Origin of the sequence: Sanguibacter sp. 25GB23B1 (genome assembly GCF_040012415.1) — a bacterium.
GTDB lineage: Bacteria > Actinomycetota > Actinomycetes > Actinomycetales > Cellulomonadaceae > Sanguibacter.
In genome coordinates, this window is the sequence record NZ_JBDYKL010000030.1 from 1 (window position 1) to 57,671 (window position 57,671).

Below are 57,671 nucleotides of genomic sequence, written 5' to 3' on the forward strand. Positions count from 1 at the left end.
CTTGTGGACGGAACGTCCACTCAACAGCACGCCCCGTCCACAAGAGCACGCCCCGTCGGGGACGCCTCGGCGGCGGCTCGGCGGCGGCTTGGCGGTGGCTCAGTGAGGGGCTCGGGTTCGGTCTCGGGAATGGCGTGGGGGCGACGGGAGTTGGAGTGGTAGTTGAGTCTTCAACTGATCGCGGGATGGCAAGAGGACGAGGTGCGGAGTGCTGGACGTCGTGGTGATCGGAGCCGGGCAGGCCGGGCTCGCCGCTGCCTACCACCTGGTGCGGCTCGGTCTCGATCCGGAGCGGGACGTCGTCGTGCTCGACTCCAACGAAGGGCCCGGGGGAGCGTGGCGTCACCGCTGGCCGTCGCTGACCCTCGGAGCAGCGCACGGGATCCACGACCTGCCGGGTCTCCCGATCGGTCCGCCGGACCCGACCGAGCCCGCCTCCGAGGCGGTCGCCCGCTACTACGGCACGTACGAGGAGGCCTTCGGGCTCCCGGTGCACCGGCCGGTGACAGTGAGCGCCGTCCGGTCGGAGACCGACGACCCCGGGGCACCGCTCGTGATCACCGGGACCGAAGGCCCGCTCGCGGCGCCGAGGACCTGGCGCACCCGGACGATCATCAGCGCGACCGGCACCTGGACCCGTCCCTACTGGCCGCACTTTCCGGGCCGTGATCGCTTCCGGGGCCGCCAGCTCCACACGCACGACTTCTGGTCGGTCGAGGAGTTCCGCGGCCAGCACGTCGTGGTCGTCGGCGGCGGCGCTTCCGCGGTGCAGTTCCTCCTGCCGCTCGCCGAGGTCGCGACGACGACGTGGGCCACGCGCCGCCCGCCGGTGTTCGCCGCGCGTGACTTCGACCGCGAGTGGGGGATCGACGTCGAGCGTCGCGTCCGCGAGCGGACCGCTGCCGGGCTGCCCACGCTGAGCGTCGTCGGCGCGACCGGTCTCCCGCTGACGCCGGAGTACCAGCAGGGCATCGACGACGGTGTGCTCGTCTCGCGCGGCATGTTCACGCGCCTCACCGAGCACGGGGTCGCCTTCCCCGACCCGGAGGCGCCCGACGGCGAGACCGAGGTGCGCGCCGACACGATCCTCTGGGCGACCGGCTTCCGCCCGGCCGTCGACCATCTCTCGCCGCTGCGTCTGCGCGAGCACGGCGGGGCGATCGCGACCGACGGCGTGCACGTGCCGCGCGACGGTCGTGTCTTCCTCGCTGGCTACGGCGCTGGGGCGTCGACGATCGGCGCGACGCGGTCCGGGCGAGCGGCAGCGGTGGCGGCGGCACGCGCGGTCCGCGGCTCGGACGGGCCACCGGCACGCTCGGACGGGAGACCGGCTCCCGCGACCGCCGACGTCAGCGCCGGAACGCCCGTCGTGCGCTGAGGCCGACGACGCCGAGCCCGATGCCGGCCGTCCCCACCGCGCCCGGCATCCCGCCGACCGGGCCCGACGTGCACTCGCTGTAGCCGGCGACGGAGTCGACGCACGTCCCGACCCGCACGCCGAGCAGGAGGAACAGCGTCACCGCGGCGGCGACGAGCGCGACGGCGAGCCAGCCCCACCGGATCCGACGTGGTGCAGTCATGGCGCGAGCGTACCCAGGTCTGATCCTGAGGGGGCGACGTGAGAGTCTCGTCAGACAGGTCGCGGCGCGGAGGGGGAGCTATGGGTTGGCAGGTCACCGCCACACGCGCACTGGCCGTCGTCCTCTGTGCGGCCGCTCCCGTCCTCACTGCCTGCGCGCCGGATGCCCCGACGCCGGTGAGCACGCCAACCGGCTCCACCGTGGTCACGGCGCCGGTGTATCTCGCCGAGGCGCTCGGGCTCCTGGACGACGGCATCCGTGCAGGTTCGGACGACTGGGCGGCCGCGAGAGCGGACGCGGTCGCGCGCGTGACGGCCGAGACCCCGCTCGACGACGTCCATGTGCTGCTCGACGATCTGGCGACCGTCGCGGGTGGGCCGCACAGCACGTTCCGCACACCCGACGAGGTGCGTTCGTGGGAAGCGGACGCTCTGGGTGCTGACGGTCCTGAGCTGCCGAGCGTGGAGCGAGACGGCGATGTCGCCGTCCTCACCCTTCCGTCGTTCCCGATCGACGACCCGGCGATGGTGGAGGAGTACGTCGACGCGAGCCTGGACGCGATCCGGCCCTTGGCCGACGCGGACGTGTGCGGGTGGGTCGTCGATGTCTCCCTCAACGTCGGCGGGAACGCCCACGCGATGATCGCGGCAGCGTCGCCGTTGCTCTCAGACGGCGTGGTGCTGGGTCTGGAGGAGCCGGACGGCACCGTGCGCGAGCTCGTGGTCGATGGCAGCACGGTCCTGTCCGACGGGGACGTGCTCGCGGGCGGAACCGGGAGTCCGGTCACGATCCACACCCCGTCGGTCGCGGTCCGTCACAGCACCATGACGGCGAGCGCCGGCGAGGCGGTCGTCGTCGCGTTCTACGGAGAGCCGACGGCACGGACCTTCGGCTCCTGGACCCGTGGGTTCACGAGCGGCAACACGTACACGGAGCTGTCCGACGGCGCCGGGCTCACCGTGACGACCGGCATGTTCCAGGACCGGCTCGGGAACACCTACGACGGAAAGCTCGCTCCGAGCATCGAGGGCCCCGGCGCGAGCGTCGCCGGTGATCTGGCGACGTCGGAGAGCGAGTGGCTCCACAGCAGGTGCTGATGCGGCGACCGGCAGGATCGTGGCCCACCGCGCCAGCTCACATGCGCCCGAGCGGCCTGGCCGATGCGAGCATCCGCGATCTCAGCCCGGCGTGACCGTCCCTGTGAAGTGTTCCTTGCCGCTGCGGTGGTTCCAGGCGACGTACTCGTATCCGCCGGGTCCCCCCGCGTCCCGCGTGATCGCCACCGCGACCTTCCCCGGCAGCAGCACCGGCTTGGCGAACTCGACCGTCCACTCGAACGCCCCGCTGCGCCCTGCGCCGCTCTCCGCGAGCGCCCGCGCCGCCGTGTACATGCCGTGCGCGATCGCCTTCGGGAAGCCGAACGCCTTGGCCGTGAGGGCCGAGAGGTGGATGGGGTTCCGGTCACCGGAGACCGCCGCGTAGCGTCGACCTGTGCTCGCGTCGAGCTGCCACTGTCCTGTCGGGAAGCGCTCGGCCGTCGGGCCCTCGCCCTCCCGGCCGCCATCCCCGCCGGCAGCGCTCGCAGCCCCAGGCTCGACGACCGGAACGTTCCCGGCCCCCTTCGCGAGGTACGTCGACACACCGCGCCACACGACCTCGCGCGCGTCGCCGGCCCCGGAGAGTGCGGAGACCTCGGTGACGAGGTCCACCTGTGTGCCCTTGCGGTGCGGCTGCACGTTCTCGGCCCACGCCTGGACCTCGAGGTGCTCCTCGGCGAGGATCGGGCGCTCGACGCGCACGGCGTTGGCGAGGTGCACCATCCCGGCGACGGGCAGCGGGAAGTCGGCGCGCACCATGAGCGCCATCGCGACGGGGAACGCGAGGACGTGCACGAAGCCTGCGGGCAGCTGGTCGTCTGCGGGCTCGCCGAGGAGCCGCTGGTAGGCGAGCAGGTGGTCCGGGTCGGCGACGACGTCGGCCACGCGGTAGGTCACGTCGGGCAGGACGATGCTCGTGCCGGATGCGGAGCCCTCGCCCGTTCCGGGAGCCGGGCGCCCGCCCAGCCCGGGAACCTTCGCGAGGAGTCGCGCCGGGCGCGGCGCGACCGCGCGCGCGTAGAGCCCACCGAGGCCGGGGACCTCGGGGAGCGTCTTGACGTGCGCGGGCCGGTCGCCGTGCTGGTGGGAGGCGCTCGTGTCCGTCACGGTTCAGGCCCCCACGAGGTTCTGGCCGCAGACGCGCAGCACGGTCCCGTTGATCCCGCCGGCGGCCGGGGAGGCGAGGAACGCGACGGCCTCGGCGACGTCGACCGGCAGGCCGGCCTGCTGGAGGGAGTTGAGCCGGCGAGCCACCTCGCGCGTCGCGAAAGGGATCCTCGCGGTCATCTCGGTCTCGATGAAGCCGGGTGCGACGGCGTTCGCGACGCCGCCGGTCGCCGCCATGAGCGGCCCTGTCGCTCGGACCATGCCGATGACCCCGCCCTTGGACGCGGCGTAGTTCGTCTGGCCGCGGTTGCCGGCGATGCCGCTCGTCGAGGCGAGCGACACGATGCGTGGCTGGTCGACGAACGCCGGTGAGGCGAGGAGCGTCTCGTTGATGCGCAGCTGCGCCGCGATGTTCACCGCGATGACCGAGTCCCACGTCTCGGGCTTCATGTTGGCGAGCAGCTTGTCCCGCGTGATCCCGGCGTTGTGCACGACGATGTCGATGCCGCCGTGACGCGAGACGGCGTGGTCGATGATCTTCGCGCCCGCGTCGGGGGCGGTGATGTCGAGCTGGAGCGCGGTGCCACGGATCGTGTTGGCGACGGTCGCGAGCGACTCGCCGGCTGCGGGGACGTCGACGACGACGACCTTGGCGCCGTCGCGCGCGAGAGTCTTCGCGATGGCTGCGCCGATGCCGCGGGCGGCGCCCGTGACGACGGCGACGCGCCCCTCGAGCGGCCGGTCCCAGCTCGCAGGAGCCGAGCCCCCGCCGGACGAGACCGTGAGGAACTGACCGTCGACGAACGCCGACTTCGCGGACAGGAGGAACTGCAGCGCCCCGACGACCGACGGCGCGGTCACGGAGACCTCCTCGGACGTCGCGCCTGCGAGCACGATCCCGTTGCCGGTCGCACCTCCGCGGAGCTCCTTGGCGACGGACCGGACGATCCCGTCGATGCCCTGGCGCACGGCGGCGACCGCCGGTGCGTCCTCGGCGAGCGACGCCCGGGAGAGCGTCACGACGCGGGCGCCCGGAGCGAGCGAGCGCAGCACGCTCCCGAGCTCGCGCACGGGTCCGGACAGGTCGTCCGGGTGCGTGGCCTCGCTGAGCACGACGACGACGCCGCCCCAGCGCACGCCGGTCGCGCCGTCGGCCGAGCGGCGCACGTCGAGCGCGTCGCCGAGCTCGCCGCCGACGAGGAGCTGCGCGACCGCGTCGGCGTCCTTGCCGGAGCCGACCGTACCGCCGAGCACGAGGACCGGTCCGGGGACGAGCGGGGCGCCGTCGGTGTGACGCCGCAGGACGGACGGGCGGGGGAGCCCGAGCTTCTTCGCCAGGTTGCCGGTGACCCCGCCGTTGACGAGGGAGATGTACTTGTCGCTCACTGGGCTGCCTCTTCCGTGCTGTCAGTGCCCGCCGCGGCGGACTCGATGATCGCTGCGACGCCGAGGCCTCCGGCGGCGCAGACGGAGATGAGCGCGCGCGAGACGCGGCCGGTCTCGGCCGCCCTCGCGGCGACGAGCTTCGCGGCCGTCGCGACGATGCGCCCGCCGGTCGCGGCGAACGGGTGACCTGCGGCGAGCGAGGACCCGTTGACGTTGAGCCTCGTCCGGTCGATCGACCCGAACGCCCCGTCGAGGCCGAGCTCCGTGCGGCAGTACTCCTCGTCCTCCCACGCGGCGAGGGTGGTGAGGACGGTCGACGCGAACGCCTCGTGGATCTCGAAGAAGTCGAAGTCGTCGAAGGTCAGCCCGTTGCGGGCGAGCAGGCGGGGTGCCGCGTGGGCGGGAGCCATGAGCAGCCCCTCGTGCCCGTGCACGAAGTCCACTGCTGCGGTCTCGCCGTCGACCACCCGTGCGAGGACGGGGAGGTCGCGGGCCTCGGCCCACGCGCGTGACCCGAGCAGCACGACGGACGCGCCGTCGGTGAGCGGCGTCGAGTTGCCCGCCGTCATCGTCGCGTCCGTGCCGAGGGACGTCCCGAAGGCCGGCTTGAGCGTCCCGAGCTTCTCGAGCGACGTGTCGGCGCGGAGGTTCTGGTCGCGGGTGAGTCCCTTGAACGGGGTGACGAGGTCGTCGAAGAAGCCGGCGTCGTACGCCGCGGCGAGGCCGTGGTGGCTGCGGAACGCGATCTCGTCCTGCGCCTCGCGCGTCACGCCCCACCTCGCCGTGGTGATGGCCTGGTGCTCGCCCATCGACAGACCGGTGCGCGGCTCGTTGGTGCTCGGCGCCGAGGGGGAGAGGTCGGCGGGGCGGACGGTGGCGAACGCCTTGATGCGTGCACCGAGCGTCTTGGCGTGCGACGCGGTGAGGAGTGCGCGCCGCAGGCCCTCGCTCACGGCGATGGGCGCGTCGGAGATGGTGTCGGTCCCGCCGGCGATCGCGGACTCGATCTGGCCGAGGCGGATCTTGTTGCTCACGCCGATGACGGCCTCGAGGCCGGTCGCGCACGCCTGCTGGAGGTCGTACGCCGGCGTCTGCGGGGAGAGGGAGGAGCCGAGGACGCACTCGCGCACGAGGTTGAAGTCGCGGGAGTGCTTGAGGACCGACCCGCCGACCACCTCGCCGATCCGCTCGCCCTGGAGCCCGAACCGCGCGACGAGCCCCTCGAGCGCAGCGGTGAACATGTCCTGGTTGCTGACGCTCGCGTACTTCCCGCCCGCGCGGGCGAAGGGGATACGGTTCCCACCGACGATCACGGCGTCGGTCGGCAGGCTGCTGGGTGCGTGCTGCGGGGTGGGGCTGGATGGCTGTGCCACGGTGTCTCCTCGCGTGCTGTGCGGGCCGTCGCTGACGGAGCATCGTCGCGGACGGCTATGTCCAGAACCCACAGTACCTGATACTGTCAGTTTCGTGAGCCCAGTCACAGCAGGTTCGACAGCGAGGTCGGACGAGACGCCCCAGCCGCAGCATGCCCACGCGACCGACGGTCGTTCCACGCGCTGGGACGACCACCGCACGGCCCGACGCATCGCGCTCGTGCGCGCCGCCCGCAAGGCCGTGCACCAGATGGGACCCGAGATCTCCATGGACGAGATCGCGACGTTCGCCAAGACGTCGAAGTCCATCGTCTACCGCTACTTCGTCGACAAGCCGGGCCTCCAGCTCGCCGTCGGCGAGGCCGTCGTCGAGCAGATGAGCATCGCGCTCAGCGAGGCCGCCCAGCTCGCGACCACACCGCGCGACGCGCTGCGCTCCATGGTCGCCGTCTACCTCGAGATGATCGAGCACTCCCCGAACGTCTACTACTTCGTCACCCGCACGGCCCCCGGCCTGCCGTTCCTCGAGTCGATGAACGAGATCGTCGCCGTCCCCTTCGCCCAGGAGATGGATGCCGACGCCGTCGACGCCGCCGCCTGGGGTGCCGGGGCCGTCGGGTTCGTCCGCGGATCCGGCGAGTGGTGGCTGCAGAACCGCGACGACGAGGGCGCCCCGACCCGCGAAGAGCTCACCGACCGCGTCACCGCCTGGCTCTGGGGCGGACCGGTCGGGGTCCTCGCCCGCGACCAGACCTGATCCACCTGCCTACCTCCCCGACCAGTGTGTTTGCCAGTACAAAGGAGTCAGCATGACCACCGTCTCGGACCGCCCCGCCACCACTGAAGCCCCCGGTGCCCGCACGGGCCTCAGCCCGGACCGCGCCGACCACCACGTCGACGTCGCCTACCTCGAGACTGCGCTGCTCGGCCGCTGGGCCGAGATCCGCCGCAACACCCGCGCGGTGGCTGCCGACCCCCGGTTCGCCAAGGAGGAAGGCCTCTCGATGGCCGACCACCGCGCCCGCGTCCTCGAGCAGCTCAAGCTCCTCTCGACCGGCGCCGAGGCGCTCCGCGCGTTCCCCGTCCACCTCGGGGGCAGCGACGACGCGGGCGGCAACCTCGCTGGTGCGGAGGACCTGGTCCTCGCCGACCCCTCCCTGCAGATCAAGGCAGGCGTGCAGTGGGGACTCTTCGGTGCCGCGATCCTCCACCTCGGTACCCCCGAGCAGCACGACGAGCTCCTCCCCGGTGCGATGGACGTGTCGGTGCCGGGTGCGTTCGCGATGACGGAGATCGGGCACGGGTCGGACGTGGCGGCGATCGGGACGACGGCGACGTACGACGCGGAGACGGAGGAGTTCGTCATCCACACCCCGTTCAAGGCGGCGTGGAAGGACTATCTCGGCAATGCCGGTCAGCACGGTACGGCGGCGACCGTGTTCGCCCAGCTCATCACGCAGGGCGTCAACCACGGCGTGCACGCCTTCTACGTGACGATCCGCGAGACGAACGCCGACGGCACGGCGGGTGACTTCATGCCGGGTGTCGGTGGCGAGGACGACGGCCTCAAGGGCGGCCTCCAGGGTGTGGACAACGGACGCCTGCACTTCACGCACGTGCGCGTCCCGCGCGCCCACCTCCTCGCCCGCTACGGCCAGGTCGCCGCCGACGGCACCTACACGTCGCCGATCGACAGCCCCGGGCGCCGCTTCTTCACGATGCTCGGCTCGCTCGTCCAGGGCCGCGTGTCGCTCGACGGGGCTGCGGGGGTCACGTCGAAGGCCGGTCTCGTCACGGCCGTCACGTACGGGAACCAGCGCCGTCAGTTCGCCGGCGTCTCGGACACCGAGGAGATGGTGCTCCTCGACTACCGCGAGCACCAGCGCCGGCTCCTTCCGCTCCTCGCCGAGACGTACGCCGGGCACTTCGCGCACGAGCGCCTGCTCGACCTCTTCAGCGCCGTGTTCTCCGGAGAGATGGACACCCCCGAGTCTCGCGAGGACCTCGAGACCATGGCGGCGACGCTCAAGCCGACGTCGACGTGGCGTGCGCTGAACGTGCTCCAGACCGCCCGCGAGGCCTGCGGTGGTGCGGGATTCATGACCGAGAACCGGCTCGTGTCCCTCCGTGCGGACATGGACGTCTACGTGACGTTCGAGGGCGACAACACGGTCTTGCTCCAGCTCGTCGGCAAGCGGCTCCTCGCCGACTATGCGGCGAACCTCAAGGGGATCGACGGCGTCGGCATGGCGCGCTTCGTCGTCGAGCGCGCGGCGGACAGCGTCCTCTACAAGACGCCGATCAGCCGCATCGCGCAGAACATCCTCGACTCGGGCTCCGTCCGGCGCTCAGCGGGTCACCTCCGCGAGGAGGCCACCCAGCGCGAGCTCCTCACGGACCGCGTCGAGGGTATGGTCGCCGAGCTCGCGACCGCTCTGCGGCCCGCGTCCAAGCTCACGCGCGCCAATGCGGCCGAGCTCTTCAACAACCACCAGCACGAGCTCATCGAGGCGGCCCGCGCGCACGCCGACCTCGTCCAGTGGGAGGCGTTCACCAAGGCGCTCGAGGGTATCGAGGACGCCGGCACGCGCCAGGTCCTCACGTGGGTCCGTGACCTCTTCGGCCTCGTCGCCATCGAGAAGAACCTGGCCTGGTACCTCATCAACGGGCGGCTCTCGGGCCAGCGCGCCCGGACCGTGACGTCGTACATCGACCGGCTGCTCGCTCGCCTGCGGCCGCACGCCCAGGACCTCGTCGACGCGTTCGGCTACGGTCCGGAGCACGTGCGGGCGACCGTCGTGACCGGGGTCGAGAAGGAGCGTCAGGACGAGGCGCGGGAGTACTACCGGGCGCTGCGTGCGAGCGGTGACGAGCCCGTGAGCGAGAAGAGCCTCAAGGCCAAGGCGGGTACGAAGGGCTGACGCGCGGCCGCCGCGGCGCGGCAGCAGGACGGGTCCACGGACGGGTGGCCGCTCTCCGGAGCGGTCGCCCGTCCGTGCGTGCTGCGGTCGTCGTCGGAGCGGAGCGATGTCCGAGATGCGACCGGTCCGACCTGGACCTCCCCAACAAACCGGATGCGCGGTATGTTGTCTCGCATGACGACTCTCTCGGACCGCACCCCTGCCGCCGACAGCTCGCCGGACGACGTCCCGACTGCGTCCCCCGCAGTCCCCAGGCCGGGTGAGGCACACGTCGACGTCGCCCGCCTCGGCGAGCATCTCCTCGGCCGGTGGGCCGTCCAGCGCGCGGCCGGCCGACGCATCGGCGGCGACCCCGCGTTCGCACGCACCGATGGTCTGTCGATGGCCGAGCACCGCGAGCGCGTCCTCTCCCAGCTCTCCCTCCTCGCCGCCGACGGGAACGTCCTGCGAGCCTTCCCCGAGAGCTTCGGCGGTCAGGCGGACGCCGGAGGAGGTTCGGTGGTCTTCGAAGAGCTCATCGCGGCCGACCCCTCGCTCAAGGTCAAGGCCGGCGTCCAGTGGGGCCTGTTCGCCGCGACGATCTACCATCTCGGGACCCCCGAGCAGCAGGAACGCTGGCTGCCGTCCGCGATGGACGTGTCGGTGCCGGGTGCGTTCGCGATGACGGAGATCGGGCACGGGTCGGACGTGGCGGCGATCGGGACGACGGCGACGTACGACGCGGAGACGGAGGAGTTCGTCATCCACACCCCGTTCAAGGCGGCGTGGAAGGACTATCTCGGCAATGCCGGTCAACACGGTACGGCGGCGACCGTGTTCGCCCAGCTCATCACGCAGGGCGTCAACCACGGCGTGCACGCCTTCTACGTCCCCATCCGTGCGACCGAGCCGGACGGCCGCGCGGGAGCGTTCCTGCCCGGTGTCGGCGGCGAGGACGACGGCCTCAAGGGCGGCCTGCTGGGTGTGGACAACGGCCGGCTGCACTTCACGCACGTCCGCGTCCCCCGACGCGATCTGCTCGGGCGCTACGGCCAGGTCGCTGCCGACGGCACATACACGTCCCCCATCGCCCACCCTGGGCGCCGCTTCTTCACGATGCTCGGCGCTCTCGTCCAGGGCCGCGTGACGCTCGACGGCGCCGCAGCGGTCGCAGCCAAGCTCGGTCTCGCGACCGCCGTCCGCTACGGCAACGAGCGCCGCCAGTTCGCCGACGCCGACGGGCAGGGAGAGGTGGTGCTCCTGGACTACCGCGAGCACCAGCGGCGCCTCCTCCCGCTCCTCGCACGCGCCTATGCGGGGCACTACGCGCACGAGCGGCTGCTCGACCTCCTCGACACGGTCTTCTCCGGCCGGGTCGACACCGAGGAGTCACGCAGCGACCTCGAGACCACCTCCGCGGCGCTCAAGCCCGTCGCGACCTGGCGAGCGCTCGAGACGCTCCAGACCGCGCGTGAGGCGTGCGGGGGCGCGGGGTTCCTCGCCGAGAACCGCATCGTCTCCCTCCGTGCAGACATGGATGTCTTCGTCACGTTCGAGGGGGACAACACGGTCCTCCTGCAGCTCGTCGGCAAGCGGCTCCTCGCGAGCCACGCCGCCGGGACCTTCGGGGCAGACGGCGTGAGCGCCGCCCGCATCGTCGTCGAGCGAGCGGCCGACAGCGCCCTCTACGCAGAGCCGGACGCGGAGGTGGCTCGGCGAGCGCTCGCTGCCGGTGCCGCGCGCGACGCCGGGGGCGACCTTGCTGCCGACGCCACGCAGCGTGCGCTCCTCTCCGACCGTGTCGAGACGATGATCGCGGAGCTCGCCGACGCGCTCCACCCCACACCGCACGACGTGACGGGGCGGCTCTCGCGCGCTGAGGCCGCAGCCCTCTTCAACGACCACCAGCCCGCGGTCGTCGAGGCTGCTCGTGCCTACGCGGACCTTCTCCAGTGGGAGGCCTTCACCGCTGCGCTCGCGACGGTCGAGGACCCCGGGACGCGGCAGGTGCTCACACGCGTCCGGGACCTCTTCGGCCTCGAGGTCATCGAGAAGGACCTCGCCTGGTACGTCCTCCACGAGCGGCTGAGCGTGCCCCTCGCGCAGGCGCTGCGGAAGACTGTCGCCGCGTTCCTCGCGGACCTGCGCCCGCACGCCCAGGACCTGGTCGACGCGTTCGGGTACGGTCCGGAGCACGTGCGGGCGACCATCGCGACCGGCGTCGAGAAGGAACGGCAGGACGAGGCGCGCGCGCACTACCGGGCGCTGCGGGAGAGCGGGCTCGCTCCGGTGAGCGAGAAGAGCCTGCGGCCGGCTCCGGCCTGAGCCCGTACCTGGCCTGAGGCCCGCACCGGGCGTCGCCCGCGCACTCGTAGAGTGATCGGGTGCACCGCGTCCCCGCCCCGCTCCTGTTCCTCTTCTCCGGGGTGACCCAGTACGTCGGCGCGGGGCTCGCTGTCGGGCTCTTCACGGTGGTGCCCGCCACGGCGGTGGCGTGGTCCCGTATCGCCGTCGCGGCCGTCATCCTCATCGCGTGGGGGCGACCGTGGCGGGTCCGCTGGGACGGGCCCACGCTGCGTGCCGCCCTCCTCTTCGGAGTTGTCCTCGCGGCGATGAACTGCACGTTCTATGCGTCCCTCGACTACCTGCCGCTCGGCAACGCCGTGGCGATCGAGTTCGTCGGGCCCGTCCTCGTGGGGGCGCTCACGGGACGTGGCGTGCGCGAGCGGGTCGCCATCGCGCTCGCGCTCGTCGGGGTGGTGCTCCTCGCCGGGATCACGCTCACCTCCGGCGACGACGGCGCTGTCCTCGGGATCGTGCTCGTCCTCGCCGCTGCGGCGTGCTGGGCCGGGTACATCCTGCTCGGCCGCAGGGTCTCCCGCCAGAGCACCGGCCTCGGGCCGCTCGCGGTCGGCATGGCAGCGGGCGCCGTGGTCTTCGCGCCGTTCTTCGGCCCGTCCTCCGCGCCGCTCTTCACCGACTGGGGCTACCTCGCAGCGCTCGTGGGGATTGCCGTCGCGTCCTCGGTGGTCCCCTACGGGATCGACCAGGTGGTCCTGCGCCGGCTGCGACCGGCGCAGTTCTCGATCCTCCTGGCCATCTGGCCGGCGTCCGCGCTCCTCGTCGGGGCGGTCATGCTCCGGCAGGTGCCGCACGGTCTCGAGATCGTCGGGCTCGTGCTCGTCTCGGTCGCCATCGCGCTCACCGGCCGCACGCCCGAGCCCCCGGCAGAGCCCCCGGCCGAGCGCCCGGGGGAGGCGACGACCGACCCGACGACCGGTCCCGTCCCGCCCCGGGCGGAGTGATCGTCAGGAGGCCTGGGGCGCCGTGCGGAGCGCTGCTGGGCTGAGCTCCTGCAGCCAGGTCTCCCAGGCCGGCTCCTCGCGCCGGACGTAGTCCGCCGCGTCGGCAGAGAACAGGTAGCCCCGCACGCCTGCCGTCGCCGAGTCGTCGCCCATGGCGTAGGTGAAGATGCTGAGCATCCCGGGCACCGGTGCGGTGAGCCGGACCAGCACCTGCCGCTCGCCGACCCGTTCGACCGTGCCGGTGGTGCCGCGCACGTCGACGGTGGTGCCCTCGTCGCCCAGCCCCAGCGCGTCGTGCAGGGCTGACCACAGCGTCTCCGCGTCGCCCGGGTGGGAGGCGGTGACCTCGAGCTGGGTGGCCTCCTGGCCGGGGAAGTGCGACAGGTAGAGGCGCAGGTTGTCGAAGAACGGCATCCAGGAGACCCCCATGTCGTCGAACCACTCCGACTCCCAGGCAGCGCCGGTCCCGAAGCCGCTGCTCGTGACGCGCACGACGCACGTGCCGCCGGACTGCGCCTCGACGAGGAACTCCGACGTCAGCGGGCTCAGCGCGTCCGGGTCCTTGCCCATGAGGGCGGCCCAGTCCTCCTCGTAGACGATGCGGCGCGGCGGGTCCCAGCCGGTGACCCGGCCGTCCGAGCCCATCTCGGGGCCCATGGAGAAGTGCAGGGCGCCGCCCTCGTGCTCCTCCATCTCGGTCGGCAGGAACCAGGCGCTCATGCCCTTGGCGGTGGCGATGGCCTGCCAGACCTGTTCCGGGGTCCCCGGGACCTCGACGCTGAACTCGAGGCGGTACGGGACGGTCGTCGTGGTGCTCATGTTCTCTCCTCAGGACGTGGGTGGGCGGCGACGAGGAGCCTGTACGGGCGCCCGTCGTCGTGGTGGTAGCGCGCGGCCAGGTCGAGCACCGCGGCGGTCAGGTCGTCTGCGAAGGCTGCCCGGTCGGCGGCCGACCGGAAGCCGATCTGTGTGTCGATGGTCAGGGTCGGCAGCCGCTTGCCGGACGAGCCGGCCCGCCGCGCGAGTGCTCCGACCTCGCGCACCAGCCGGCCGGCCAGTGCGACGAGGTAGCCCGCCGAGAGGTGGTCGGCGTTGGCGTCCGGGTCGGCTGCGGACACGCTGACTGCCGCCGGCGACACGACGTACGACGCCGCCGACGCCTGGAGCACCCGCTCGGTGATCCCGCCGTGCAGACGTTCCTCGGACAGCTCCACCAGGCCGTGCGCCTCGAGCGCCTTGAGGTGGTAGCCGATCTTCTGGCGAGCGATGCCGACCCGGGCAGCGAGCCCGGCGGCGGAGGCCGGGACGGCCAGCTCGCCGAGCAGCCGTGCTCGGACCGGATCCAGCGCGGCGGCGGCTGCCTCTGCGCTCTCGATGACCTCGACGTCTCTCATGACTCCACGATGCCCTTGACAATAAATCTTGTCAAGGGTCGATCGCCGGCGAACCGGCCGTGGGTGCCCACGTGCGCCTAGGTCGGGTTGCACCGCGCGAGCAGATAGCCGATGAACGAGATGTCGGGGCGCCACGGCTCGAGGTTCCACGTGTCCTTCTGACGTGCGCCGTCGACGTGGCACAGGAACTGGTTCCGCATCACGGTCGTGTCCGCCGAGGGCTCCAGGCGGACGACGTCGGCCCAGCCGTAGCTCCGGCCCGTCGTGCCCGACGCGCGCCCCCACGCCGTCGGGGTGACCGCGAGCGACGTCCCGCCCTCACGCACCCCCCACTCCACGCCGGACACCACGTCCCGCCCCAGGTGGACCTCGATCGTCAGCGGGTACGCGGTGGTGCTGTCGGCACCCCTGCGCTCGGCGTCGTCCGGCGCGAGGTCGAGGGCGATGCGGTCCGGCCCGTCCTCGACCGGGGTCCACCGTGCTCGGACCTCCTCCCCGGTGGCGTCGGTGACGACGGGCTCAGCGAAGCCTGCCAGGAGCGTGCCGTCGGCGCCGACGACCGCGACCGAGTCGTCCCGGGCGACGGTCACGACGCTCTCGTCCGGTGCGTCGAACGTGTACCGGACGGCCCCGGGCTCCGCGACGGTCGTCCGCACGTGCGTGCCGCCATCGCCGTCCGGGTCGAGCGTGGTGCTCGGTGTCTGGGCGACCGTGAGGTCCTCGCCGAGCAGCTGGACCACGACCGCCTCCGAGGGAGAATCCGGACGACTAGCACTTTCACCGGCATTATCGGTAGACAATTGCCCATCTGTCTCAGATGTTGGAAAGTGGGACTGGACAGGGGGTGAAGAAATGGGTGAACATGCAACCAGCAGAACAAGCACCACAACGGCGGCAGGGGCTCGCGAAGCGCCAGTGCGAAGCGGATTTCTCAGAACGGACGACCTGAGCAGGGGGCTGCGGGCTCCCACGAGGTGAGCTCCTGTTCTCTTGCACGGACGAGCGAAAGGTAGTAGGGGTGCTGACCGACACCGATGTGAACGTGTCCTGGGGAGTCGCTCTCGACGGCCCCGATCTCTACGCCGCAGCTCAGCTCCTCGACGACAGCGAACAGCGTCGGGCCGCCGCGATCCGCAACGACCATACCCAGCGACGGTTCGTCTCTGCGCACGCCATGCTCCGGATCCTCGTCGGCCAGCAGATCGGCTGGGACCCCAAGGAGCTGCGCTTCGGCAACGCCGGTCGCTACGGCAAGCCCGAGCTCGTGTACCCACCCATCCGCGTGCACTTCAACATCGCGACCGCGGGCGACCGCGTCGTCTGCGCCGTCACCGAGTCCGGCCCGGTGGGGGTCGACGTCGAGTCGCACGAGGTGATCGAGGAGGCGGACGCAGTCGGAGGGATCGAGGACGTGCTCCTCACGCCCGCCGAGCGTGACGTCCTCTACGAGTTCCCGCACCGCGCCGGCGCTCTGACGCGCTGGTGGGTCCGCAAGGAGGCGATCCTCAAGGCGACGGGCGAAGGGCTGACGATCGAACCGCCGCGGCTCGAGATGAGCGCCCCGGACGAGACGCCCGAGCTCCTCAGCTGGGAAGGCCGAGCCGTCCCCTCGCTGTGGATCTCCGACCTCGACGTCGGTGTCGGCTACGAGGCTGCCGTCGTCGTCCTCACCCCGCGCTGATCCCGTGCGACGCTCGAGACCCGCACGCGCCCGCTCGCTCGGCACACGCTCTCCAGTGGCCTGCGGCTCACGCGATCGTGCTCCACACGTGCCACCGGTGCCCGAAGGGGTCGACGACCCACCCAGCCCGGGTGCCGGGCTCGGGTCCGGGACCGACGGCCCGCTCGACGCGCGCCCCTGACATCGCGAGCCGCGTGACGAAGCCGTCCGCGTCGTCGACCTCGAGGACGAGGGACACGGAGTATCCGCCGAGCGTCGTGGGGCTCGCGACCTCGAGCTCGGGCCACTCGTCCGAGAGGTAGAGCTGTGCGCTGCCGATCGTCAGCTCGGAGTGCGCGACGCGGCCGTCGTCCGCCATGATCCGGGACGTCTCGACCGCGCCGAAGGCCCGGGCGTAGAAGTCGAGCGCGGCGACCCCGCCGGCGACAGCGAGGTAGGGGACGAGCGGTCGGTGAGCGTCGTCGCTCGGTGACATGGTGACCTCCGGTGCCGGGACCTGGCCTGAGGTTCCTGTCTACCGGAGAAAGGACATCTCGGGCTACCCCCGGGTGCGCGGGCGACCGGACGAGGTCCGTGAGACGTCGACTGGGGTCGCCCGCCCTCCCGGCTAAACTGGCCGCGTGACTGCTCCCAGCAAGCCCGCCCTCGACACTGTCGAGCACGCCGCCACGACTCCCGACGAGGTCCAGCCCTTCGCGGCCCTCGGCCTCAAGCCGGACGAGTACCAGCGCATCCGCGACATCCTCGGGCGGCGCCCCACGGCCGCCGAGCTCGCGATGTACTCGGTCATGTGGTCCGAGCACTGCTCGTACAAGTCCTCCAAGGTGCACCTGAGCACCTTCGGCGAGAAGACCACGCCGGAGATGAAGAAGCACCTCCTCGTCGGCATCGGCGAGAACGCGGGTGTCGTCGACATCGGTGACGGCTGGGCCGTCACGTTCAAGGTCGAGTCCCACAACCACCCGAGCTACGTGGAGCCGTACCAGGGTGCCGCGACCGGGGTGGGCGGGATCGTCCGCGACATCATCTCCATGGGTGCGCGTCCCGTCGCCGTCATGGACCAGCTGCGCTTCGGCGCGGTCGACCACCCGGACACCGCACGCGTCGTGCACGGCGTCGTCGCGGGCGTCGGCGGCTACGGCAACTCGCTCGGCCTGCCCAACATCGGTGGTGAGCTCGTCTTCGACGGCTCCTACCAGGGAAACCCGCTCGTCAACGCGCTGTGCCTCGGCGTGCTGCGCCACGAGGACATCCACCTCGCCAACGCGTCCGGCATCGGCAACAAGGTGGTCCTCTTCGGTGCGCGCACGGGCGGCGACGGCATCGGCGGCGCGTCCATCCTCGCGTCCGAGACGTTCGAGGACGGCGTCCCCGCCAAGCGCCCGAGCGTCCAGGTGGGCGACCCCTTCATGGAGAAGGTCCTCATCGAGTGCTGCCTCGAGCTCTACGCGGCCAAGGTCGTCGAGGGCATCCAGGACCTCGGCGCGGCCGGGATCTCCTGCGCGACCTCCGAGCTCGCGTCCAACGGCGACGGCGGCATGCACGTGTGGCTCGACGACGTGCTGCTGCGCGACCCGTCGCTCAACGCCGGCGAGATCCTCATGTCCGAGTCGCAGGAACGCATGATGGCGGTCGTCACGCCGGAGAAGCTCGACGCGTTCCTCGCGATCACCGGGAAGTGGGACGTCGAGACGGCGGTCGTCGGCGAGGTCAACGGGTCCGGCCGCCTGACCATCGACCACCACGGCCAGCGCATCGTCGACGTCGACCCGAAGACGGTCGCGCACGAGGGGCCGGTCTACCACCGCCCGTACGCGCGCCCCGCCTGGCAGGACGCGCTCAACGCCGACACCGTCGTCGCGGCCGGGCTCGCCCGCCCCGAGACCGGCGACGAGCTGCGCGAGACCGCGCTGCGCCTGCTCTCCTCCCCGAACCTCGCGTCGAAGGAGTGGGTGACCAACCAGTACGACCGCTTCGTCCAGGGCAACACCGCGCTCGCCCAGCCCGACGACGGCGGCATCATCCGCGTCGACGAGACGACCGGCCTCGGCGTGGCCCTCGCCACGGACGCGAACGGGCGCTACACGAAGCTCGACCCCCGCACGGGTGCCCAGCTCGCGCTCGCGGAGGCGTACCGCAACGTCGCCGCGACCGGTGCCCGCCCGCTCGCCATCACCGACTGCCTGAACTTCGGCTCCCCCGAGGACCCCGACTCCATGTGGCAGCTCGTCGAGGCGATCGAGGGCCTGGCCGACGGCTGCCAGACGCTCGGCGTCCCCGTCACCGGCGGCAACGTCTCGCTCTACAACGGCACCGGCGAGCCGGGGCAGATCGACTCGTCGATCCACCCGACCCCCGTGGTCGGGGTGCTCGGCGTCCTCGACGACGTCGCGCGCGCGACCGGCTCCGGCTGGCGCGCACCCGGCGAGACGATCTTCCTCCTCGGTTCCACGCTCCCCGAGCTCGACGGCTCCGCCTGGGCCGACGTGGTCCACTCCCACCTCGGCGGACTCCCGCCCCGCCTCGACCTCGCCGCCGAGCGCGCGCTCGCCGAGGTGCTCATCAACGCGACGCGCGACGAGCTCGTCGACGCCGCGCACGACCTCTCCGAGGGTGGCCTCGTCCAGGGACTCATCGAGGCGAGCCTGCGCTTCGGCATCGGCGCGAAGGTGTCGATCGACGGGCTCCTCGAGCGCGACGGCGTCACGGCCTTCGAGGCGCTCTTCTCCGAGACGACGGCGCGGGCGATCGTCGCCGTGCCGCGGGGCGAAGAGGTCCGCTTCGTCGACGCCTGCTACGCCCGGGGCGTACCGTACCTGAAGATCGGCGAGGCCGGCCACGACGTCGACGGCGTCGAGTCCCTCGAGATCGACGGACTGTTCACGCTCCCGCTGGACGAGGCGCGCGAGGCCTTCACGCGCACCCTCCCCGAGATCTTCGGCTGATCCCGGTGGGACTGCGAGACCTGTTCACCCGCGCGGGCGAGCCGACGGACTGGACCGAGCTCTGGACCGTGCTCCGGCCCCTCGGCGGTCGGATCACGCCGGACAGCCTCGACCGGATGCTCGAGGAGGCCCTGCGGACGCCGCGCGACACGCTCGTCACGGCGGACGAGCAGCTCGGCCGCGCACTGCTGCTCCTCGACACCGAGGAGCACGCACGGCACCTGAGCCGCGACGCCTGGATCGCGCCCGAGGAGCGTTTCGGCAGGCGACGCTTCGTCCGTGCGATGCACGCCGTGCTCGCCGCCGGGCCGGACGCCCTCGCCCGCGTCGTCGAGGACCCCGCCGCGCTCCGCTCGTACGACTCGGCCGACACCCCGTCCGTCCTCGCCCGCATCCGGGACGAGTCGATCGGGACACGGCTCGAGATGGCGATCAACACCAGCGGCGCGGCGGAGGACGGGTTCTACGTCGGCGCGTGCAGCATCAGCAGCGGTGCGCTCACGAGCGGGGCGGAGAAGAGGTGGCCGAGCCTCGACGACGGGTTCTACCTCTTCGACCACCACGACCCCGAGGGCGTGTGGCTCACCGTGACGATCGAGATGCCGCAGGATACCGCCGTCGTCGGTGACTCCGACGCGTGGGACGGTGCCTCGGACGTCGCGACGGAGCGCCTCATGACCGCTCTGGGAGACCGTCGACCTCTCGTCATCACCGAGGAGCCGTTGCGGGAGGCGTGGATCGAGCTGGCCGTGCCGGACGAGGACTCCGAGCCCGAGGGATCCACGCTCGACGACGGCGACCTCTACACCGTCACCTACGTCGACCCGACCCTCTTCGCCGGGGTCCAGCCCGCGCGGCGGGCCGACGTCCTCGCCCGGTTGGCTGCGGCAGCGCTGCTCGGCTCGAGCGTGACCCTCACCCCCGACGCCGAGGCGGCGCTCCACCGGCTCACATCGGGCTGAGCGGGACGTTCGCGCCGAGGGGCAGCGGCAGCGGTGCGGAGCTCGGCATCGGTCCTGGCCCCGGCGCGGGTGCGCTGGCGTCGTCGGGCCAGCGGCCCTCGCCCTCCCAGGTTGCGGCCACCTCCGCGAGGCTCTCGCGTCGCCGGGCCTGCGCCGGGCGTGCTGCGAGCAGGGCGGACGCCGGAACCGCCCAGGTGGAGCCGATGCGGACCGCGGGCAGGGATCCGGAGTCGATCCTCTGGAGCACCGCCTGCCTGCTGACGCCCAGCTCGGCGGCGGCCTCGGAGACGGAGAGCAGACGCGGCACGGGCGTGAGCCCCGCGCGCTTCGCCGACTCCTCCGCAGGCAGCGCCTCGACGGCGAGCACGGGTGCGTCGCTCGCCTGGGCGACGACGGCGACGGCGGTCTGGACGGCCTGGACCACGGTGTCGGCCGGCACCGTGATCGCCACCACGACGTGGCCGCGGGGGCCGCGGCTCGTGGTCGCCGCATAGGAGCCGAGAGCAGCGAGGATCCGGGCGTCGACGTCTTCCCGGGTGTCGAGCTCGACGCGGACGGTGTGGTGAGCGCTCATGATCGTCCCTCCTCGGCCCTGTATCGGCGTCAGGGCAACAAGCCCATCCTGACGCACGACTTGCTAGATGACAACCTTGGGTACGATGGCGTTCGCAGTGATCCGGCGGCGTGCGGCGGAGAAGCGGACGGAGTGCACGCCTCCGTCGCCCTCGGCCGGGGTGATCGACCCGCCGATCCGCAGCTGGACGTCGATCTCGTCGAGGCCGTCGACGCTCACCTCGGAGACGGCCGTCTTGAGCGCGTGCCGCAGTGCGCGCAGCTGGCCCAGATCGAGCTCGGGGCCACCCAGCACCGTGCTCATCGCGAGATCCGGCATCGTCCGCTCCGATCGTCAGGGATGAGGAGTCACGTCGAGGCGGGCGAAGACGTCGTCGAGCACCTCGCGGAACGACGCGGTGGACGCGGCCCACTCGCGCCACGCGAGATCGAAGGCGGCCAGGGCTGTGGCGACGAGGACCTTCGCAGTGAGCGGGTCCTGGACCTGCTCGGCGAGCGCGTCCGAGAGGAGCGTCTCCTGCGCCCGGCGGCGCTCAGCGAGGTGGGCAGCGAGGGACGGGACCGAAGAGATCATCCGGGCCTTGGCGCGCACGCGCTCCGGGGCGGCATCGGTGGACTCGACGGCCGGTTCGAAGGCGGTGCGCAGGTGCTGCCACACCGGTCGGCCGTCGCGCACGTCGAGGGTCCGCAGGCGGGTGCCGAAGTCGAGGGCGGCGGACTCCATCGCGACGATGACGGCGTCCTCCTTCGACCGGAAGTACCGGAAGAACGTCGCGCGCGAGACGCCCGCTGCGCGGGCGGCGTCCTCGACGGTCGTTCTCTCGAAGCCGCGGGCCAGGAAGCAGTCGTAGGCCGCCTCGGCCAGCTGGGTGCGCACGGCGTCGCGCGTGAGGTCTCGGACGCCTGAGGTCATGTGCACAGACTACCGAGCGAGATCGCGTCCTATGATTGAGACTGCGTATCATGACTGTGTGGCGAGGCCTCTCGCCACTGATCTCCCCGAAGGAGGACGTCCATGCCTGTCGCAGAGCTGGATGCGCAGATCGCCCTCGTCGTCGTCGACCTCCAGGTCGGCACCACCGCCAACCCCACCGCCCACCCCGTGGAGGGCGTGATCACCCACGCCGTCCACCTCGTCGACGCCTTCCGCACGCGCGCCCTCCCCGTCGTCCTCGCGACCGTCACCGGCACGCCCGCCGGGCGCACCGCCCACGGCGCCGGCGCCCGCGAGTTCCCGCCCGCCTGGAGCGAGCTCCGGCCCGAGCTCGACCAGCAGCCCGACGACCTCGTCGTCACCCGGCGCACGTGGAGCGCCTTCGCCGGGACGGACCTCGACGCGCAGCTGCGCGAGCGTGGGATCACCCAGATCGTGCTCGCAGGGCTCGCGACGAGCTTCGGCGTCGAGTCGACCGCCCGCCAGGGCTACGACCTCGGGTACGGCGTGGTCCTCGCCGCGGATGCCATGACGGACCCGCGCCAGGAGAGTCATGACGCGAGCGTCCAGCGCGTCTTCCCGGCCCTCGGCCAGGTCGCGACAGCCGACGAGATCGTCGCGCTGCTCCCGCCGGTCTGAGACGGGTCCCGTCAGCCCGCGCGACGCGGGGTGCCGAACACCGTCCGCACACCCGGCGACCACAGGACCGAGTCGGGTGCCCGGTCGACGAGGCCGGGGAGACCAGCGGCCGCGACGAGGGAGTCGTCGAGGTGCACGAGTCGCGCGTGGTGGAGCGGCCACGGCTCGTGCTCGTTCGGCACGTAGAGGAGCCGGCCCAGGTGCCGCGTGTGCAAGCCCCAGCGCGCGGTGAGGAACTGAGCGAGCAGGTCGGGTTCCGCGATCCGCTCGCCCGGCTCGACGACGATCCGTCCGCCGGCACCACGCGGGCCCGGCAGGCGTCGGGCCGTCGTGTAGGTGATCGTCGTCGGCGTCCGGTCGACGCGCATGCGCGCCCACGTGTACGGAAGGCCGAAGCCGACCCGGGCGGCGAGGACGACAGCGAGCCGCGCGGCCTCGAGCGACCTGAACACCACGCCACGCTGCCCTGCCGCGTCGACCGAGTAGAGCCGAACGTTCGTCTCCGCGAAGGTCCCGAGCCAGGGGACGGCCGGGCCGCGGGCGACCCCGGCGTCGGCCAGGCGGAACGGGACGAGACCCACGTACGTCGCGCCGTCGAACAGGTCCGGCGTGGTGCCGCGAGGCAGCAGCGGCGCGACGAGACCGGGATCCACCCGCCAGTGCAGGAACGTCAGCTCTTCCCACCGCTGCGACATGATCTGCGGGCGTTCGAGCGGCGGGGCGGACGACGTGACGGGGGAGGGATCCACCCGCCCAGTATCGCCCGCCCCGCCTGCTCGTGCCCGCCCCTGCCCCGGAAGGTGCTCGCCGCCGGGGCAGGTTCTGTCAGGCCGCCGGCGCCGACGCCGTCGCACGAGCGGCCACGGCCGTGACGACGGCGCGCAGCTGCTCGACGACCTCGGCGTCGTCCCGGGGGTGTGTCTCGGCGAAGCGCACGAGAGATCCCGGGACGGACATCGTCACGTCGTCGATGACGCTCGCCCCGGCGATCCCGAGCGCCTTGCGGGCCTCGTCGTGCGCCCAGACGCCGCCGAACTGGCCGAAGGCGCTGCCGATGACGGCGACGGGCTTCTGGGTGAGGGCGCCGACGCCGAAGGGGCGTGACGCCCAGTCGATCGCGTTCTTGAGGACGGCGGGGATGGTGCCGTTGTGCTCGGGCGTGACGACGAGGAGGGCGTCGGCGGCGGCGACGGCCGCACGGAAGGCGTCGGCGCTCTCGGGTGCGGAGCCCTCGAGGTCGAGGTCCTCGTCGTAGAAGGGGAGGTCGGCGAGCGACGGGTAGATCGTGAGGGTGACGTCGGCCGGGGCGAGCTCGGCGGCGGTCTCGGCGAGCTGGCGGTTCGTCGAGCCGCCGCGGAGGCTGCCGACGAGGACGAGGATGGTCGTGGCTGGCATGGTGTGCTCCTTCGATGGGATGCTCGTCGCCTGTGGCGACGCCGCAGTACTGCTCTGCACACGTTAAACGGACTGCGGTCCGTTTCCTATTCCTGACCGCAGGGATCTCAACCATCGGACGGAGGGCCATGCTCGCTGACAAGAGCGAGTGCGCCGAGCGTGCCGACGCCGCACGCAACCGGGAGCGCCTGCTCTCCACGGCGCGCGCGATGCTCGACGACCGCGGCGTCGCAGGCATGACGATGGACGCGCTCGCGCGCGAGGCCGGGCTGGGGAAGGGGACGGTCTTCCGTCGCTTCGGGTCCCGGCTCGGTCTCCTCCAGGCGCTCCTGCAGGAGACCGAGACCGAGTTCCAGCGCGCGTTCCTCTCCGGTCCACCGCCGCTCGGGCCCGGCGCCGAGCCCGTCGAACGGATCGTCGCGTACGGTCGCGGTCGCATCGCGATGCTCGACGTCCAGGGCGACCTGCTCTGCGAGGTCGCGTCGGCGCCCGAGGCGCGGACGGCCTGGGCGCCGCGCTCGGCCGGGCACGTCCACCTGCAGATGCTCCTCCGGCAGGCCGAGGTCGAGGCCGACGTCCCGGTCCTCGCGCTCCACCTGCTCTCCGCCCTCGACGCGAGCATGACCCACCACGAGACCGGCCCCGGCGGCATCCCGCGCGACCGCCTCGCCGACGGCTGGGAAGCGCTCGTCCGCCGGATCGTGCCCTAGCTCGTCAGTCGCCCGACGGCTGCGCTCCCGACGGCTCCGCTCCCGACGGCTCCGCGCCCGACGGCTCCGCGCCCGACGGCTCCGCGCCCGACGGCTCTGCGCCGAGGTTGAACGGCGAGCGCTTGCTCGAGAACATCTCCAGGCGCTGCTCCGGCGTCATCGCCTCGATCGTCGCGCGGTGCTCGGAGGAGAAGCCGGAGACCTCGACGGGCTCGGCGATCGGCACGAGCGAGTGGACGACCCGGTCCGGGTAGGCGTGGACGATGGTCATGGACTGCCCGGAGTCCACCCCGGAGAGCAGCCGCTCGTGGGCGCTGAGGTCGAGCGTGTAGCAGGTGGCGGCAGCCACGGACACGGGGATCCCGGCGACGAGGCTGTGCGTCGAGTAGTGCAGGTGCCCGGCGAGGACGCCCCGGACGTCGGTGCCCTCGATGACGCGGGCGAAGCGGTCCTGCTGCTGCAGCTCGAGCATGTCCATCGCCCACAGGAGCGGCGTCGGGATCGGTGGGTGGTGCATCGCGACGAGCGTCCCGTGGGGTGCGGGCGTCGTGAGGACGTCGGCGAGCCAGTCGAGCTGCGCGTCCGTGAGGTCGCCGTGGTGGTAGCCGACGACGCTCGTGTCGAGCGAGACGATGCGCAGACCGTCGACGTCGTAGACGCGGTCCTGGGGCTCGTCGGAGCCGGCCTCGTCGAACAGGCCCTGGGAGTAGCGCAGCCGCTCGTCGTGGTTGCCCATGACCCAGACGACCTGCGCGCCCATCCGGGCGGCGACAGGCTCGACGACCGCTCGCAGCCGCGCGTAGGCCTCGGGCTCCCCGCGGTCCGCGAGGTCGCCCGTGAAGACGAGCGCCTGCGGACGGATGTCCGACCGCTCGAGCTGGCGCAGCGCCCGTTCGAGGTTCGCCTGGGTGTCGACCGCGTCGTAGAGCCTGCGGTTCCCGGCGAGGAAGTGGGTGTCGCTGATGTGGGCGACGGCGTGCGAGGGCGCGGGGTGCTGTCCGAGCTGGGTCACGTCCTTCACCTTAGCCACAGGGAGGAGGGTGGGCGAGGAGTCGCGCGACCGAGGCGGCGTGTCACGGATCCATGACATGCGCGAAAGTCATAGAGCCGTGACCTTATGCAAAGTCATGGTATCGTGACAGTCGTGGTGACCGTGACGAACGCGCCAGAGCTGGGGGCGCAGCTGCGCGCGGCGCGTCGCGAGGCTGGGCTGACCCAGGCGCAGGTCGCGGCGTCGGCGAAAGTCTCCCGCGCCTTCGTCATCGATCTCGAGCAGGGTAAGCGCCCCGGCGCAGAGCTGTCCCGGGTGCTGGCCGTCGCACGCGCGCTGCACCTGTCGTTCGCCCTGGTGGAGGATGCGCGGCCATCCTTCGACGCCGCCCTCGACGATCTGCTCAGCTCATGACAAAGGTCACCGAGCTCGCGTTCGCGCTCTACGGGCGTCGCGCAGGCACGATCGTCCGCGATCGGAACAGGATCGGGCTGAGCTACGACACGGCGTACCTGGGTGCGGCCAACCCGACCCCGTTGTCCCTCTCGATGCCGCTCTCCGCGGATGTGTACCCAACCCGGTCCGTCGAGGCGTTCCTCAAGGGGTTGTTGCCCGACCACGAGGAGGTCCGAACCCGATGGGCACGACGCTTCCAGGTCAGCCCAGGGGACACCCTCGGCCTGATCGCGGCCATCGGCGCGGATACTGCGGGCGCGGCGGTGTTCGCCGCACCGGACGAGCTCGACGACCTCCTCGCTCGGCCGGGAGCCGTCGAGCCGCTCTCCGAGGTCGACATCGCCGGCCGCTTGCGCCAGCTGCGCCAGGACGACGGTGCTTGGCACGACGAGCATGACGAGCACTGGAGCCTGGCGGGTGGGCAGGGCAAGTTCGCGCTCGTCCGCCGTGCGGACGGCGGCTGGGGTCTGCCGTCCGGCAGCGTGGCCTCGACCCACATCATCAAGCCTGGGATCTCCAGGATCCGCTCGCAGGCGCTCGCCGAGCACGTGAGCATGCGTGCGCTCGGCCTGCTCGGCCTGGACGTGGCGACGACCGAGCACGTCCTGTTCGACGACCAGCCCGCGATCGTCGTCACGCGCTACGACCGACGCCCGAACCAGGCCGGGACGGTCGTGCGGATCCACCAGGAGGACATGGTCCAGACCTTCGCGATGGACCCCCGCCGCAAGTACGAGGCTGATCGAGGACCAGGTGTCGGTGCGATCATCAAGCGTCTCCGCACCGCGGCCGACGACGACTCCGCCGCGCGCTTCACCGATGCCACGATCGCCGGCTACCTGCTTGGTGCCCCCGATGGCCACGCGAAGAACTACTCGATGCTGCTGCTGGGGCGCACCGCGCGGCTGGCCCCCTTGTACGACGTCTCGACGGGGCTCGTCCCGAGCGCGACGGGCAGGCTCCGCTACACGTCTGCTGCGATGTCGATCGGCGGGGAGAAGGCGTTCGGCGAGGTCGAGGCGAAGCACTGGGTGCGCTTTGCGAAGGTCGTCGGGCAACCGGAGGAGGCGATCCTTCAGAGGGTCCGGAGCCTTGCCGAGTCCGTGCCCGACGCCTTCCGAGATGCGATCCGCGAGCTTCCGCGCAGCGAGGAAGCCACCTTCCTGTCCGCGGTCGTCCTGCCGAGCATCGCGGCGCTGGACGCGCAGACGGTCACTGGCCTCACGTCCAGCCGTCGGACCGGCGGACGGGTCGTCGTGCCCTTCGTCCGGACTCTGGAAGCGACGCCGGTGACCGGCACGGAGGCGGATCCGGATGACGGAATCGAGCCGGGTGACGAGATCGACACGTGGGACGGCGGCCCGGTCGCGTCACACCGGTAGGGAGGCGTCAGAAGCCTGCGGCCGCCAGCCAGCGCACGAACGCTTCGAACCAGTCGTCCGACGGCGCACCCTGGGGACGGGCGCCGAAACCGTGGCCGCCCCGGGCGTAGGCGTGGGCCTCGACGGCACCCCCGGCGCGTCGCCAGGCGTCGTAGATCCGCAGGCACGGGTCGACGATGGTGTCGCCGAGGCCGTCGTCCGTGGCCCAGGCGAGGAACATCGGCGGCGCGGGATCGGGAACCACGAGCTCGTCCCACCAGGCCGGGTACACCGGTGCGACGAAGGATGGCCGGTCCGCAGGGTTCGCGTCGACCGTGGTCACGAGAGAGACGAACGCACCGGCGGAGAAGCCGAGCATGCCGAGGCGGTCCGGGTCGACGCCCCAGGTCTCGGCGTTCCCCCGGACGGTCCGCAGGGCGGCGGTGCCGTCGGTCAGCGCCGGCGCGCGCCGCTCCTGCGAGATCTCGCCGAGGATCGAGCGGTCGGCGAAGGCCCGCTGCATGAGGGCGTCGAGCTCCACCACGTCGAGCGGGGTCGGAGCGAGGCGGTAGTGGAGCACGAACGCGGCGACCCCACGCTCCGCGAGCCGCTGCGCCACGTTCGCCCCCTCGTTGTCCGCCGCGAGGAAGTGGAGGGCGCCGCCCGGCGAGACGACCACGCCCGTCCCCGTCCGCACCGACGCGTCCGGGAGGAACGGTGTGAGCGTCGGGACGCTGACGTTGCGCAGCATCCGGTCGCGACCGGTGGGGTCGTCCGGGTCACGGAGCGTGATCGCGGTGTCCACGACGTCGTGGTCTCCCAGCCGGACAGGTGCCAGGCGCTGCATGTGCTCTCCTCGGGCGTCGCGGTGCTCTCGGTGGTCTCGGTCGACGGTCGGGTCTACGCGAGGTCCTTGCTCAGGACGACGAGCTGCAACCCGTCGCGCAGGATCTCGATCATGTCGGCGTCCGCGGGCGGGAACGGCTCGAGGTCGCCGGTCGGCCGATAGCCGCGGCGCCCGTAGTACGCGAGGAGCTCCGGGCGGGCGTCGAGCACCGTCATCGTCAGCTCGGCCAGCTGCCACTCCTCGCGGGCCACGCGCTCGGCCTCTGCGAGGAGCCGGCTGCCGACGCCGTTGCCCTGCGTCGTGGGCCGGACGGCGAAGAGACCGAAGTACGCGGCGCGGTCCGAGATCCGGGTGACGTGCGCGCAGCCGAAGACCTCACCGCCCGACTCCGCGAGGACGATCCGGCTGCCGGGGCGCTCGATGTCGGCCCGGAGCATCTCCACGTCCGCCCGCGGCCCACCGACGAGGTCCGTCTCGGTGGTCCAGCCGGCGCGGCTCGCGTCACCGCGGTACGCCGAGTTCACGAGCGCGACGACAGCCGGGAGGTCGGCACTCGTCGCGGGGCGGAAGGTCAGCGCGTCGGACAGCACCCGACGACGATAGCGCCCTGCACGTTCGCGGTGTGGTCAGCGCGGTCGCACCGCACCGCTGGGCGCTACCGTCGACCGGACGCCAGACCCCTACCGGTCGGCGACGGGAGGAGCGGGGACGAATGAGCGCGGAACAGGTGGAACGGGTCGACGTGGTCGTCGTCGGGGGCGGGGTCATGGGCTCGGCCGCCGCCTGGGAGCTCGCGCGCCGCGGGCGCGACGTCGTCCTCCTCGAACGCTTCGGTCCCGGTCACGCGAACGGCGCCTCCCACGGCGCGTCCCGCATCTACCGCACCACCTACGGGCAGCCCGAGTACCTCGACCTCGCCCAGGAGGCGCTCGGCCTGTGGCGCGAGCTCGAGCGGGAGTCGGGCCTCGACGTCCTCACCCTCACCGGCGGCGTGAGCCACGGCCTGCCCCGCCGCGACGACATCGCCGCCGCCTTCGACGCCCGCGGCGTCCCCTACGAGTGGCTCCACCCCGAGGAGGCCGCCGAGCGGTGGCCCGGACTGCGCTTCGAGGGCTCGGTCCTCCACGAGCCGAGCACCGCCGGTCGCGTCCACGCCGACCGCGCGGTCGAGGCGTTCCAGGCGGTCGCTCGCGCTCGCGGCGCAGACATCCGGCACGACGTGCGAGTCCGCAGCATCCTGCCCGTCGCGGGCGGTGTCCGCGTGAGCACCGACGACGGCGAGCTCCTCGCGCAGCGCGTCGTGCTTGCCGCCGGGGGATGGGTCGACCAGCTCCTCCCCGGGGCGCTCGGCGGGGGTCTCGGCGCGGACTCGCGTGCCGGAGAGCGCGCGGACGGGGCCGCGGTGCTGCCCGTCGTCGTCACGCAGGAGCAGCCTGCCCACTTCCAGCTCCGCGCCGGGGCACCGGCCGAGGACTCGTGGCCGAGCTTCACCCACAGCCCGTCACCCGACCTCCTCGGTCCTGGCCGGACCTGGCCGGCGGAGGCGTACGGCATGGCGACGCCCGGGGAGGGCATCAAGGTCGGGCTGCACGGCGTCGGCGTCGTCACGGACCCGGACCGGCGCTCGTTCCTCGCCGAGCCAGAACGCCTCGCGACCCTGCAGTCCTACGTGGCGCAGTGGGTCCCGGGCGTCGACCCGGACGACCTCGTCCCGGTCTCCTGCACGTACACGACCACGCCGGACGAGGACTTCGTCCTCGACAGGGTGGGCCGTGTGGTCGTCGCCGCAGGGTTCTCCGGGCACGGCTTCAAGTTCGGTCCGGCGATCGGGCGGGTCCTCGCGGACCTCGCGACCGAGCCCGTGGACACCCCGGCGGGATCATCAGCGGCCCGCTTCGCCCTGGCCCGCTTCACGAGCTGACGCCACCGCCCGACGGCCCCGCCTCGGCGGGTGGGTCAGGTCGTCAGGTCGGCCGTCGAGACCGCGATGATCGAGCGGAACGTCTGCTCGACAGCGTCGGCGTCCTGCGGGCCTTCCCCGGCCGGCTCGTCACCGCTCTCGATGGCGAAGATGGTGAGGGGCTTGGCCGTCGTCGCACCCTGACCGTAGCTGTAGTACAGCCAGAGCGGAGCCTCGTTGCGCAAGAGGTCGTACAGGCGGTCGAAGTCGCTGAACGGGACCTGTGCGAGGACCTCGATCCCGTCGGCGTTCGCCCCTCCGACGTTCGTGACCCACCCTCCGAGCTCGGTGTACGCCGGGAAGAGGAAGAGGGTCGCGGTGTTCTGGATGCCGTGGGCCAGCACCGGACCGGTGATCGAGATCCGCGCGAACGGGCCTGCGCTGTTGCGTGCGACCCGCACGGTGTACGACTCGATACGGATGGTAGGCATGGGACTGCTCCGTTCAGGGAAGGGTTCTGCCACGTGGAGAGACGGTTCAGACGCTGCGCAGCTCGATCGTCGCGAAGGACGCCACGTACTGGTGGGCGTCGACCCGGCGGGCCTGCAGGAGCGGCATGTAGGCGATCGCGTCGCCCTCGAGCATCGACTCCGTCGTGAAGTCGTGCCCGTCCGTGTAGTGGTAGACGAGGCACACGTGCGCGGTCGGGTCGACCACGGTGTGCGCTGTCCCAGCGATGACCATGACACTCACCTCCACCGGGCGACGCCGTCGTCGCCCTCTACACAGGAAGGAGGGGGCAGGGCGCTCCTTGTGACGCGTCCTCACCCGCAGACCACCCTGAGGTCACCCGCGGACCGAGACCGGACATATTGACCACGGCGGGGCGGGCGCGCACGCTGAAGGTGCGCGAGATCGGTGCACCGAGGGCAGTGCGGCCCCGCGAGCACCACAGCAGCGGGTTCGGGAGCCGGTGCCCGGCGGACGACGATGGTGGGTTGGTGTGACTGCCCAGAGCGAGCTCCAGGTCATGCTCCTCGGCGCGTTCACCGCGTCGGAGGATCACCAGCCCCTGCGCGCCCCCGTCCTGCACAAGGCCGCGGACCTCTTGGCGCTCGTCCTCCTCGCCCCCGGTCGCAGGGTCCTGCGGGAGGCTGCGGCCGAGACGCTGTGGCCCGACGCGGGCGGCGAGCAGTCACGCAAGTCCATCCGGCAGGCGCTGTGGCAGATCCACCGCGCCACCGACGACGGGCTCACTGGCGACGACCGACTCGTCGTCAGCGACGGTGAGACCGTCGGCATCAACCCTGGCCGGTCCCTGTGGGTCGACGCCGCCGTCTTCAGCCAGGCAGTGCGCCGCGCCCAGGAACCCGCCCCGCTCGACGAGGCCGAGCTCGTCCGCCTCGCCGCGGCCGCCGACCTCTACCGTGGCCCGCTCCACGCCGGGTGCTACGACGAGTGGTGCCTCGCCCCGCGCGCCCGCCTCGAGGACCGCTGCCTGACGCTCCTCGACCGCCTCAGCCGCGAGGCCGAGCGACAGGGCGCGCTCGAGTCGGCGATCGGGTGGGCGCAGCGGCTCCTCGAGATCGAGCCGGCGCACGAGCGCAGCCACCGGCGCCTCATGCGGCTCTACGTGAACCTCGGTGACCGGACCCGGGCTCTGCGCCAGCTCGCCGAGTGCCGGACCGTCCTCGCCCAGCAGCTCGGGATCCGGCCCGACGCGCTCACCGAGGAGCTCGGTGCCGCGATCCTCGCCGACCGGTTGCGCGTCGAGGCCCGGTACGACGAGACCGGTGCTCGCGACGTCCCGACGACGAGGCCCGCACCGCACGTCCCGGGCTCCGTGCAGGTGGACCTCATCGCCGCGCTCCGCACCGAGATCAGGGCGCTGCGCTCGTCGCTCGAGACGATCAGCGAGAGCCTGGGCGCGGGCACCGACCCGCGCGCCGACTGACGGCACACGCCGAAGACGCGGCGAAGACGTCCGCGAGGCGCAGCGGAGACCGTGCCGGCGCACAGTACCCACGAGACGTCGTCGACCCGGCGCGCTGTCGACGACGCACGCAGGGGAACCACGCAGGGGAACGCAGGGGAGCGGACGTGGCATGTCGCAGCAGCCGCAGAGCGAGGCAGGCACCAGACCTGTCGTCGCGCGGTCCTTCCTCGTCCGGGCGCTGCTCGAGGACGACGAGGTGCCGCCGCCCGCCGCGGCCTGGCACGGGTTCGTCACCGATCTCCAGACCGGTGTGCGCAGCGCCTGGCAGCGGCCCGGAGACATCTCGCGCTTCGTCGGGCACCGGCTCGCCGCGCCGGGCCTCGGAGTGGTCGCAGCCCCGGGCGGGAGCGGGACGATGAGCTCGCCCGCGCTCGCGGACGTCGTCTCGAGCATGCTCGCCGAGCTCGGTGCGCGGCTGCCGGCGGCCGCCGCGACGGTTCCCGTCCCGAACGTCACGCTCGAGCAGGTGGTGCGCCGACCTGTCGGGCTGGGCGACCTCGTCGGCTCGGAACCGACCGCTGCCGCCGGCGCCCGCACCATCCGGGGCGGGCGGCTCGACGCGCGCGTCCGCTTCCAGGTGTGGGCCGCGACGTCGCCCGACGTCGACGCCGCCATGCTCACGCTCCACTCGACGCTCCTCGACGACACCCAGGACCTCCGCAGCGCGGGCTTCCTCAAGCTCGCTGCCACCGGCACCACGCTCGCCGAGCACGTCCAGGTGCTCCCGGCCTGGCGCAAGGCGACGAGCTTCGACGTCGTCTACGAGTACCGCTACGCCGACGCGGACGACGCCGCGAGCCTCCTCACGACGATCCCGGTCACGACCGGCGCGCTGCCGAGCGGCCCGGGCGCGTCGCTCGACGAGACCGAGGTCGTCACCGGCCCGCTCGTGCGCTGGGACGACGAGGCGGCACCCCCGCTCGTCGTCCGGGGTCCGACCGCCGTCACCGCGATCGGAGCTCTCGCCTGGGTGCCGGGCACCGTGCCGGGCGGCTCGATCCAGATCCTCCGGACGACCGGCGGAGCGCCAGCGCCGCTCGCCGACCTCGACGCGTTCCTCGCCGCAGTCGGCGGGACCACACCCACCCACACCGAAGCGAGCGTCACGCTCGCACCGTCCGCCGCGCTCGCGGCGCTCGGAGCTCCCACGCCCGGGCCGAGCCTGGGCGACTGGGACGTCGACGCGGTGCCCGACAGCTACGCCGGGCACGAGCGTCTCCTCGACGCACCGATCGTCCTCCCCACGGGCGGCGACCGGCTCGAGATCAGCTACACCCCACCGCCGGGTCCCGCCACGGGCCTCGACCAGACCGCCGTCGTCTACCTGCACGTCCGTCCGTGACGACCGGCCGCTGACGACGGAACGAAGGAGAGGAAGCCATGACCGAGCTAGTCCTGCCCGGTGTGTTCATCGAGGTGCGCCCCGAGGGGCTCATCGTGCCCGGCGCGATCAGCGTCGGAAATCTCGGAGTCGTCGGCACCGCCGCCAAAGGGCCCGTCGGGGTCCCGCAGCTCCTCGGGAGCTACAGCGACGCGCTCGCGCGCTTCGGCCCCTACGACCCCTTCGACGCAGAGAACCCGAACGACCCGGACAAGCTCACGCTCACGAGGGCGCTCGAGCTCGCGTACCGCTTCGGGGCGCGAACCGTGTGGGCGGTGCGCGTCGCCACCAGCGGGGGAGCAGCACCCGTGCTCGCGGGGCTCGACCTCGACTCGGCGACAGGCCCGAACGTCCGCGTCGAGGCGCTGACGCCGGGGACGTGGGGGAACGAGCTCACCGTCGCGGTGTCCGCCGGCGAGGCGAACGCGCTCGTCCGCGCCGAGGAGCTGGCAGCGGCGCCCTGGGCCCTCGCGCACTCCCCGGTCCTCCCCAGCGCTGTCAACCGCATCGTCGTGCGTCCGGCGGGCGGGGGTGCGGACACGGTCGTGCCCATCGTCTACGGGGAGGCAGCCGATCCCGCCCCGGCCCCGACACAGGTCCGGCTCACGCTGTCGGACGGCACGCTGACGTTCGGGACCGAGCCCCCGGCCGGTGCCACGGTCGTCGCGACCTACACGGTCGACAAGGCCTCTGCCGTCAAGGTGACCGTCAAGCTCGGCGTCGCCACCGAGGAGGTCTACTCGGTGGTGTCGGGCGACGACCTCGTCGCCGACCTCGAGGCGTCCTCGGCGCTCGTCCGGGCCGCGCCTCTCGCGAACCCGGGCGAGGTGCCGAACATCCTCCCGCCCACCCCGCTGGCGGGCGGGACGAACGGCGCGTCGGGCGCGGACTACCAGGTGGGCCTGGACGCGCTGCTCGAGGTGGACGCCCACATCATCGTCGGCGCCGGTCAGGACACGTCGTTCGGCGACGACCTCGCGCTGCACTGCCAGAACGCCTCGGGCGACGACACGAAGCGCGAGCGGATCGCCGTCGTCGGCACGGCCGCCGAGAGCGACCGCGCACAGTTCGTCCAGGACACCTCGGCGCACACGATCAACAGCGACCGTGTGGTCCTCGTCGGTCCCGGGATCACGGTGGACGACAGGTCCGTCAGCCCGGTCGCGAAGGTGACACTGCCGGGCACCTACACCGCTGCGGCGGTCGCCGGGCTGCTCTCCGCCCGGCCGCCCCACGTGAGCCTGACGAACTCGGTGCTCGCCGTCGAAGACCTCGAGCACACGCTGTCGAGCGCGGAGCTCAAGCAGCTCCTGCTCAGCAGGGTGCTCCCGGTCGAGCGGCGCCAGGGCTTCCGGCTCGTCCGTGGCATCACGACGTCGACGAACACCGCCTGGCAGCAGATCACCACCCGGCGCATCGTCGACTACGCCAAGATGGGCGTCCGCAGCGCGGCCACCCCGTACATCGGCTCGCTCAACAACGAGCGCGTCCGCGGACGCCTCCGCGCGTCGATCAACAACGTCCTCTACGGCATGGTGCTCGACGAGATGCTCGCGCCGAAGGACGGCTACCGGCTCGCCGTCACCGCGACGCGAGACGACGAGATCCGTGGCATCGCCCGGGTCGAGATCTACCTCCGACCGACCTTCAGCATCGACTTCATCGTCGTGACGATGTTCCTCGAGTGATGCGGAAAAGGACCCCTCATGGCACTCACCGAAGTCTTCACCGGCGCGCACGGCACCCTCTCGCTCGCGAGCGAGGACACCCCCGAGGGCGCTGACGCGAAGAACGTCATCGACACGTACGCGATCGAGGCGATCGGCCGTCTCACCGGCGTGACCGTCACGGTCGACACCGCGCTCAAGGAGTTCTACGAGGTGGGCAGGCGCCACCCCGTGTCCCTGAGCCCGGGGGACATCGCGATCTCCGGGACGGTGGCGCGCGCCTACATCAACGGCGCACTCGTCACCCTCCTCCTCGGGCGCGGGGCCGCGGCGACAGCGATCGCCGAGCCCTACGTCCAGCCGTCCTTCACCATCACGCTGCTCCTCAGCGACCCGGCGCGTCCTGAGGACCCGATCTTCCTCGACGTCCGCGGCGTGAAGTTCGAGAACTGGCGGTTCACGCTCCCCGAGGACGACTTCGTCCTCGAGAGCCTGTGCTTCCGGGCGCTGTCGGTCGCCGTCATCGAGGTGCCGACCGTCGAGTTCGCGGCCGAGTGACAGCGCGCCGCAGACCACTGCACGGGCGGACCGAGGAGACGGGAGAGGACCGGACATGGCACTCACAGCGGAGGACCTGCTCGCCGGGAGCGCGCTCACCCACGAGGTGACGCTGCCCCCGGGAGGGCCGCCCGGTGCACCGTCGGGCACGGTGACGGTGCGGCCGCTCACCGTGCGCGACGTCCAGCTCGTCGCGCACGCCGCGAAGGACGACCGGGAGCTCGCGGCGGGCCTCATGATCACGCGAGCCCTCGTCGAGCCGGTGCTCACGGTCGACCAGGCGGGGCGTCTCCCAGCCGGCCTGGCCCGCTTCCTCGTCGACACCATCAACGAGCTGAGCGGCATCGACACCCCGCGCGACCGCCTCGGCGAGCTCGTCCAGGCACCGCTCGCCAAGGCGTGCTTCGTGCTCGCCGACGAGTTCGGCTGGACCGCCGAGGACGTCGCGGGCATGACGATCGGGCAGATCCTCATGTATCTCGAGATGTCCGGAAGGGCGGCTGAGGTCGCATGAGCGCGGCACCGGTGCCGACGGCGCGGGTTCGAGCCTCGGCGCTGCCGGGGCGGTCCGGGCCGGCCGGGCTGCTCGACGCGGCTGGCGGACCCGCGCTGTGGTGCCGCAGCGTGCGCCGGGCCGTCGAACCGCTCCGGGCCGTCGACGCTGGCGTCGCGCTGTGCGCCCGGACGCCGCGACCGCCTGCGCTCGTCACCCGACCGCTCCTCGGGGACACGCTCTACGAGTGCACCGACCGGTCCCGCGCACCGGCGACGCCCGTGCCGCCGGTCCCGGAGCAGGACCCGCCGCGCGCCCCTGCTGGCCCGGACACCCGGCGCGAGACGCGGCCCGCGCCTCGGCGAGCGGACGAGGACGCCTCCAAGACTGCTCCGTCGACGGCCGGCAGGCCGCGCGGCCCGGCCCGGCCCGGGGGGCCACGACCGGTCCCGCACCCGCCCAGGCCCCCGCGTGGCGGACCTGCGGACGGCGCGGTGGGGACCGTGCTCCGCTCGCTCGCCAGGCAGGCCCCGTCCTCGCTCCCTGCAGCGCCTGCGGGCGCACCGTCCGTGCGCGCACCGCGCACGCAGACGGCCCCCGACGGCACCTCGGCACCCTCACGGCCACGGTCCCCGCTCCCCGCGGAGAGCTGCGGTGACGATCTCGCCGCGCAGACCGCCGGTCGCGTCGCGCGCACGCTCGGCGCCGCCGACCTCTCGGGACTCACGACGAGCCGGGTGCGCCGCGTCACCGGAGATCCACGGACCGCCAGCGCGCTCCGCACCGTGCTCGACCGGCTGACAGGTCGTCTGCAGGACGCCGGTGTCGCGGACCGCCAGCAGGGCGGTCCGCCGGGCTCGACGGACCGCGGCTCGACCGACCCGGGCTCGACGCGCAGGACCGAGAGCGCCTCGCCCGTCCTCGGGCTGCCGCCAGCGTCGGGCAGGCGTCGCAGACGTCGGGACCGCCCGGCGACGGAGGGAGCCGACGCCACGGCACCGCGCGCGGGGCGCGACGGCGCAGGAGGCCCGGCGGGGAGCACGGACGCCCGCCGCGGGCGGGGGAGCCCCGCCTCCCAGGCCGGCGACGGCCGCCCTCGCCGGCCCGGTCGCTCCGGAGGCGACACCGGCGAGGGCACGGACGCGGTCCTCCGTGCGCCGGACCGAGGCTCTCCCCCCTGGGCAGGCACCCACGACCGCTCCGTGCCTGCGTCTCGCCAGGGCCCGGGAGAGCTGCCCGACCGCCCAGGACGCCTCGTCGCCCTCGGCGGAGCGGGCCTCGACGACACCCCGCACGACGGCTCCACCACGGGAGCCGCACCGTCCGCGCTCGCGGGGACGCTCGGGACCACGCCCCAGCCCACCGTGTGGGACTCCTCCGGCATCGGCGGAGCAGGCGGCGCGGTGCCCGCGGTGTCTGCGCCGGTCCTCGAGCGGTTGCTCGAGCGCGTCCTCGACGATGCCGCCCGGCGGCACGGGATCGAGGTGTGACGTGCGCCCCGTCCTCGCCGGCCAGGAGCTGCCGCAGGTCCAGGACCTCACCACCCGTGACCTGCGCGCCGTCGCCGAGCACAAGGCCCCGGGCAAGGACGGGTCGATGCTGCAGAACCTCGGCCGCGCCCCGACGGGCGTGACCATCCGCGGCGTCGCGACCGGACCGGCCGCGCTCGACGTCGTCGCCCGGCTCAAGAAGGACCTGCGGACCGGGCAGCCGGTCGAGCTCGTCGCGGACATCACGACCGGGACGCGCATCGAGCAGGTGCTCCTCGACGACCTCCAGGTGCGCGAGCTCGCCGGGCAGACCGACCGCTACGCCTACGTCCTCACGCTCCGCGAGCACATCGAGCCCGTCGAGCCGGAGCCTGCGGGTGCCCTCGACGCAGACATCCTCGGCGATGCGGGCGACCTCCTCGACGGGCTGCTCGACGGCCTCGACGTCGCCCTCCCGTTCGCGAGCGGCCTCGACCGTTTCGTCACCCCGCTGAGCGACCTCCTCACACGCCTGCAGACCCTGCGGGAGGCGATCGACACCTGACACCGCGTGCCCGTCCGGACACGCGCACTATCGAAGGAGCACACCCACCATGGCCGAGCCGAACCTCTTCGAACAGCTCAAGACCGTCCTCGCGGAGTTCAAGACCTTCCTCGACGACAACGTCGCCACCATCCGTCCGGCGATCCAGGCGATCGCGGCGCTCGTGCCGCAGGTCACCGAGCTCATCGACCTGCTCACCGACCTCCTCGCCAAGCTCAAGACGGAGCTGAACAACCTCGACGTCGGGGCGATCCCCGGTCTCGGCGAGGTCGCGGAGTTCACGGCGATGATCCCGACGTTCCTGGACGCGGCGAAGAAGATCCTGCCCGACGAGGCGGCGTCGATCGACTCCATCGCCGACGTCGCGTCCGTCGTCACGGGGCTGCCGTCCGTCGACGCGGTGAAGGCCGAGCTCATCGCCCTCATCGACGCGATCAGCGTCCACCTCGTCTCCCTCAAGCCCTGACAGAGCCGACCGAGAAGAGGGAGGGAGGGGAGATGGTCCGTCCCGCGCTGGGCGACCTCGAGCTGGAGCAGGTGCAGCTCGTCGAGACCGACGAGGACCAGGCTGTCGTGCGCCACCGGGTCCCCGCGCTCGAGGGCGACTTCCTCCAGGACCTCGGCCGCCGGGGCGCGCGCCTGACGCTCACGGGTGTGCTCACAGCGCCGGAGACGAGGGAGTCCCTGGAGAAGGTGCGTGAGACGTTCCATGCGGGCGAGCCGGTCGACTTCGTCTCGGACATCTCGACCGCGACCCTCGTCGAGAAGGTCCTCGTCGAGCGGATGGACGTCCGCGAGGTGGCCGGGCGACCCAGCGCGTTCGAGTACCTGCTCACCCTTCGTGAGCTCACCGAGGCCGCTCCGGTGGACACCGAGGATGTCATCATCCCGCCGCCGCCCCCGCCCACCGTGACGGACGGGAAGCTGGCGGTGACCGTCGTCGTCGAGGGGGATCCCGGTTTCGACATGGACCGGGTGCGCGTGAGCGTGCGTGGCACGCAGGACGACGGGACGCTGCTCGACCGCGTCCTCGTGACGCGCGTGCGGCCCGACACGTGGTTCGAGGACCCCTTCCCGCCGGGGCAGTACACGGCTGAGGCGCTGGTCGACGACGCCCGCAACCCGACCCGTCAGCACGAGGTGCTCACCGGCTCCGCCGAGGTGCGTGTCGTCGAGGGCGCGACGGCGTCGGTGACGATCGTCCTGCGACGCGGGGCGAAGGTCGGCACCGTCTTCGTCATCACCTTCCACTTCGACAAGGCGTTCGTCGAGCCGTGCGAGCGGCAGGTGCTCGCGCAGGTCATCGAGCACTCGGCTGCCCACCCGGACGAGCGCCTGCTCATCGTGGGACACACGGACCGCACCGGCGGCGACCAGTACAACCAGGCGCTCTCGGAGCGTCGCGCGCGGGCGACGTTCGCGATGATGACCTTCGGGAGCGACCCGGCGCGGTCCGTCGCCGAGTGGGACGAGCTGCGCCGCACCCGGCCGTTCGGGACGATCGCGACCGTCAAGGACACGTGGGGGCGGCGCGAGTACCAGCACATCCTCCAGGACCTGGGCCGCTTCCGCGGCAACGTCGACGGCGACCTCGACCTCACCGACGCCGCCGTCCGCCAGTTCCAGGCCGACCACGGGCTCGTTCCCGACGGCGACGTCGGCGACGCGACCTGGCCGGTGCTCATCGAGGAGTACCTCGCGCACGACGCCCTCGACCTGCCCGTGGCGCGGCTCATGCCGAACGCCGACGGCCAGGGCTGCGACTCCGGGCCCCTGCGCTGGCTCGGCTGCGGGGAGCAGGACACGGTCGACCCGCGGCAGACGGCGTGGCGACAGAACCGGCGCACAGAGCTCATGTTCGTCAAGGAGTCCGTCATGCCGGCCCAGGTGCCGCGGCCGGTGACCCTCGGTCTCGACCCGGACCTGCCGACGGAGACGGGCTGGTGCCTCGACGACGGGACGGCCACCACGGTGGACGGTTTCGTGGTCCCGTGGCCCGACGCCTGCCCTGTCCCGCCGGACCAGCGGTGGTGCCGAGTGCCCGCCGAGCCGGGGACCGTCGAGGTGGTGGGCCGGATCCGCTTCGAGGACGGGAACCCGTTCGGGGGCCGCCCCTACGTGCTCATGGCGGCCGACGGCGAGTACCTCAACGGGGAGGTCCCCGCGACCACCGGTCAGGTCCACGCCGGCGTGCCGGTCCGCGGGCGGACGGGAGACGACGGGAGCTTCACGTTCCCGAGGCCGGGCGACCCGCCCGGGACGCCGGGCCCCGCACGGTTCAAGGGCCCGGGGGTGTACGTCGTCTTCGTCGACGGACCGTTCCTCCTGCGCCGTGTGGACCAGCCCCTCACGGAGGTGCGCGGGAACGCGACGTGCTTCCGGTACGACGGGAACCCGGTCGAGATCGTCGTTGTCGACCGCGCGGTCGCGTCCGTGGTGCCGACCATCACAGCGCCCGCGTTCGTCGTCGTCCGCAAGGCGCACACGACGCCCGCGCGGCGGCCTGTCGTGCTCCGGGTGAGCGAGGCGTTCACCGGCTCGGGCCGGTTCGAGCGGTCGAGCGACCTCGTGCGTTTCTTCGACGCCGTGGCGGGCGGGACGGAGCTGACCTTCGACGGTGTCGACAACGTCTTCACCGACGCGCAGCTCGTCGCCGGGGTGACGCTCTTCGCGGAAGGCCGGGCCGCGAGCGCCGCCCCCGACGACGTGACGCTCACGCTGGCCCTCACCGTCGGCGCGACGCCGGGGCTGACCGCGACGCACCGGATGACGGCCGTGGAGCTGATCCTCGACCTCCACGAGAGCCGCCGGGCGGTGGGCGTGGACCCGGCGGCGCTGTCGGAGGCGGCCAAGATCGACCCGGGCCGGTTCGTCCAGGTGCAGGACGCCGGGAACCACGCGGGCCGGGCGATGCTCACGGTGCGTCAGGTGGTGCCCGCTGCCTTCGCCGGGACGCTCGTGCTCACCCCGCTCGACGCTCGCACGCGACTGTTCGCCGCGGCGGACGAGGTCGCGGCCGCCGGGCAGGCGGCGGTGGCCACGCCCGTCCGCCTCGCGACGGCGACCGTCCCGGCCGCCGGGACCCGGTTCTGGGTCGAGGGCGCGGCCGTGAGCGGCGGGCTGCGGGACGCGGTGCTCCAGCTCGGTATCGACGCTGCCGGGACGGTCGAGCCGGACGGCGACCGGGTGCAGCTCACCGTCGTCGAGCTGAGCAACCTCACGATGACGATCCCGGGGACGCCGCCGAACACTCTGCGGCTCGGGAACGGTCCGGTCCTGCCGCACGTCGTGCCGGGGAACGTGGTGCCCGTGCCGGCGGACTTCGACGAGAACCCGAGCGTCAACGCCGCGCTGCCCTTCCTCGAGGGGTCGGTCGTGGCCGCCACGCCGATCACGCTGAGCGTCGCCGTGCGTCCCGCGGGCGTGCCGGTGCTGTGGGGGGCCCAGCGCGCCCGCGGTGTCCCGGCGGTCGACGGCGGAGACGACGCCGCGGCGGTCGTCGCGCTCAACGCGGCCCTCGCGCCGACGGTCGACCAGGACCCGGTGAACCCGTTGGCGGCGACGATGCTCACGGACAACGTCGGCACCTTCCACGTGCGCCCCTTCGTCGACGCGAACGGCACGGGCGTCTACGAGCACGGCGTCGACCGGGAGCCGAGCATCGTCCGCAACGTCGTCATCGGCCGGGTCACGCTCTTCCTCGACTCGTCCCGCGAGCCGCCCGGTACCTTCACCGTCGCTCCCATCGCGGGGAACGGGATCGCCGTCACGACGGGCAACCCGGCGTTCGACATCACGCGGCCCGAGACGGCAGGCGTCCACTTCCTCGTCCAGGCCGACCTCGTCACCGGGGGCGCGAACGGTCGTCGGTCCGCGGCCCAGTACCAGGCCGGGTGGATCAACAACGAGACGGCGCCCGAGGGCATCGTCGGGACCTTCCAGGACGACACGGGGGGTGCGCCCGTGATCCACACCGACGTGAGCGTCGTCGCGTCGAACCGCGGCCTCGCGACGGGCGGGACGGCCGGCGCGCCGGTCTTCCTGCCCGGCGACCCCGCGCCGGCGATCATCGCCCCGTCGATCCTCGACTCCGGCTTCCCTCCCGGGTTCGTGGGGATCGGGGCCGACAGCGCGACGTTCGGCGTCGGCGGCATCCGCCGACGGACCCCCCTGGCGGTCGGGGAGCGCTGGATCGTCGAGGACATCGACAGCCCGAGCGACTCGGAGCCCGGACAGCACCCCGCCGTCGCGGCGGCGACGCTGCGCCGGTTCCGCTGGGGCCTCGACTTCACCGCGAGCCTCGGCATCTGGACCAACCGCACGGGGGTGACCACCCCGACGAACGACCCGTCCGAGCGGCTCTACACCGTGCTCGTCCGCAAGCACTGGCAGCAGCGCGGCGAGTGGACCATCAACCCGGCGACCGGGGCGATCACCGTCGTCACCGCGCCGAGCAGCCGCATCACCGCGACCGACACCACCTCGCCCGCCGCCGCCGTGCCGCGACCCGTCGAGGTGCGTCACCCCGCCGTGCTCAACAACCTCGCGAGGGACGCACGCGCATGAGCACCTACGCCGTGACCTCCGAGGTGCTCGAGCCGGGCGCCGTCGTCCACGTGCTCGTCGTCGCCGCCGAGCTCGGGGAGTGGGCACCCGAGTCGGAGCTCGTCCTGCGCCGCACCGGGACCGTGACCGTCCGGCTCGTCGAGGTCCTCATGGGCCGGGTCGCCGGCGAGCCGGGCAGCGACGTGACGGTCGACGTGGTCCAGCGCAGGCCGGCGGGACGCCGACCCGTCGGGTTCCTCGGTGCCTGGTCCCACGCTCCCCTCGACGTCGGGACCACTCTCGTGGCCTTCTGCGACACGGAGGGCAGCACCGTCGTCGAGGCCCTGAGCACCGAGCACTGCACGCGGCTCACCCTCGCCGGACCGATCCTCGCCGACCTGCGCCTCGCCGCCGCGACCCAGCGCCGCGCACCGACCGCCGACCAGCTCCTCGAGACCGCCGAGCGCCACCGCGCCGACGCCGGTGCGCTCTTCGCGCGCTACGTGTGGGTCGCCGCGCGGGAGGCCCTGCGGGCGGGCGTCGAGCGCTTCGACCGGCTCATGACCCTCGCCGAGGACGAGGGCACCCGCATCGAGGCGCAAGAGGCGTACCTCGTCAGCGCGTACGAGGACCTCACGTTCACCGAGGCGTTCAGCGAGGAGCACCGGGCCCGCCTCGCCCGGGCGATGCTCCGCAGCGCCCTCGACCCGCGGCTCGGCAGGCTCCGCACGCAGCTCCTCGAGACCTACGCACCCAACCTCGTCACCGCCCCGATGCCGGCCGCGCTGCCGCCCGCCGACACCGCCCCGCCCGAGCTCCTCGACGACGTCCGCGCCGTCCTCGACGACCCTCAGGACCCGCAGGCCACCGGCCCGGCCCTGCGCGCCTGGATGGAGGAGGACTGAGATGCTCCGCCCCGCCTACCGCGTGACCATCGGCGACCACGTCGTCGACACCACCGTCGAGCCCCGCGCGAGCACCATCGTCGAGATCGTCGTGAGGCTCGACATGGGGACGCCCGCCGACGAGGTCGTCCTCGTCCAGGGACAGGTCGGCGGCCTGCGTGCGCAGCCCGGCGACACCCTCTCCGTCGACCTCGGGTACGCCTACGACGACACCGGGACCGTCCGCGTCCTCACCGGCACCGTCGTCGCCGTCCAACCCGACCTCCGCACCGTCCGCATCGTCGGCCACTCCCGCGGCGACGCCCTCCTGCGCACCCGCCTCGACCGCACCTTCGAGGACACCACCACCGGAGACGTGGTCCGGGCGCTCGCGGCCGAGGCCGGCGTGGACGTCGCCCGCGCCGAGGACGGTCCCGCCATCCATGCGTACGTCGTCGACGGCCGCCGGGACGTCGCCCGCCACGTGCGGGACCTGGCTGCGCTCGCCGGCTTCGACACGTACCTCACACCCGAGGGCGACCTCGTGTTCGAGGCGCTCGCCGGGAACCGGACCGTCCACGTCCTCGAGTACGGCGAGCACGTCCTCGAGGCCGAGCTGGACCGGGCACGGCCCGTCGCCGGGACGGTGGTCGTCATGGGGGAGAGCCCCGGCGCGTCCCGCGGCGACGAGTCGTGGGCGTGGCTGACGAAGAGCTTCGCGCAGCACCAGGGAAGCGCCGGGACCACCGCACCGACCCTCCTCCTCGAACGGTCCTCCGTGCGCACCGCCCAGGCCGCGGCCACCGCCGCGACCGCCGCGGCCGAAGCACTCGCAGCCGCCGCTCTCCGCGGACGCGTCCGCATCCAGGGCCGGCCGCAGACACGGCTGGGCGACCTCGTCCGGCTCGAGAGGTTCCCCGAGACCGCCGGGGTCGACGCCCTCGACGGCACGTACCAGGTCCGCGGCGTCGAGCACCGCGTGACCAAGACGGACGGCTTCGTCACCGACGTCGTGCTGCAGAGCCTCGTCGGAGCGGCCGCCGCCGCCGTCGCTGCCGAGGCCTCCGGAGCCGGCCCTGCAGCGACCAGCCCGGGAGGCGCACCGTGAGCACCATCGTCGACACCATCGCCGCGATCGTCCGCCACGAGCTCGCGGCCGTGCGCACCACCGAGCTCGGCGTCGTCGAGGACGTCCACCCGCACTCCGCGGCGGACGACGACGACAACTACGGGGTCGACGTCACCCTCAAGAACAGCGGCCTCGCGCTGCGCCGCGTCCCCGTGGGCACCGGGCACATCGGCACGGTCGGCATCCCCAACGTCGGCGACCTCGTCCTCGTCGCGTTCGACCACGGCGACGTCAACAGCCCCGTCGTCATCGCGCGCCTCTACGACGACGCGGACCGCCCGCCGACCTCGACCACGGACGAGGTGGTGCTGCGCCTCCCGCTCGCCGCAGCCGACGACAAGAGCGTCCTCGCCGCCCTGCGCAACCACCCCGACGCCGACCCGGTCCGCGAGCTCGTCATCGAGATGCCCCCGAAGATCACCGTCCGCATCATCGACGGCACCGTCACCGCGACCGCCGGGCAGACCGAGCTGCGCCTCGACCAGAGCGGCACGAGCGGCGGGGTGGTCCACGTGAAGTCCGGCACCACGACGCTGACGATGGACCAGGACGGGGACGTGAGCCTCGAGTCCGCCCGCTCCGTCACCCTCGAGGCCAGCGCCGACCTGACGCTGCGCGCGGGCGGCTCGGTGACGATCGACGCCGGGTCGTCGCTCACGGCGAGCGCGCGCACCACCGCCACCCTCAAGGGCTCCGTCCAGGCGTCCGTCGAGGGCGGCACGGGTGCGACCCTCCAGGGCGCGTCCGTGACCGTCAAGGGACAGACGACGTTCACACCCTGAACCACCACGACCAGCGACGACCAGCGACGACCTGAGGAGGCGAGACCCGTGCCAGGACCACCGGTGACCATCGGCGCGACCGTCGTCGTGACGCCCGGCGCGGCCGGCGCACCCGACTCCGGGACGATCGTCGCCGTCCTCCCACCGGTCGTCCTCGCCGGAGGGATGCCGCTCGCCACGAGCGGGTCGATCTGCATGATGGTCAACTCCGTCACCGGGGTGCCGTACCCGCTCGTGGTCGGCACGGTGGGCGCGAGCGCGGGCGTGACGGTCGGCGGGCGGGGGCTCGTCCGGGTCGGCGACCGCATCCCGTCGCCGCCGGGGGTCCTCCTCGTCGTCGGGCCTCCTGCCGCGACCTTCGTCACCGACGGGTGGCCGCCATGAGCCCGTCACCCTCACCGCACCCGTCCGCCGAGCACCACCGACCCTGGAGGTCATCATGAGCGTCCCGACCCTCGGGCCCGCGCGCGAGGAGCTGCCCGGGACGGACCTGCGCCTGCTCGGGAACCTCCTGGTGGCCGAGCAGCGCGAGCGTGGCTCCGACCTCGTCGTGGGACCACGCGCGTCGGCTGCCACCGAGACGCCCGGCGAGGTGGTCCGCAACGACGACCTCGTCCCGGTGACGGGCTTCGAGAACCTCCAGCAGGCTCTCCTCCTGCGCTTCCTCACGGAGGTCGGCGAGCTCGCGCACCTGGGCCACCCGACGTACGGGAGCCGGCTCCACGAGCTCGTCGGGCTGCCGAACACGCCCGCGACGCGCGACCGTGCCCGGCTCTACGCGCTCCAGGCGCTCACCGCGGAGCCTCGGGTGGCGCAGGTGCGCACGCTCACGGTGACGACCCACCCCACCGATCGCACGACGATCCTCGTGCGTGCCGCCGTCGTCGCCATCGACCGGGTCACCGAGCTCAACCTCGTCCTGCCGGTCCCGCTGGGAGGTGCGCTGTGAACATCGACACCGACAGGCTCGTCCACCGGCCGTTCCGGGACCTCGTCGACGACATCCTCACGTCCGTGGTCGGGGGCATCGTCAACGAGCCGGTGATCTTCGACGTCAAGGTCCTCACCTACCCGCTCGCGGAGCCGGCGGTCGACGTCCGGCGCATCACGGGGACGGCCGACGGGGCGCCGCGGTCGTTCCTCGTCGCGATCGACTTCGCCTTCACGGGGACGGACACGAACACGGTCGTGTGGCTCGAGGACGGGACGCGCCCGGACGACGAGACGACGTTCTACGTCGACTACCTCAAGGTCGACAGCCGTTCGCCGTTGTCGGACACCAACGTCGGGTCCGTCACGCGGACGCTCACCGAGGCGGTGGGGCGCGAGATCGCGACGGTGTACGAGCAGATCAACCTTGCGTACCTGTCGGCGTTCGTCGAGACGGCGACGGGTGCGGCGCTCGACCACGTCGTGGCGATCCTCGACGTGACGCGCAAGAGCGCCGAGCACGCCGAGGCCCTCGTGACGTTCTTCCGCGCGGCGGGTCTCGACGGCGACATCACCATCCCGGCGGGCACGCGGCTGGCGTCGCTGGACGGCGCGGTCCTCTTCGTCACGTCGCAGCCGCGGACGCTCCAGCGTGGCCAGGTGCGGATCGACGTGCCGGCCCGGGCGGACGTCGGCTTCGCCGGGGAGGCGGGCCTCGTCGCTGCGGGGACCATCACGGAGATGACGCAGCCCATCCTCGGCATCTCGGCGGTGAGCAACCTCGACGCGACCGTCCGGGCAGCGGCCGACGAGACCGACGACGAGCTGCGCACCCGTGCGCGCTCCGTGCTGCGGTCGCTCGGCAAGGCGACGATCGCCGCGCTCGACCGGGCCATCCGCGAGGGGCGCGGCACCCCGGTCGAGTTCTTCGACCCCGGGTCCCCGCTCGCGTCGCGCTCGGCGCCCGGCACGGTGACGGTCGTCGTCGACGCGGAGCCCGAGCGCCTGCCCAGCCTCGCGGCCGCGGTGCACACGACGCGCGCGGCCGGCGTGGTCGCGACCCTCGTCGCGCGGTACGTCTTCATCACGCCCCGCGTCCGGGCCGTCATCACGCCGGGGCTGTCCGCGCCGGGCCAGGACCAGGTGCGCGCCGACATCGTCGCTGCCGTCTCGGCCTACGTCGACGGGCTGACGCGCGGGGACCCGGCCGACGGCGCGACACTGCTCGCAGCGGTCCGCGGCGTGGACGACGTCGTCGAGGCAGTCGTCGCGGACGTCGTCGTCGCTCGGGCGGACCTCGCCGGGCCGGAGGGCGACGCCGGCCTCGTCGACGCGCTCGTCCAGGCCGTCACGCTCGCCCCCGGAGCGGACTCCGCCGCGCTGCGCGAGGTGATCGTCGGCGCGGTCGCCGCCGCCGGGACGCGGGCGCCGAGCGGCGGACGCATCCCCGACCGCTCCCTCCTCGTCTCCACCGATCCCGAGCGGGCCGGCGCGCCCGCGACGGACGCCGACCTCGACGCCGCCACGTTCCAGGTGCTCGCCACGGTCGCCGGAGAGCCGTGGTGGATCGCCCTCGACATGCACTCCACCGACGTCGGGACGGAGGCCGGAGGTGCCTAAGGCCGACCGCATCCTCGCGAACCTCCCGCCGACGTTCCGGCTGCGGGGCGACCCGTCCGCGCTGCGGGCGCTCGCCGACGCGTACGGGGGCGAGCTGCAGAGCGCGGAGAACGCGCTCGTCGCCGTCATGCGTGCGCACTGGGTCGACTTCGCGGACGCCGGCGACCCGGCGGTCCTCGACCTCGCACGGATCGGCGCGCTCTACGGGCTGGCGCCGCGGCCGGACGAGAGCGTCGAGGAGTTCCGTGAGCACCTCAAGCGGTTCGTCCGGGCGCAGCTCGAGAGCACCGTCACGGTCGAGGGGATCGTCCGCATCACGGCTGCGACGCTCGGACTGCACGTCGAGGAGCCGCTCGACACGTGGTGGGAGCGGACCGAGGAGCTCGTCGTCACGCAGGTGCCGCGGGGAGTCGACGCGGCGACCCGCGTCCTCGGGCTCCCGGCGGTCCTCGCGGTCGGCGCCGACGCCCAGCCGGGTGTCCTCGTCGGCCTCGTCGACCTCCGCGACGGCGTGGACCTCCGCGAGCGCAGCATCCTCTCGGTCTCGATCGACGGCGAGGGCGGCATCCCGACGGACCTGCGGGAAGGAGCAGCGGACCCGGCGGCCGTGACGCCGGACGAGATCGTCGCGGCGCTGGCCGAGAAGCTCGGGCGGGACGACGTCGCCCGGATCGAGGACGGCCGTCTCGTCCTCGTCTCGCCGACGACCGGGGCCGGTTCGGTGGTCGCGGTGCGGGACGTGACGGGCGACGCCGCCGACCTCGTGCTGGGGCTGCGACCGCGCACTTACGCCGGTGCGGCACCGACGCGTGCGAGCATCACCGGGACGGCGGACCTCTCGGCGGCCCTCGACCTGCGGGCCGAGCGCTACCTGCGGCTCCTCGTGGACGAGGACGTCGCGGAGGTCGACTGCGCTGCGGGTGCCGCCGATCCCGCGGCGGTCGACGTCGCCGACGTGGCGGCAGCGATCGACGCGGCCTTCGGGGCCGCGGTCGCGACGGAGGACGGCCGGTTCCTCACGCTCAGGTCGCCGACGACGGGGGCGGCCGGGTCGGTCGTCGTCCTCGAGCCGGCCGCCCAGTCCGCGGCGGCGCTGCTCCTCGGCGACGCCCCGCGGGCTGCTGCGGGGAAGGACGCCCGCCCGGCGCGCCTCGTCTCCGACCGGTCGATCGGTCTCGGCGTGGACCTGTCGGAGGGCTCGGCCCTGCGGATCCGGGTCGACTCGGAGGACGCGGTGACGATCGACGTGGCGGGCGTCGACCCGGGGTCGACCCGGCCGTCCGAGATCGTCGCCGCGGTCAACGAGGGTCTGGGCGCGCAGTGCGCGTCCCACGACGGCGACCGGCTCAGCCTCGTCTCTCCGACAGCGGGCACAGGGGGCGCCCTCGTCCTCGAGGAGGCCGCAGGGGACGCGGCGCTCGACCTCCTCGGTCTGCGGCCGCGGTCGGGGCGGGGTTCGCCGCGGCGGACGGCGAGCGTGACGGGTGCGGCGGACCTCCCCGAGCACGTCGACCTGTCCTCCCGGTACCTGGTGTCCGTGCGGGTCGACGGTCGGCCTGCGGTGGAGGTCGACCTGCGGACGCACGCCGCCGATCCCGCGGCGGTCACGGTCGCCGAGATCGAGCAGGCTCTCGACGCAGCCCTCGGCGCGAGCGTCGCGACGCACGACGGCGCGCACCTCATCCTCGTCTCGCCGACGCCCGGTGCCGCCGGCCTGCTCGAGGTCGCACCGCTGCGCACGACGCTGCGTCGGCGCTTCGTCACGCGCGCCCGCGTCACCGACGACGCGGCCACGACCCTCTTCGGCTTCACGTCTCGTTCCGCGACGGGATCGCCCGCGACGAGCGCCCGCCTCGCCGGCACCCGTGACCTCTCCGGTGGTGTCGACCTCACGGTCGCCGACCGGCTCCGGGTGGTCGTCGGGGACCGGGCACCGGTCGAGGTCGCGTGCGCGGGCCCGAGGGCGCGGGCCACGACGCTCGACGAGATCGTCGACGCGCTGAACGCGGTCCCCGGCCTCGAGGTCACGACCGACGGCCGCCGGGTGGTCCTCCACGACCCGACCGAGGGCGGAGCGTCGCGGGTCCGCGTCGAGGCACCCCGCGAGGCTGACGCGCGCGAGGCGGTGCTCGGACGCCCGCCGGTCGTCGTGCAGGGAGCGGCGGCGACGGGGGTGAGCCTCGTCGGGACGGTCGACCTCACGGACGGTGTCGAGCTCGCGGCGGACGCGGCGCTGCGCCTGGCGGTCGACGGTGGGCCGGCGACCGTCGTCGTCCTCGGTGACGGCACCGGCACCGCGACCGTCTCGCTGAGCCGGATCGCCGCGCTCGTGAGCACCGCGCTCCTCGCTGCCGGGGCGGGCGCGCCGGTCGCGGCGCACGACGGGTCGCACCTCGTGCTCACGTCCCCCACGGTCGGGGTGGCGAGCGCGCTCGTCCTCGAGCCGCCGTCGGCGGGGACGGACGCGACGGCCGCTGTCCTGGGCGTCACGCACCGCAGCTACGCCGGACGTGCTGCCACGACGGCGCGGGTCGTCGGGGTGGTCGACCTCACCGGCGGCGCCGACCTGCGGGTCACCCACCTCCTGCGGGTGGCCGTCGACGGCGGCGCTCCCGTCACCGTCGACCTCACGGCCGCCGTCCCGGACGGCTCCCGGGACGCCGTCGACTCCGCGACGATCACCGCGGCCGTGCGGTCCGCGACGACCGCCGACGCCGCCACGGCCCCGATCCCCGGTGGCATCGGTCTCGCGATCACGTCCCCGACCGCCGGCCCGTCCAGCCGCATCGAGGTCCTCGTGGCGACCGCGCCCGACGCGGCGCCCGCGATCCTCGGCGTCGCGGACACGGAGGCCCGCGGCGTGGACCCGACGCCCGCCGTCGTCGAGGGGACGGTCGACCTCCTCGCTCCAGCCGATCTCGGCGACCGGTCCGTGTTGCGCCTGTCGGTGGACGGCGGAGAGCCCGTGGACGTCGACTGTGCGGGCGTCACGCCGCGCACCACCCTCCTCGGCGAGGTGCTCGCCGCCCTCGACGACGCGCTGCCGGGCGTCGCCCAGGCGAGCCCGGAGCAACGGCTGCGGCTCGTGTCGCGCACGACCGGGCCGGCGAGCCGCGTCGACGTCCTCGCGCTGCGCCACCTCGAGGTCGTCGAGTACCCGCCGACGACCGCCACCGTGGACGGTGCTGTCGCCCACGGCAGCGTGCTCACCCTGACGAGCGCGGGCTCCGCGGACGTCCGCGCCCGCGTCGAGCTCGACGCGACGCACGGCGTCGCCGGCCCCCGGCTCGCCGACCCCGCCGCCGGGTGGTCGGTCCGCGTGACCGAGGCTGTCGGTGCCGGCGCACGGCTCACCTTCCTCCCGCTGAGCGACGGCGGCGTCCAGGTCGACGTCGACGAGCGCGGCGAGCGACGCACCCTGCCCGGCGGGTCCGTGCACGTGGACCCGCCGCCCGGGACCACAGCTGCCCGCCACGGACGCGTGGTCGCGCTCACCGTGCGCCGCGGCCGCAACCGCTGGTCGTGGACCGAGTGCGACGCCGCGCGCTTCGATGCCGCCGTGTTCGACACGGACCGGTTCGCGGGCGGCCCGTGCACCGAGCAGGCTGTGTTCGACGTCAGCCGCTTCGCCGCGACGGCCGTCCCCGCGGTCTTCGCCGCGAGCGCGAGCGTCGAGCAGACCGGTCACGTGCACGTCACGTGGGACGCGCACACGGCCGGGGCGTTCGAGGTGAACCTGCCGGCGGAGCTCGACCGCCGCTTCGGGGAGCCCTTCGACGTCGCCCGCTTCGGCTCCGCCGGGCCGGAGCAGGAGCCGGGTGTCGTGACCGACCCGGTCACGGACGCCGACTTCATCGGGACCCGGCTCGCGCGGTCGAACCTCGTCCGGGCGGAGCCCGTCCCGACGGTCCCCATCGGCTGGCGGCCGGTGCCGCTGCCGTTCCGCACGCCGGTGCACCTCACGCTGGGCCGTGACGAGGTCGGCGGCGGTGTCGGGTCGGAGCCCGGGGCCCCACCCGGCGACGGGCCGGACGGCGAGCTCGACGGCGTCGCGCGGCTCTACCTGTCGGCGCCCGGGCTCGAACCGGGCTTCCTCCGCGTCCATGCGACGTCGCGGGGTGCCTGGGGCAACGACGTCTCGGTGTCGGTCCGGCTCGTCGGTCCGGAGATCTACGACGTCGAGGTGCACTACCCCGGGACCCGGTTCGAGAACGCCCGGGCCACCGTGCTCGGCCCCTCGGCGCCGACCCTCGCCCAGGACCTGCTCATGCCGAGCCCCGTCGGGGTCGGCACCGCGAAGGCGGCGGGAATCCGCGCCACCGTCACCCGGGACGGCGTCACCGCCTTCCCGCCCCACCAGGACGGGCCCGGCCCGCTCGAGGAAGGATCATCATGACCGAGACATCAGTGCCGTACGTCGAGCAGGAGCCCGGCGACATCCTCACCGCGGACGCGTGGAACGCCATGCAGCGCAAGATCCGCGACGACATCGTCAGCACCACCCAGGCTGCCGCCGACTCCGTCACGCACGTGGCGCGCGCCGACGACGCCGGTCGTCTCGACGGCCTCGACCTGGCGGCGCTCACCGACGAGGTGACCAAGCGCGTGCTCGACGACGTGCGGGGCCGGACCGGCTACCAACAGCTCTTCAAGGTGCTCAAGGGGGAGGAGATCACGGTCGTCGAGCACGGGCTCGGGACGCCGCCGCTCGTCGACGTGTACAAGCTCGAGTACTTCGAGGTGGCCACGCGTGAGGACGACGAGACCCGGGCGTCGTTCGCGACCCTCTACCTGTGCAACGCGGAGGAGCGTCGCGTCCGGGTGCCGAACACGTCCGGCGGGCGGCGGGCGATCGACATCCAGCCGCCCGACGGTCCCGATCTCGGGATCCCGCTCAAGGACATGCTCGCGCGCTACGACGTCCAGTACACGGACACGTCGAGCCTCGACGACCTCGAGACCGAGTTCTGGCAGGCGTTCTTCGCGTCGCCGAACGACCGCTTCAACGACGACCAGTACTCGCACTCGCCGTGGTTCGAGCGCTGCTGCAAGGAGCACCAGAACGTCAAGCGCCTCAAGGACAACGGTGACTGGGACGACATCCTCTTCATCGTCCACCCGCGCAAGACGGTCAACCTCCTCTTCGGGCTCGACGACCTCCGGCGCTTCCCCCGCCCGGCGAACGTCCTCGTCCAGCACCTCGACAACAACCGGACGGCGTTCGGCTTCCGCCCGCCAGCGGTGCACGACGAGGGCGACGAGGCGCGCGCTCGCGCCTACATCAACGACCCGGACGGTCCCGTCCTGGACCCCGGCGACGACGAACCGGGCGACGACGGGATCGGCCGGTTCGAGCGCGAGCTCAAGCTCATGATCCTGCTCAAGGTCTGACGGAGGGCATCGTGGAGGTCCGGGCGCGGCACGTCGGTCGGGGGTCGCCGTTCGAGCGCGAGCGGCGCCTCGTGCTGCGCCGCATCCCCGTCGGCGCGGTCGTCACGCGGGCGACCGTGACGCTCACGCCCGTGAGCACGGACGCGGGGGCGCGCTTCGTCGAGACGCTCACCTTCGCGCCGGGCACCGTCCCCGGGAGCTGGGGCGCGACGAAGGTCGTCACCGCCGGCGCGCTCGAGGTCGACCTCCATGCACGGCGTCGGCTCGCCGGGCTGACCGGCTCAGGGCTCGGACCGGTGGCGGCCGTCCACGCGCCGTTCCTCGTCGACCTCGGTGGCGGCTACCTCGCCGTGGACGAGGACGGTGGGTTCACGGACGCGTCGCGGCTCGCTCTCGCCGACAGCATGAACCTCCCCGGCCTGACCGTCACCGGCTTCCGGGTCGCCCGCGGCGGCACGGACCTCTCGGCCCTGCGCGTCTCCTCCCCGCCGAGCAACGTCCTCCTCGCGTTCGGCGGCGGGCCGGTCTTCTTCACGCACCTCGGCGACCTCGTCAGCCCGGTGACGACTCCCGACGTCTCTGACCTCCTCCAGGCGCTCCTCCCGCAGGCCGACGTCGAGAACGGATGCTCGGTCGTCGAGCTCGTCATCCGCTCGGACGCGATCACCCGGCTCGACGTGGGGCTCGATCTCGAGCTCTCGCTCGCGGTACCTGCTGCGGGCGGGCCGGTCGCCCAGGCGCCCTACCGCTACGACGGCATCCCGGTCGACGGCGCGGGGACGACGACGGTCCGCGTCCCGCAGGGCTGCACGGTCGTGGCCGGCGGCGTCACCGGTCGCGTCCAGGGCGCGTTCGCCGCCACCCAGGTGGTCTACGGGCCGGTCACCGACCACGCAGTCTCCGCCGCGGGCACCGCCTCGACGGTCGGGGTGACGCTCGTCCCCGTCGAGGCCGGGCACAGCGTGGCGCAGGCGTTCGTCACGGACAGCACCGTGGTCGCCACCTCCGTCGACCTGCCGCTCGTCGCCGTGACGGCGTCCGCGACGCTCGCGGTGGACCTCGTCGACGACCTCGACGGCAAGCCGGGATCCACGTCGTGGCTCCCGCGCCCGGCGACGCTCTCCCTCACCCGCGAGACAGCGGGGAGCCCGACGTGGCTGAGCACCACCCTGCCGCGCGAGGTCGAGGTGCCGGTGGGCCGGCGGACGTGGCTCGTCGTCCAGGCGACCGAGGGGCGGGCGGCGTGGAGCGCGCACGCCGGGACCGCGTCGGCTCCTGCGGCGGCGGGCATCGCGCCTCTCCCTCCGCTGCCTGCGCTCCACGCGACCCGCGACGGCGGGCTGTCGTGGCGAGCCGTCCCGGCCGGGGAGGGGGCCGACGCCGGCAGCCCGCTCGCCGCTCCGCTGCGTCTGCGCAGGGTCTCGACGGCCCCGCACGTGCCGATCGAGCTGCGGGTGCGCTCCGGTGCGGGCGAGGTGCCGGTGTCGTTGCAGCACCTCGCGGGCACGGGAGAGATCGACCTCGAGCTCGCCACGCTCGACGTCGCGGGCGCGGTGAACACGGTCCTCGCCGGTGCGGGCGGTGTGCCGCCGACGGCCGAGCACGTCGCGAACGGCACCTTCGCCGAGTGGTACCGCCTCGGTGGCGCTGTGCGGCGGGCGGGCACCCTGACCACGCGCTCGGGGGTCGTGGAGCGGCCCTCGTCGCACACGATCGCGACGTTCGACCCGGGCGGGACGCGTGCCGTCGTCCTCGGGCCGGTGGACGACAGCGTGGACCTGCGCCTCCTCGCCTTCGACGTGCTCTCGGGTGAGCGGGAGCTGGCGACGACGGTCGGGGAGGGCGTGCCCACCGGGGTCGGGTGGCATCCCGCCGGGCGGCTCCTCGTGGTCGGCACCGACCCGGGGACCGGGTTCAGCACCGAGGCTGGCTCGGGCGGCGGCACGCTCCTGCTCGTCGACCCGACGACGGGGTCCCGCGTCGGGATGCCGGTGGGCGTCCCCGAGGCGGTCGTGGCGTGCGCGGCGGCGGGCGACGGGAGCGGTGTCTACGTCCTCGGTGCGGACCAGGCCGGCCCGGACGGGAGCGTGGCGGGGGGAGTGCTGCGGCACGTCGGCTGGGCCGCGCTCGAGGAGGCGGCGCTGGGCGCGCCGCTCGACTGGGACGCGCTCCCGGTCGACCGCCCCCCGGGAGCCCCGGTCGCGCTGGCGGCGGCCCACGACGGTTCGGTGGTGCTGCTCGCGGCTGCCCCGCTCGGCGCCGACGCCGCACGTCTGTACTCCTACCGCAGCGTCGCCGCGGTCCGCGCGCGGGACTCGCGAGAGGCCCCCGCGGCGGCGTCGCGCGACGCGGTCGCGGTCGCGTGCGCCGCCGGCGAGGTGCTCGTCCTCACCCCGACGAGCGTGCGGGTGCTCGGCCCGCACCTCACCGTCGTGTCGGAGGTGCCGCTCGACGCACCGGCGTCGAACGGCGGACGCGCCCTCGCGCACGCGATCGCCGTCGATGCCGCCGGCACGATGGCCGTCGTCGCGCTCGAGGACCGGGTGGACGCCGTCGACGTGTCGCGCCGTCGGGTCGTCGGGTCAGGCCGCGTCGGGACGCCCGTCGGGGAGGGGACGGTCCGGGTCGCGGTCAGCGCTCCGGGCACCCACGCGGTGGTCACGCGCAGCGACGGGCTGACGAGCGAGCTGCTCACCGTCGGCGACGCGCTGCCGGTCGGATGGGAGCTCACGGCGGGCCGCGTCCGACCGGTGAGCCTGCCGGGCACGGGCGAGGTCCTCGCGCTGCTCGGAACCTCTCCGAGCTACGGTGAGGTGAGGCGCGAGCCCGTCGGTTCCGGCCCGGCGTCGCTGTCCCAGGTCGTGCCGGTCGCCGGGGGAGCACGCTACCGCTTCGCGTTCGACGCGGTGAGCGTCGGGGACGGCGCCGTCGCGCAGGTGCGCTGGCGGGGTGACGGCTGCACGCCCGAGCGCACCGACAGGGTCGCCGTCGCGGTGTTCGACGCCGACGCGGGGCACTCCCTCGACCGCGTCCCACGGTACGAGCGCGTGCTCGTCGCGCCCTCGGGGGCCACCCAGGCCGAAGTGCGGTTCTTCACGCCGGACGCCCTGCTCGCCGTCGACCGGGTGAGCCTCGCGGGGACGACGGCCGTGACGACGAGCTCGTGGGACGCGCCGTCCGCGGGCCTGACGGTGACCCCGACGGAGAGCGGCTTCACGGCGACGAGCGCGGGCGCCGCCGGCGGTGCGGAGGGCTCGGTCGCGCAGAGCGTCGGCGTCCGGGGCGGGCAGGACTTCACGCTGGTCGTCGCGGCGAGCGTGGCGGGGACCGCGAGCTCGGCGGGTCTCGGGGCGCCGGGCGACGCGGACGGACCCGGCGCCCGCCTCGAGCTGGCCTTCGCTGCGGCGACGGGCGAGCAGGTCGGTGACGTCGTCGTGCTGACCCTCGGTCCGCTCGACCTCGACGCGCACGCGGCGTTCGGCGTGGTCCCGGAGGGAGCGGAGGAGGCGACGCTGTCGCTCGTCGTCCCGCCGGGCGGCACGGTCGAGGTCACGGAGCTCGCGCTGAGCGTCGGCGACGCGACGGAGGTCGAGCTGTACTTCGCGTCCGAGGCACCCGGCGACGTCCGCACGAGCGGCGCCGGGGTCGTCGTCGACGCCGCGCCGCCGCAGTCCGTCCCCGTCCCGCCGGGCGGCCTGTGCCCCTCCACCCCGCCGGGCGACGGGCCCGACGGCGAGTCCTGCTACTGCCAGGGCTGCGGACGCCGAGGTCCTGTGGTCTCCGGGCGACCTGCTGTGGTGGCCGACAGCCGACCCGTCACCGTGACCCCGTGCCCCACGTGCGGTACCGACCGGGTCCGGGCAGGCGGCCGGGTGGTCCTGCGCGCTCAGCCCGTCGCGCTCCCACGCTTCGCCGCGACGGACCGGCCGGCGCTCGCGGTGGCCGACGGGTCGCGGGGGCCGGCGATCGTCGCCCGGCTGCGGGTGGACCGTCCGGTGACGGACGTCGTGCTCGTCGGGCAGGCGCGCGCCGTGCAGCTGCGCGCGCTGGGGATCGCGGACGTCGTGGCGCTCGCCCGGGCCGACGCGGTCTCCGTCGCCACCCTGCCCGGGGTGTCCGACGCGATGGCCGAGCGGATCATCGCGTCTGCGGCGGTCCTCGTGCGGGAGGAGGGGCACCGCGAGCTCTTCGCCTGGTGAGGGCACCTGAAAGAAGTTGTTGACACGTCTCCTGACACCTGTAAGACTCTTCTTACACACCAAGGAGTGACGTGACACACGACGAACCGACCGGGGATCACCTGGTCCTCATGCTGGCGGCCCTCGCGAACCCGATCCGTCTGCGGATCATCGCGCGGCTCGTGGACGGCCGGGAGTACGTGAGCCAGCTGGCCCGCGACATCGGCATCAGCCGGCCCCTGCTCCACATGCACCTGCAGCGGCTGGAGGCGGCAGGTCTCGTCGCCGGCAGCCTCGAGCTCTCGCAGGAGGGCAAGGCCATGAAGTACTTCGAGCTCACCGGCTTCGACCTGCACCTCACGCCGTCCGTGCTCGCCGCGGCGGCCGCCACCCTCACCCGACCGGGCCCTGACCAGGGCCTCACCCCTCAGGAGAACCCGTGAACTACATCAGTGCAGACAGCGACGTGAGCGGACCCGAGGTGGCCGCGTTCGTCGGCCTCCTCGTCTTCGTCATGTTCCTCGTGGGCGCCGCGTGCGCCACGTTC

General features: G+C 73.2%; 52 protein-coding genes (1 of these 52 running past the window's edge). 34 read left to right on the forward strand and 18 right to left on the reverse strand.

What is annotated here, in order from left to right; translation table 11 throughout:
• The first annotated feature begins 208 nt into the window (after positions 1-208).
• A complete protein-coding gene (locus tag ABKW26_RS15160) occupies positions 209-1,378 on the forward strand; it encodes an NAD(P)-binding domain-containing protein (protein WP_348594656.1) in 1,170 nt (389 codons plus the stop codon).
• Here ABKW26_RS15160 and ABKW26_RS15165 read toward each other — a convergent pair.
• Positions 1,350-1,580, reverse strand: coding sequence for a hypothetical protein (locus tag ABKW26_RS15165; RefSeq protein WP_348594658.1), 231 nt, complete (start codon positions 1,578-1,580; stop codon positions 1,350-1,352). The genes ABKW26_RS15160 and ABKW26_RS15165 overlap by 29 nt on opposite strands.
• Positions 1,581-1,756: 176 nt before the next feature.
• On the opposite strand from ABKW26_RS15165, the gene ABKW26_RS15170 reads away from it, so the two are divergent.
• The gene (locus tag ABKW26_RS15170; RefSeq protein WP_348594660.1) at positions 1,757-2,677 is read left to right on the forward strand and encodes a S41 family peptidase; all 921 of its coding nucleotides are present in this window, start codon (positions 1,757-1,759) and stop codon (positions 2,675-2,677) included.
• 81 nt (positions 2,678-2,758) lie between these two features.
• Here ABKW26_RS15170 and ABKW26_RS15175 read toward each other — a convergent pair whose 3' ends face one another.
• The 3 genes from ABKW26_RS15175 to ABKW26_RS15185 are packed head-to-tail and all read right to left on the reverse strand — an operon-like array spanning position 2,759 to position 6,543.
• Positions 2,759-3,784: a MaoC/PaaZ C-terminal domain-containing protein gene (locus ABKW26_RS15175; protein WP_348594662.1), complete on the reverse strand. Its 1,026-nt coding sequence runs from the start codon at positions 3,782-3,784 to the stop codon at positions 2,759-2,761.
• Positions 3,785-3,787: 3 nt separating this feature from the next.
• Positions 3,788-5,170 (reverse strand): 3-oxoacyl-ACP reductase, encoded by a 1,383-nt coding sequence (locus tag ABKW26_RS15180; RefSeq protein ID WP_348594665.1) that lies wholly within the window; start codon positions 5,168-5,170, stop codon positions 3,788-3,790.
• Positions 5,167-6,543: an acetyl-CoA C-acetyltransferase gene (locus ABKW26_RS15185; protein WP_348594667.1), complete on the reverse strand. Its 1,377-nt coding sequence runs from the start codon at positions 6,541-6,543 to the stop codon at positions 5,167-5,169. Before ABKW26_RS15185 ends, ABKW26_RS15180 begins: the two co-directional genes overlap by 4 nt.
• Positions 6,544-6,637: 94 nt before the next feature.
• Between ABKW26_RS15185 and ABKW26_RS15190 the strand changes: the two genes are divergently transcribed.
• From ABKW26_RS15190 to ABKW26_RS15205, 4 genes are all read left to right on the forward strand, one after another.
• Entirely contained in the window at positions 6,638-7,300 is a 663-nt protein-coding gene (locus ABKW26_RS15190) for a TetR/AcrR family transcriptional regulator (RefSeq protein ID WP_348594669.1), read from the forward strand.
• A 52-nt stretch (positions 7,301-7,352) separates the two neighbouring features.
• On the forward strand, positions 7,353-9,464 hold the full coding sequence (locus ABKW26_RS15195; RefSeq protein WP_348594671.1) for an acyl-CoA dehydrogenase: 2,112 nt from the start codon (positions 7,353-7,355) through the stop codon (positions 9,462-9,464).
• Between the two features lie 174 nt (positions 9,465-9,638).
• Positions 9,639-11,768, forward strand: a complete 2,130-nt coding sequence (locus ABKW26_RS15200) for an acyl-CoA dehydrogenase (protein WP_348594673.1) — start codon at positions 9,639-9,641, stop codon at positions 11,766-11,768.
• Between the two features lie 59 nt (positions 11,769-11,827).
• Entirely contained in the window at positions 11,828-12,748 is a 921-nt protein-coding gene (locus ABKW26_RS15205; RefSeq protein WP_348594675.1) for an EamA family transporter, read from the forward strand.
• Between the two features lie 3 nt (positions 12,749-12,751).
• Here the strand turns inward: ABKW26_RS15205 and ABKW26_RS15210 are convergent, their stop codons facing one another.
• The 3 genes from ABKW26_RS15210 to ABKW26_RS15220 all read right to left on the reverse strand — a co-directional run bounded on the left by ABKW26_RS15210 (position 12,752) and on the right by ABKW26_RS15220 (position 14,882).
• Entirely contained in the window at positions 12,752-13,567 is an 816-nt protein-coding gene (locus tag ABKW26_RS15210) for an SRPBCC domain-containing protein (protein ID WP_348594677.1), read from the reverse strand.
• Positions 13,564-14,142 carry a helix-turn-helix domain-containing protein gene (locus ABKW26_RS15215; RefSeq protein WP_348594679.1) on the reverse strand — a complete coding sequence of 193 codons (579 nt, stop codon included), beginning with the start codon at positions 14,140-14,142 and terminating at the stop codon, positions 13,564-13,566. The genes ABKW26_RS15210 and ABKW26_RS15215 overlap by 4 nt, the downstream gene beginning before the upstream one ends.
• Positions 14,143-14,219: 77 nt before the next feature.
• Positions 14,220-14,882 (reverse strand): DUF2599 domain-containing protein, encoded by a 663-nt coding sequence (locus tag ABKW26_RS15220; RefSeq protein WP_348594680.1) that lies wholly within the window; start codon positions 14,880-14,882, stop codon positions 14,220-14,222.
• A gap of 278 nt (positions 14,883-15,160) precedes the next feature.
• Here ABKW26_RS15220 and ABKW26_RS15225 point away from each other — a divergent pair, with 278 nt between their 5' ends.
• On the forward strand, positions 15,161-15,823 hold the full coding sequence (locus ABKW26_RS15225; RefSeq protein ID WP_348594681.1) for a 4'-phosphopantetheinyl transferase superfamily protein: 663 nt from the start codon (positions 15,161-15,163) through the stop codon (positions 15,821-15,823).
• 67 nt (positions 15,824-15,890) lie between these two features.
• On the opposite strand, the gene ABKW26_RS15230 is transcribed toward ABKW26_RS15225, so the two are convergent.
• On the reverse strand, positions 15,891-16,298 hold the full coding sequence (locus tag ABKW26_RS15230; RefSeq protein ID WP_348594683.1) for a VOC family protein: 408 nt from the start codon (positions 16,296-16,298) through the stop codon (positions 15,891-15,893).
• 145 nt (positions 16,299-16,443) lie between these two features.
• On the opposite strand from ABKW26_RS15230, the gene purL reads away from it, so the two are divergent.
• Together purL and ABKW26_RS15240 are read left to right on the forward strand one after the other, a co-directional pair.
• Positions 16,444-18,768: a phosphoribosylformylglycinamidine synthase subunit PurL gene (purL, locus tag ABKW26_RS15235; protein ID WP_348594685.1), complete on the forward strand. Its 2,325-nt coding sequence runs from the start codon at positions 16,444-16,446 to the stop codon at positions 18,766-18,768.
• Between the two features lie 5 nt (positions 18,769-18,773).
• Entirely contained in the window at positions 18,774-19,730 is a 957-nt protein-coding gene (locus ABKW26_RS15240) for a hypothetical protein (RefSeq protein WP_348594687.1), read from the forward strand.
• Here the strand turns inward: ABKW26_RS15240 and ABKW26_RS15245 are convergent.
• From ABKW26_RS15245 to ABKW26_RS15255, 3 genes are all read right to left on the reverse strand, one after another.
• The gene (locus ABKW26_RS15245) at positions 19,717-20,304 is read right to left on the reverse strand and encodes a helix-turn-helix domain-containing protein (protein ID WP_348594689.1); all 588 of its coding nucleotides are present in this window, start codon (positions 20,302-20,304) and stop codon (positions 19,717-19,719) included. The two genes, ABKW26_RS15240 and ABKW26_RS15245, sit on opposite strands and share 14 nt — an antisense overlap.
• A gap of 63 nt (positions 20,305-20,367) precedes the next feature.
• Positions 20,368-20,607: a hypothetical protein gene (locus ABKW26_RS15250; RefSeq protein ID WP_348594691.1), complete on the reverse strand. Its 240-nt coding sequence runs from the start codon at positions 20,605-20,607 to the stop codon at positions 20,368-20,370.
• Positions 20,608-20,637: 30 nt separating this feature from the next.
• Positions 20,638-21,216, reverse strand: coding sequence for a TetR family transcriptional regulator (locus ABKW26_RS15255; RefSeq protein WP_348594693.1), 579 nt, complete (start codon positions 21,214-21,216; stop codon positions 20,638-20,640).
• 102 nt (positions 21,217-21,318) lie between these two features.
• Here ABKW26_RS15255 and ABKW26_RS15260 point away from each other — a divergent pair, with 102 nt between their 5' ends.
• On the forward strand, positions 21,319-21,876 hold the full coding sequence (locus ABKW26_RS15260; RefSeq protein WP_348594695.1) for an isochorismatase family protein: 558 nt from the start codon (positions 21,319-21,321) through the stop codon (positions 21,874-21,876).
• An 11-nt stretch (positions 21,877-21,887) separates the two neighbouring features.
• On the opposite strand, the gene ABKW26_RS15265 is transcribed toward ABKW26_RS15260, so the two are convergent.
• Together ABKW26_RS15265 and ABKW26_RS15270 are read right to left on the reverse strand one after the other, a co-directional pair.
• Positions 21,888-22,625 (reverse strand): DUF2071 domain-containing protein, encoded by a 738-nt coding sequence (locus tag ABKW26_RS15265; protein WP_348594697.1) that lies wholly within the window; start codon positions 22,623-22,625, stop codon positions 21,888-21,890.
• Between the two features lie 76 nt (positions 22,626-22,701).
• Positions 22,702-23,271: an NAD(P)H-dependent oxidoreductase gene (locus ABKW26_RS15270; protein ID WP_348594699.1), complete on the reverse strand. Its 570-nt coding sequence runs from the start codon at positions 23,269-23,271 to the stop codon at positions 22,702-22,704.
• 128 nt (positions 23,272-23,399) lie between these two features.
• On the opposite strand from ABKW26_RS15270, the gene ABKW26_RS15275 reads away from it, so the two are divergent.
• On the forward strand, positions 23,400-23,981 hold the full coding sequence (locus ABKW26_RS15275; protein WP_348594701.1) for a helix-turn-helix domain-containing protein: 582 nt from the start codon (positions 23,400-23,402) through the stop codon (positions 23,979-23,981).
• 4 nt (positions 23,982-23,985) lie between these two features.
• Here ABKW26_RS15275 and ABKW26_RS15280 read toward each other — a convergent pair whose 3' ends face one another.
• Positions 23,986-24,993, reverse strand: coding sequence for a phosphodiesterase (locus tag ABKW26_RS15280; protein ID WP_348594702.1), 1,008 nt, complete (start codon positions 24,991-24,993; stop codon positions 23,986-23,988).
• Positions 24,994-25,125: 132 nt separating this feature from the next.
• Between ABKW26_RS15280 and ABKW26_RS15285 the strand changes: the two genes are divergently transcribed.
• Positions 25,126-25,386: a helix-turn-helix domain-containing protein gene (locus ABKW26_RS15285; RefSeq protein WP_348594703.1), complete on the forward strand. Its 261-nt coding sequence runs from the start codon at positions 25,126-25,128 to the stop codon at positions 25,384-25,386.
• The gene (locus tag ABKW26_RS15290; protein ID WP_348594704.1) at positions 25,383-26,810 is read left to right on the forward strand and encodes a type II toxin-antitoxin system HipA family toxin; all 1,428 of its coding nucleotides are present in this window, start codon (positions 25,383-25,385) and stop codon (positions 26,808-26,810) included. Before ABKW26_RS15285 ends, ABKW26_RS15290 begins: the two co-directional genes overlap by 4 nt.
• A gap of 7 nt (positions 26,811-26,817) precedes the next feature.
• Here ABKW26_RS15290 and ABKW26_RS15295 read toward each other — a convergent pair whose 3' ends face one another.
• Entirely contained in the window at positions 26,818-27,636 is an 819-nt protein-coding gene (locus tag ABKW26_RS15295; RefSeq protein ID WP_348594705.1) for an alpha/beta hydrolase fold domain-containing protein, read from the reverse strand.
• 53 nt (positions 27,637-27,689) lie between these two features.
• Positions 27,690-28,226 carry a GNAT family N-acetyltransferase gene (locus ABKW26_RS15300; protein WP_348594707.1) on the reverse strand — a complete coding sequence of 179 codons (537 nt, stop codon included), beginning with the start codon at positions 28,224-28,226 and terminating at the stop codon, positions 27,690-27,692.
• A gap of 122 nt (positions 28,227-28,348) precedes the next feature.
• Here ABKW26_RS15300 and ABKW26_RS15305 point away from each other — a divergent pair, with 122 nt between their 5' ends.
• Positions 28,349-29,557, forward strand: coding sequence for an FAD-dependent oxidoreductase (locus tag ABKW26_RS15305; RefSeq protein ID WP_348594708.1), 1,209 nt, complete (start codon positions 28,349-28,351; stop codon positions 29,555-29,557).
• 35 nt (positions 29,558-29,592) lie between these two features.
• On the opposite strand, the gene ABKW26_RS15310 is transcribed toward ABKW26_RS15305, so the two are convergent.
• Entirely contained in the window at positions 29,593-30,027 is a 435-nt protein-coding gene (locus ABKW26_RS15310) for a hypothetical protein (protein WP_348594709.1), read from the reverse strand.
• 46 nt (positions 30,028-30,073) lie between these two features.
• Positions 30,074-30,280, reverse strand: coding sequence for a hypothetical protein (locus tag ABKW26_RS15315; RefSeq protein WP_348594711.1), 207 nt, complete (start codon positions 30,278-30,280; stop codon positions 30,074-30,076).
• Between the two features lie 259 nt (positions 30,281-30,539).
• Here ABKW26_RS15315 and ABKW26_RS15320 point away from each other — a divergent pair, with 259 nt between their 5' ends.
• From ABKW26_RS15320 to ABKW26_RS15415, 20 genes are all read left to right on the forward strand, one after another.
• Positions 30,540-31,490: a BTAD domain-containing putative transcriptional regulator gene (locus ABKW26_RS15320; RefSeq protein WP_348594712.1), complete on the forward strand. Its 951-nt coding sequence runs from the start codon at positions 30,540-30,542 to the stop codon at positions 31,488-31,490.
• 151 nt (positions 31,491-31,641) lie between these two features.
• A complete protein-coding gene (locus ABKW26_RS15325) occupies positions 31,642-32,874 on the forward strand; it encodes a hypothetical protein (RefSeq protein WP_348594713.1) in 1,233 nt (410 codons plus the stop codon).
• 38 nt (positions 32,875-32,912) lie between these two features.
• Positions 32,913-34,601, forward strand: coding sequence for a phage tail sheath subtilisin-like domain-containing protein (locus ABKW26_RS15330; protein WP_348594715.1), 1,689 nt, complete (start codon positions 32,913-32,915; stop codon positions 34,599-34,601).
• Positions 34,602-34,619: 18 nt separating this feature from the next.
• Entirely contained in the window at positions 34,620-35,138 is a 519-nt protein-coding gene (locus tag ABKW26_RS15335; RefSeq protein ID WP_348594717.1) for a hypothetical protein, read from the forward strand.
• Positions 35,139-35,193: 55 nt separating this feature from the next.
• Positions 35,194-35,652 carry a hypothetical protein gene (locus ABKW26_RS15340; protein WP_348594718.1) on the forward strand — a complete coding sequence of 153 codons (459 nt, stop codon included), beginning with the start codon at positions 35,194-35,196 and terminating at the stop codon, positions 35,650-35,652.
• Positions 35,649-37,121 carry a hypothetical protein gene (locus tag ABKW26_RS15345; RefSeq protein WP_348594720.1) on the forward strand — a complete coding sequence of 491 codons (1,473 nt, stop codon included), beginning with the start codon at positions 35,649-35,651 and terminating at the stop codon, positions 37,119-37,121. The genes ABKW26_RS15340 and ABKW26_RS15345 overlap by 4 nt, the downstream gene beginning before the upstream one ends.
• A gap of 1 nt (position 37,122) precedes the next feature.
• Positions 37,123-37,665 carry a DNA circularization N-terminal domain-containing protein gene (locus ABKW26_RS15350; protein ID WP_348594722.1) on the forward strand — a complete coding sequence of 181 codons (543 nt, stop codon included), beginning with the start codon at positions 37,123-37,125 and terminating at the stop codon, positions 37,663-37,665.
• Positions 37,666-37,714: 49 nt separating this feature from the next.
• A complete protein-coding gene (locus ABKW26_RS15355; protein WP_348594723.1) occupies positions 37,715-38,131 on the forward strand; it encodes a hypothetical protein in 417 nt (138 codons plus the stop codon).
• A gap of 32 nt (positions 38,132-38,163) precedes the next feature.
• Positions 38,164-42,231 (forward strand): peptidoglycan-binding protein, encoded by a 4,068-nt coding sequence (locus tag ABKW26_RS15360; RefSeq protein WP_348594725.1) that lies wholly within the window; start codon positions 38,164-38,166, stop codon positions 42,229-42,231.
• Entirely contained in the window at positions 42,228-43,115 is an 888-nt protein-coding gene (locus ABKW26_RS15365) for a hypothetical protein (protein ID WP_348594727.1), read from the forward strand. Before ABKW26_RS15360 ends, ABKW26_RS15365 begins: the two co-directional genes overlap by 4 nt.
• 1 nt (position 43,116) lies before the next feature.
• Entirely contained in the window at positions 43,117-44,202 is a 1,086-nt protein-coding gene (locus tag ABKW26_RS15370; RefSeq protein ID WP_348594728.1) for a hypothetical protein, read from the forward strand.
• Positions 44,199-45,005, forward strand: a complete 807-nt coding sequence (locus ABKW26_RS15375; protein ID WP_348594730.1) for a phage baseplate assembly protein V — start codon at positions 44,199-44,201, stop codon at positions 45,003-45,005. The genes ABKW26_RS15370 and ABKW26_RS15375 overlap by 4 nt, the downstream gene beginning before the upstream one ends.
• 48 nt (positions 45,006-45,053) lie before the next feature.
• The gene (locus ABKW26_RS15380) at positions 45,054-45,389 is read left to right on the forward strand and encodes a hypothetical protein (RefSeq protein WP_348594731.1); all 336 of its coding nucleotides are present in this window, start codon (positions 45,054-45,056) and stop codon (positions 45,387-45,389) included.
• Between the two features lie 55 nt (positions 45,390-45,444).
• Complete coding sequence (locus ABKW26_RS15385; RefSeq protein WP_348594733.1) at positions 45,445-45,954, forward strand: hypothetical protein; 510 nt, start codon at positions 45,445-45,447, stop codon at positions 45,952-45,954.
• Complete coding sequence (locus ABKW26_RS15390; protein WP_348594734.1) at positions 45,951-47,555, forward strand: baseplate J/gp47 family protein; 1,605 nt, start codon at positions 45,951-45,953, stop codon at positions 47,553-47,555. The genes ABKW26_RS15385 and ABKW26_RS15390 overlap by 4 nt, the downstream gene beginning before the upstream one ends.
• Complete coding sequence (locus tag ABKW26_RS15395; protein WP_348594736.1) at positions 47,548-51,951, forward strand: hypothetical protein; 4,404 nt, start codon at positions 47,548-47,550, stop codon at positions 51,949-51,951. Before ABKW26_RS15390 ends, ABKW26_RS15395 begins: the two co-directional genes overlap by 8 nt.
• Positions 51,948-52,946, forward strand: a complete 999-nt coding sequence (locus tag ABKW26_RS15400) for a hypothetical protein (protein WP_348594738.1) — start codon at positions 51,948-51,950, stop codon at positions 52,944-52,946. Before ABKW26_RS15395 ends, ABKW26_RS15400 begins: the two co-directional genes overlap by 4 nt.
• 11 nt (positions 52,947-52,957) lie before the next feature.
• Positions 52,958-57,145, forward strand: a complete 4,188-nt coding sequence (locus ABKW26_RS15405) for a helix-hairpin-helix domain-containing protein (RefSeq protein ID WP_348594739.1) — start codon at positions 52,958-52,960, stop codon at positions 57,143-57,145.
• A 71-nt stretch (positions 57,146-57,216) separates the two neighbouring features.
• Positions 57,217-57,567 (forward strand): winged helix-turn-helix domain-containing protein, encoded by a 351-nt coding sequence (locus ABKW26_RS15410; RefSeq protein ID WP_348594741.1) that lies wholly within the window; start codon positions 57,217-57,219, stop codon positions 57,565-57,567.
• Positions 57,564-57,671 carry the 5' portion of a hypothetical protein gene (locus ABKW26_RS15415; protein WP_348594743.1) on the forward strand. Its footprint extends 180 nt past the window's final position, so only the first 108 of its 288 coding nucleotides appear in the window; its start codon is at positions 57,564-57,566; the stop codon falls past the right edge of the window. The genes ABKW26_RS15410 and ABKW26_RS15415 overlap by 4 nt, the downstream gene beginning before the upstream one ends.

Coding starts and splice junctions, on each gene's coding strand:
- ABKW26_RS15165 (WP_348594658.1), bottom strand. CDS start 1,580: ATGACTGCACCACGTCGGATCCGGTGGGGCTGGCTCGCCGTCGCGCTC.
- ABKW26_RS15195 (WP_348594671.1), top strand. CDS start 7,353: ATGACCACCGTCTCGGACCGCCCCGCCACCACTGAAGCCCCCGGTGCC.
- ABKW26_RS15200 (WP_348594673.1), top strand. CDS start 9,639: ATGACGACTCTCTCGGACCGCACCCCTGCCGCCGACAGCTCGCCGGAC.
- ABKW26_RS15210 (WP_348594677.1), bottom strand. CDS start 13,567: ATGAGCACCACGACGACCGTCCCGTACCGCCTCGAGTTCAGCGTCGAG.
- ABKW26_RS15215 (WP_348594679.1), bottom strand. CDS start 14,142: ATGAGAGACGTCGAGGTCATCGAGAGCGCAGAGGCAGCCGCCGCCGCG.
- ABKW26_RS15230 (WP_348594683.1), bottom strand. CDS start 16,298: ATGTCACCGAGCGACGACGCTCACCGACCGCTCGTCCCCTACCTCGCT.
- ABKW26_RS15245 (WP_348594689.1), bottom strand. CDS start 20,304: ATGAGCGCTCACCACACCGTCCGCGTCGAGCTCGACACCCGGGAAGAC.
- ABKW26_RS15250 (WP_348594691.1), bottom strand. CDS start 20,607: ATGAGCACGGTGCTGGGTGGCCCCGAGCTCGATCTGGGCCAGCTGCGC.
- ABKW26_RS15255 (WP_348594693.1), bottom strand. CDS start 21,216: ATGACCTCAGGCGTCCGAGACCTCACGCGCGACGCCGTGCGCACCCAG.
- ABKW26_RS15260 (WP_348594695.1), top strand. CDS start 21,319: ATGCCTGTCGCAGAGCTGGATGCGCAGATCGCCCTCGTCGTCGTCGAC.
- ABKW26_RS15270 (WP_348594699.1), bottom strand. CDS start 23,271: ATGCCAGCCACGACCATCCTCGTCCTCGTCGGCAGCCTCCGCGGCGGC.
- ABKW26_RS15275 (WP_348594701.1), top strand. CDS start 23,400: ATGCTCGCTGACAAGAGCGAGTGCGCCGAGCGTGCCGACGCCGCACGC.
- ABKW26_RS15290 (WP_348594704.1), top strand. CDS start 25,383: ATGACAAAGGTCACCGAGCTCGCGTTCGCGCTCTACGGGCGTCGCGCA.
- ABKW26_RS15295 (WP_348594705.1), bottom strand. CDS start 27,636: ATGCAGCGCCTGGCACCTGTCCGGCTGGGAGACCACGACGTCGTGGAC.
- ABKW26_RS15305 (WP_348594708.1), top strand. CDS start 28,349: ATGAGCGCGGAACAGGTGGAACGGGTCGACGTGGTCGTCGTCGGGGGC.
- ABKW26_RS15310 (WP_348594709.1), bottom strand. CDS start 30,027: ATGCCTACCATCCGTATCGAGTCGTACACCGTGCGGGTCGCACGCAAC.
- ABKW26_RS15315 (WP_348594711.1), bottom strand. CDS start 30,280: ATGGTCATCGCTGGGACAGCGCACACCGTGGTCGACCCGACCGCGCAC.
- ABKW26_RS15325 (WP_348594713.1), top strand. CDS start 31,642: ATGTCGCAGCAGCCGCAGAGCGAGGCAGGCACCAGACCTGTCGTCGCG.
- ABKW26_RS15330 (WP_348594715.1), top strand. CDS start 32,913: ATGACCGAGCTAGTCCTGCCCGGTGTGTTCATCGAGGTGCGCCCCGAG.
- ABKW26_RS15335 (WP_348594717.1), top strand. CDS start 34,620: ATGGCACTCACCGAAGTCTTCACCGGCGCGCACGGCACCCTCTCGCTC.
- ABKW26_RS15340 (WP_348594718.1), top strand. CDS start 35,194: ATGGCACTCACAGCGGAGGACCTGCTCGCCGGGAGCGCGCTCACCCAC.
- ABKW26_RS15345 (WP_348594720.1), top strand. CDS start 35,649: ATGAGCGCGGCACCGGTGCCGACGGCGCGGGTTCGAGCCTCGGCGCTG.
- ABKW26_RS15355 (WP_348594723.1), top strand. CDS start 37,715: ATGGCCGAGCCGAACCTCTTCGAACAGCTCAAGACCGTCCTCGCGGAG.
- ABKW26_RS15360 (WP_348594725.1), top strand. CDS start 38,164: ATGGTCCGTCCCGCGCTGGGCGACCTCGAGCTGGAGCAGGTGCAGCTC.
- ABKW26_RS15365 (WP_348594727.1), top strand. CDS start 42,228: ATGAGCACCTACGCCGTGACCTCCGAGGTGCTCGAGCCGGGCGCCGTC.
- ABKW26_RS15370 (WP_348594728.1), top strand. CDS start 43,117: ATGCTCCGCCCCGCCTACCGCGTGACCATCGGCGACCACGTCGTCGAC.
- ABKW26_RS15385 (WP_348594733.1), top strand. CDS start 45,445: ATGAGCGTCCCGACCCTCGGGCCCGCGCGCGAGGAGCTGCCCGGGACG.
- ABKW26_RS15400 (WP_348594738.1), top strand. CDS start 51,948: ATGACCGAGACATCAGTGCCGTACGTCGAGCAGGAGCCCGGCGACATC.